Origin of the sequence: Micromonospora sp. NPDC050784 (assembly GCF_044456765.1) — a bacterium.
GTDB lineage: Bacteria > Actinomycetota > Actinomycetes > Mycobacteriales > Micromonosporaceae > Micromonospora > Micromonospora foliorum.
Genome location: NZ_JBITGG010000004.1, coordinates 195,343 through 250,609, shown reverse-complemented (window position 1 = coordinate 250,609; position 55,267 = coordinate 195,343). Strand labels below are relative to the sequence as shown.

54 protein-coding genes and 3 tRNA genes (2 of these 57 running past the window's edge) are annotated in these 55,267 nt (G+C 70.4%); 28 read left to right on the top strand and 29 right to left on the bottom strand.

Going from position 1 to position 55,267, the window contains the following annotated elements; genetic code table 11:
- Positions 1–873, bottom strand: partial view of a sugar transferase gene (locus ACIBD9_RS07545; RefSeq protein WP_238658823.1) — the 5' portion only. The gene continues 558 nt to the left of window position 1, outside the view; the window shows 873 of its 1,431 coding nt (coding positions 1–873); it begins with the start codon at positions 871–873; its stop codon lies beyond the left edge, outside the window.
- 271 nt (positions 874–1,144) lie between these two features.
- The gene (locus ACIBD9_RS07540; RefSeq protein ID WP_396715439.1) at positions 1,145–2,209 is read right to left on the bottom strand and encodes an LCP family protein; all 1,065 of its coding nucleotides are present in this window, start codon (positions 2,207–2,209) and stop codon (positions 1,145–1,147) included.
- A 119-nt stretch (positions 2,210–2,328) separates the two neighbouring features.
- Here ACIBD9_RS07540 and ACIBD9_RS07535 point away from each other — a divergent pair, with 119 nt between their 5' ends.
- The 3 genes from ACIBD9_RS07535 to ACIBD9_RS07525 all read left to right on the top strand — a co-directional run bounded on the left by ACIBD9_RS07535 (position 2,329) and on the right by ACIBD9_RS07525 (position 5,086).
- Positions 2,329–3,162: an O-methyltransferase gene (locus ACIBD9_RS07535; RefSeq protein ID WP_396715437.1), complete on the top strand. Its 834-nt coding sequence runs from the start codon at positions 2,329–2,331 to the stop codon at positions 3,160–3,162.
- 4 nt (positions 3,163–3,166) lie between these two features.
- Entirely contained in the window at positions 3,167–3,985 is an 819-nt protein-coding gene (locus ACIBD9_RS07530; RefSeq protein ID WP_396715435.1) for an MOSC domain-containing protein, read from the top strand.
- Positions 3,986–4,096: 111 nt separating this feature from the next.
- On the top strand, positions 4,097–5,086 hold the full coding sequence (locus ACIBD9_RS07525; RefSeq protein WP_396715433.1) for an expansin EXLX1 family cellulose-binding protein: 990 nt from the start codon (positions 4,097–4,099) through the stop codon (positions 5,084–5,086).
- Between the two features lie 43 nt (positions 5,087–5,129).
- On the opposite strand, the gene ACIBD9_RS07520 is transcribed toward ACIBD9_RS07525, so the two are convergent.
- The 4 genes from ACIBD9_RS07520 to bcp form a co-directional block, all read right to left on the bottom strand.
- Positions 5,130–5,657, bottom strand: a complete 528-nt coding sequence (locus tag ACIBD9_RS07520; RefSeq protein ID WP_396715431.1) for a GNAT family N-acetyltransferase — start codon at positions 5,655–5,657, stop codon at positions 5,130–5,132.
- Between the two features lie 109 nt (positions 5,658–5,766).
- Positions 5,767–5,840, bottom strand: a tRNA-Leu gene (locus ACIBD9_RS07515).
- Positions 5,831–6,427: an HNH endonuclease gene (locus tag ACIBD9_RS07510; protein WP_396715429.1), complete on the bottom strand. Its 597-nt coding sequence runs from the start codon at positions 6,425–6,427 to the stop codon at positions 5,831–5,833. Before ACIBD9_RS07510 ends, ACIBD9_RS07515 begins: the two co-directional genes overlap by 10 nt.
- Before the next feature lie 30 nt (positions 6,428–6,457).
- A complete protein-coding gene (gene bcp / locus ACIBD9_RS07505) occupies positions 6,458–6,934 on the bottom strand; it encodes a thioredoxin-dependent thiol peroxidase (protein WP_396715427.1) in 477 nt (158 codons plus the stop codon).
- 221 nt (positions 6,935–7,155) lie between these two features.
- On the opposite strand from bcp, the gene ACIBD9_RS07500 reads away from it, so the two are divergent.
- Genes ACIBD9_RS07500 through ACIBD9_RS07485 form a run of 4 tightly spaced genes read left to right on the top strand, consistent with a single transcriptional unit; the run spans position 7,156 to position 9,852 of the window.
- Positions 7,156–7,872 (top strand): energy-coupling factor ABC transporter permease, encoded by a 717-nt coding sequence (locus tag ACIBD9_RS07500; RefSeq protein WP_396715425.1) that lies wholly within the window; start codon positions 7,156–7,158, stop codon positions 7,870–7,872.
- Positions 7,869–8,312 carry a PDGLE domain-containing protein gene (locus ACIBD9_RS07495; RefSeq protein WP_396715423.1) on the top strand — a complete coding sequence of 148 codons (444 nt, stop codon included), beginning with the start codon at positions 7,869–7,871 and terminating at the stop codon, positions 8,310–8,312. The genes ACIBD9_RS07500 and ACIBD9_RS07495 overlap by 4 nt, the downstream gene beginning before the upstream one ends.
- Before the next feature lie 14 nt (positions 8,313–8,326).
- Positions 8,327–9,097 (top strand): cobalt ECF transporter T component CbiQ, encoded by a 771-nt coding sequence (cbiQ, locus tag ACIBD9_RS07490; protein WP_396715421.1) that lies wholly within the window; start codon positions 8,327–8,329, stop codon positions 9,095–9,097.
- Positions 9,094–9,852, top strand: a complete 759-nt coding sequence (locus ACIBD9_RS07485; RefSeq protein ID WP_396715419.1) for an energy-coupling factor ABC transporter ATP-binding protein — start codon at positions 9,094–9,096, stop codon at positions 9,850–9,852. The genes cbiQ and ACIBD9_RS07485 overlap by 4 nt, the downstream gene beginning before the upstream one ends.
- Here the strand turns inward: ACIBD9_RS07485 and ACIBD9_RS07480 are convergent.
- The 4 genes from ACIBD9_RS07480 to ACIBD9_RS07465 are packed head-to-tail and all read right to left on the bottom strand — an operon-like array spanning position 9,836 to position 12,801.
- The gene (locus tag ACIBD9_RS07480) at positions 9,836–10,948 is read right to left on the bottom strand and encodes a hypothetical protein (protein WP_396715417.1); all 1,113 of its coding nucleotides are present in this window, start codon (positions 10,946–10,948) and stop codon (positions 9,836–9,838) included. The two genes, ACIBD9_RS07485 and ACIBD9_RS07480, sit on opposite strands and share 17 nt — an antisense overlap.
- Positions 10,945–11,661 (bottom strand): DsbA family protein, encoded by a 717-nt coding sequence (locus ACIBD9_RS07475; RefSeq protein ID WP_396715415.1) that lies wholly within the window; start codon positions 11,659–11,661, stop codon positions 10,945–10,947. The genes ACIBD9_RS07480 and ACIBD9_RS07475 overlap by 4 nt, the downstream gene beginning before the upstream one ends.
- On the bottom strand, positions 11,654–12,178 hold the full coding sequence (locus ACIBD9_RS07470) for a MauE/DoxX family redox-associated membrane protein (RefSeq protein WP_396715413.1): 525 nt from the start codon (positions 12,176–12,178) through the stop codon (positions 11,654–11,656). The genes ACIBD9_RS07475 and ACIBD9_RS07470 overlap by 8 nt, the downstream gene beginning before the upstream one ends.
- A 32-nt stretch (positions 12,179–12,210) precedes the next feature.
- A complete protein-coding gene (locus tag ACIBD9_RS07465) occupies positions 12,211–12,801 on the bottom strand; it encodes a sigma-70 family RNA polymerase sigma factor (RefSeq protein WP_396715411.1) in 591 nt (196 codons plus the stop codon).
- A gap of 172 nt (positions 12,802–12,973) precedes the next feature.
- Between ACIBD9_RS07465 and ACIBD9_RS07460 the strand changes: the two genes are divergently transcribed.
- The 3 genes from ACIBD9_RS07460 (at position 12,974) to ACIBD9_RS07450 (ending at position 16,562) form a co-directional block, all read left to right on the top strand.
- Entirely contained in the window at positions 12,974–14,641 is a 1,668-nt protein-coding gene (locus ACIBD9_RS07460) for a copper resistance CopC/CopD family protein (protein ID WP_396715409.1), read from the top strand.
- A gap of 17 nt (positions 14,642–14,658) precedes the next feature.
- Positions 14,659–15,393: a YcnI family protein gene (locus tag ACIBD9_RS07455; protein WP_396715407.1), complete on the top strand. Its 735-nt coding sequence runs from the start codon at positions 14,659–14,661 to the stop codon at positions 15,391–15,393.
- A gap of 149 nt (positions 15,394–15,542) precedes the next feature.
- Positions 15,543–16,562, top strand: a complete 1,020-nt coding sequence (locus ACIBD9_RS07450) for a hypothetical protein (RefSeq protein ID WP_396715680.1) — start codon at positions 15,543–15,545, stop codon at positions 16,560–16,562.
- A 165-nt stretch (positions 16,563–16,727) separates the two neighbouring features.
- Here the strand turns inward: ACIBD9_RS07450 and ACIBD9_RS07445 are convergent, their stop codons facing one another.
- Positions 16,728–18,011, bottom strand: a complete 1,284-nt coding sequence (locus ACIBD9_RS07445) for a glycosyltransferase 87 family protein (RefSeq protein ID WP_396715405.1) — start codon at positions 18,009–18,011, stop codon at positions 16,728–16,730.
- Between the two features lie 72 nt (positions 18,012–18,083).
- Here ACIBD9_RS07445 and orn point away from each other — a divergent pair, with 72 nt between their 5' ends.
- Both orn and ACIBD9_RS07435 read left to right on the top strand, forming a co-directional pair.
- Positions 18,084–18,674, top strand: coding sequence for an oligoribonuclease (orn, locus tag ACIBD9_RS07440; protein ID WP_308193624.1), 591 nt, complete (start codon positions 18,084–18,086; stop codon positions 18,672–18,674).
- 112 nt (positions 18,675–18,786) lie between these two features.
- Positions 18,787–18,859, top strand: a tRNA-His gene (locus ACIBD9_RS07435).
- Between the two features lie 112 nt (positions 18,860–18,971).
- Here ACIBD9_RS07435 and ACIBD9_RS07430 read toward each other — a convergent pair.
- The gene (locus tag ACIBD9_RS07430; protein ID WP_396715403.1) at positions 18,972–20,264 is read right to left on the bottom strand and encodes an Ig-like domain-containing protein; all 1,293 of its coding nucleotides are present in this window, start codon (positions 20,262–20,264) and stop codon (positions 18,972–18,974) included.
- A 248-nt stretch (positions 20,265–20,512) separates the two neighbouring features.
- Positions 20,513–21,775 (bottom strand): Ig-like domain-containing protein, encoded by a 1,263-nt coding sequence (locus ACIBD9_RS07425; RefSeq protein ID WP_396715401.1) that lies wholly within the window; start codon positions 21,773–21,775, stop codon positions 20,513–20,515.
- A gap of 187 nt (positions 21,776–21,962) precedes the next feature.
- On the opposite strand from ACIBD9_RS07425, the gene ACIBD9_RS07420 reads away from it, so the two are divergent.
- The 3 genes from ACIBD9_RS07420 (at position 21,963) to ACIBD9_RS07410 (ending at position 23,554) form a co-directional block, all read left to right on the top strand.
- Positions 21,963–22,038 (top strand) — tRNA-Lys (locus ACIBD9_RS07420).
- A gap of 268 nt (positions 22,039–22,306) precedes the next feature.
- A complete protein-coding gene (locus ACIBD9_RS07415) occupies positions 22,307–22,969 on the top strand; it encodes a pentapeptide repeat-containing protein (protein WP_396715399.1) in 663 nt (220 codons plus the stop codon).
- Between the two features lie 15 nt (positions 22,970–22,984).
- A complete protein-coding gene (locus ACIBD9_RS07410) occupies positions 22,985–23,554 on the top strand; it encodes a kinase (RefSeq protein ID WP_396715397.1) in 570 nt (189 codons plus the stop codon).
- Positions 23,555–23,702: 148 nt separating this feature from the next.
- Here the strand turns inward: ACIBD9_RS07410 and ACIBD9_RS07405 are convergent, their stop codons facing one another.
- Both ACIBD9_RS07405 and sigJ read right to left on the bottom strand, forming a co-directional pair.
- Positions 23,703–24,767, bottom strand: coding sequence for a cobalamin-independent methionine synthase II family protein (locus ACIBD9_RS07405; RefSeq protein WP_396715395.1), 1,065 nt, complete (start codon positions 24,765–24,767; stop codon positions 23,703–23,705).
- Between the two features lie 99 nt (positions 24,768–24,866).
- Positions 24,867–25,799, bottom strand: a complete 933-nt coding sequence (sigJ, locus tag ACIBD9_RS07400) for an RNA polymerase sigma factor SigJ (protein WP_396715393.1) — start codon at positions 25,797–25,799, stop codon at positions 24,867–24,869.
- A 142-nt stretch (positions 25,800–25,941) separates the two neighbouring features.
- Here sigJ and wrbA point away from each other — a divergent pair, with 142 nt between their 5' ends.
- Together wrbA and ACIBD9_RS07390 are read left to right on the top strand one after the other, a co-directional pair.
- Positions 25,942–26,550 (top strand): NAD(P)H:quinone oxidoreductase, encoded by a 609-nt coding sequence (wrbA, locus tag ACIBD9_RS07395; RefSeq protein ID WP_396715391.1) that lies wholly within the window; start codon positions 25,942–25,944, stop codon positions 26,548–26,550.
- 119 nt (positions 26,551–26,669) lie between these two features.
- Positions 26,670–27,776: a hypothetical protein gene (locus ACIBD9_RS07390; protein ID WP_396715389.1), complete on the top strand. Its 1,107-nt coding sequence runs from the start codon at positions 26,670–26,672 to the stop codon at positions 27,774–27,776.
- A gap of 41 nt (positions 27,777–27,817) precedes the next feature.
- On the opposite strand, the gene ACIBD9_RS07385 is transcribed toward ACIBD9_RS07390, so the two are convergent.
- Positions 27,818–28,456: a TetR family transcriptional regulator gene (locus ACIBD9_RS07385; RefSeq protein ID WP_396715387.1), complete on the bottom strand. Its 639-nt coding sequence runs from the start codon at positions 28,454–28,456 to the stop codon at positions 27,818–27,820.
- A 95-nt stretch (positions 28,457–28,551) separates the two neighbouring features.
- Between ACIBD9_RS07385 and ACIBD9_RS07380 the strand changes: the two genes are divergently transcribed.
- The 3 genes from ACIBD9_RS07380 (at position 28,552) to ACIBD9_RS07370 (ending at position 33,148) form a co-directional block, all read left to right on the top strand.
- The gene (locus ACIBD9_RS07380) at positions 28,552–29,490 is read left to right on the top strand and encodes an oxidoreductase (RefSeq protein ID WP_396715385.1); all 939 of its coding nucleotides are present in this window, start codon (positions 28,552–28,554) and stop codon (positions 29,488–29,490) included.
- Between the two features lie 76 nt (positions 29,491–29,566).
- The gene (locus tag ACIBD9_RS07375) at positions 29,567–29,917 is read left to right on the top strand and encodes a DoxX family protein (RefSeq protein WP_238657969.1); all 351 of its coding nucleotides are present in this window, start codon (positions 29,567–29,569) and stop codon (positions 29,915–29,917) included.
- Positions 29,918–30,160: 243 nt separating this feature from the next.
- Entirely contained in the window at positions 30,161–33,148 is a 2,988-nt protein-coding gene (locus ACIBD9_RS07370) for a glycoside hydrolase family 3 C-terminal domain-containing protein (RefSeq protein WP_396715383.1), read from the top strand.
- 50 nt (positions 33,149–33,198) lie between these two features.
- Here the strand turns inward: ACIBD9_RS07370 and ACIBD9_RS07365 are convergent, their stop codons facing one another.
- From ACIBD9_RS07365 to ACIBD9_RS07350, 4 genes are all read right to left on the bottom strand, one after another.
- On the bottom strand, positions 33,199–35,271 hold the full coding sequence (locus ACIBD9_RS07365) for a CotH kinase family protein (RefSeq protein WP_396715678.1): 2,073 nt from the start codon (positions 35,269–35,271) through the stop codon (positions 33,199–33,201).
- Positions 35,268–36,089: a polyphosphate polymerase domain-containing protein gene (locus tag ACIBD9_RS07360; protein ID WP_396715381.1), complete on the bottom strand. Its 822-nt coding sequence runs from the start codon at positions 36,087–36,089 to the stop codon at positions 35,268–35,270. The genes ACIBD9_RS07365 and ACIBD9_RS07360 overlap by 4 nt, the downstream gene beginning before the upstream one ends.
- On the bottom strand, positions 36,086–36,688 hold the full coding sequence (locus tag ACIBD9_RS07355; protein WP_124817588.1) for a DUF4956 domain-containing protein: 603 nt from the start codon (positions 36,686–36,688) through the stop codon (positions 36,086–36,088). Before ACIBD9_RS07355 ends, ACIBD9_RS07360 begins: the two co-directional genes overlap by 4 nt.
- A gap of 877 nt (positions 36,689–37,565) precedes the next feature.
- Entirely contained in the window at positions 37,566–37,964 is a 399-nt protein-coding gene (locus tag ACIBD9_RS07350) for a nuclear transport factor 2 family protein (protein WP_396715379.1), read from the bottom strand.
- A gap of 377 nt (positions 37,965–38,341) precedes the next feature.
- Here ACIBD9_RS07350 and ACIBD9_RS07345 point away from each other — a divergent pair, with 377 nt between their 5' ends.
- Positions 38,342–41,017, top strand: coding sequence for an RICIN domain-containing protein (locus ACIBD9_RS07345; protein WP_396715377.1), 2,676 nt, complete (start codon positions 38,342–38,344; stop codon positions 41,015–41,017).
- A 44-nt stretch (positions 41,018–41,061) separates the two neighbouring features.
- On the opposite strand, the gene ACIBD9_RS07340 is transcribed toward ACIBD9_RS07345, so the two are convergent.
- Positions 41,062–42,252, bottom strand: coding sequence for a DUF1996 domain-containing protein (locus ACIBD9_RS07340; RefSeq protein WP_396715375.1), 1,191 nt, complete (start codon positions 42,250–42,252; stop codon positions 41,062–41,064).
- 176 nt (positions 42,253–42,428) lie between these two features.
- Here ACIBD9_RS07340 and ACIBD9_RS07335 point away from each other — a divergent pair, with 176 nt between their 5' ends.
- On the top strand, positions 42,429–42,725 hold the full coding sequence (locus tag ACIBD9_RS07335; RefSeq protein ID WP_091393391.1) for a DUF6582 domain-containing protein: 297 nt from the start codon (positions 42,429–42,431) through the stop codon (positions 42,723–42,725).
- Between the two features lie 65 nt (positions 42,726–42,790).
- On the top strand, positions 42,791–44,005 hold the full coding sequence (locus tag ACIBD9_RS07330) for an aromatic acid exporter family protein (RefSeq protein ID WP_396715372.1): 1,215 nt from the start codon (positions 42,791–42,793) through the stop codon (positions 44,003–44,005).
- 14 nt (positions 44,006–44,019) lie between these two features.
- Here the strand turns inward: ACIBD9_RS07330 and ACIBD9_RS07325 are convergent, their stop codons facing one another.
- Positions 44,020–44,445 (bottom strand): VOC family protein, encoded by a 426-nt coding sequence (locus tag ACIBD9_RS07325; RefSeq protein WP_396715370.1) that lies wholly within the window; start codon positions 44,443–44,445, stop codon positions 44,020–44,022.
- A 200-nt stretch (positions 44,446–44,645) separates the two neighbouring features.
- Here ACIBD9_RS07325 and ACIBD9_RS07320 point away from each other — a divergent pair, with 200 nt between their 5' ends.
- On the top strand, positions 44,646–46,475 hold the full coding sequence (locus ACIBD9_RS07320) for a glycoside hydrolase family 15 protein (RefSeq protein ID WP_396715676.1): 1,830 nt from the start codon (positions 44,646–44,648) through the stop codon (positions 46,473–46,475).
- Between the two features lie 9 nt (positions 46,476–46,484).
- Here ACIBD9_RS07320 and ACIBD9_RS07315 read toward each other — a convergent pair whose 3' ends face one another.
- Positions 46,485–47,300 (bottom strand): DUF72 domain-containing protein, encoded by an 816-nt coding sequence (locus ACIBD9_RS07315; protein ID WP_396715674.1) that lies wholly within the window; start codon positions 47,298–47,300, stop codon positions 46,485–46,487.
- A gap of 124 nt (positions 47,301–47,424) precedes the next feature.
- Here ACIBD9_RS07315 and ACIBD9_RS07310 point away from each other — a divergent pair, with 124 nt between their 5' ends.
- Both ACIBD9_RS07310 and ACIBD9_RS07305 read left to right on the top strand, forming a co-directional pair.
- On the top strand, positions 47,425–48,435 hold the full coding sequence (locus ACIBD9_RS07310; RefSeq protein WP_396715369.1) for a glycosyltransferase: 1,011 nt from the start codon (positions 47,425–47,427) through the stop codon (positions 48,433–48,435).
- A gap of 61 nt (positions 48,436–48,496) precedes the next feature.
- Positions 48,497–49,225 (top strand): Clp protease N-terminal domain-containing protein, encoded by a 729-nt coding sequence (locus ACIBD9_RS07305; RefSeq protein WP_396715367.1) that lies wholly within the window; start codon positions 48,497–48,499, stop codon positions 49,223–49,225.
- Positions 49,226–49,235: 10 nt separating this feature from the next.
- Here ACIBD9_RS07305 and ACIBD9_RS07300 read toward each other — a convergent pair whose 3' ends face one another.
- Together ACIBD9_RS07300 and ACIBD9_RS07295 are read right to left on the bottom strand one after the other, a co-directional pair.
- Positions 49,236–49,754, bottom strand: coding sequence for a hypothetical protein (locus ACIBD9_RS07300; protein WP_396715365.1), 519 nt, complete (start codon positions 49,752–49,754; stop codon positions 49,236–49,238).
- Positions 49,755–49,901: 147 nt separating this feature from the next.
- Positions 49,902–50,096 carry a DNA repair protein gene (locus tag ACIBD9_RS07295; RefSeq protein WP_396715363.1) on the bottom strand — a complete coding sequence of 65 codons (195 nt, stop codon included), beginning with the start codon at positions 50,094–50,096 and terminating at the stop codon, positions 49,902–49,904.
- 170 nt (positions 50,097–50,266) lie between these two features.
- Between ACIBD9_RS07295 and ACIBD9_RS07290 the strand changes: the two genes are divergently transcribed.
- Entirely contained in the window at positions 50,267–50,929 is a 663-nt protein-coding gene (locus ACIBD9_RS07290; protein WP_396715361.1) for a GNAT family N-acetyltransferase, read from the top strand.
- A 220-nt stretch (positions 50,930–51,149) separates the two neighbouring features.
- Here ACIBD9_RS07290 and ACIBD9_RS07285 read toward each other — a convergent pair whose 3' ends face one another.
- From ACIBD9_RS07285 to ACIBD9_RS07270, 4 genes are all read right to left on the bottom strand, one after another.
- Positions 51,150–51,848: a TetR/AcrR family transcriptional regulator gene (locus tag ACIBD9_RS07285; RefSeq protein ID WP_396715359.1), complete on the bottom strand. Its 699-nt coding sequence runs from the start codon at positions 51,846–51,848 to the stop codon at positions 51,150–51,152.
- The gene (locus ACIBD9_RS07280) at positions 51,811–52,305 is read right to left on the bottom strand and encodes a thiol-disulfide oxidoreductase DCC family protein (protein ID WP_396715357.1); all 495 of its coding nucleotides are present in this window, start codon (positions 52,303–52,305) and stop codon (positions 51,811–51,813) included. The genes ACIBD9_RS07285 and ACIBD9_RS07280 overlap by 38 nt, the downstream gene beginning before the upstream one ends.
- Positions 52,302–52,871: a hypothetical protein gene (locus tag ACIBD9_RS07275; RefSeq protein ID WP_396715355.1), complete on the bottom strand. Its 570-nt coding sequence runs from the start codon at positions 52,869–52,871 to the stop codon at positions 52,302–52,304. The genes ACIBD9_RS07280 and ACIBD9_RS07275 overlap by 4 nt, the downstream gene beginning before the upstream one ends.
- 124 nt (positions 52,872–52,995) lie before the next feature.
- Positions 52,996–54,453, bottom strand: coding sequence for a glycoside hydrolase family 3 N-terminal domain-containing protein (locus ACIBD9_RS07270; RefSeq protein WP_396715354.1), 1,458 nt, complete (start codon positions 54,451–54,453; stop codon positions 52,996–52,998).
- 169 nt (positions 54,454–54,622) lie between these two features.
- On the opposite strand from ACIBD9_RS07270, the gene ACIBD9_RS07265 reads away from it, so the two are divergent.
- On the top strand, positions 54,623–55,267 hold the 5' portion of the coding sequence (locus ACIBD9_RS07265; RefSeq protein WP_238659066.1) for an ROK family transcriptional regulator. 531 nt of this gene lie beyond the right edge of the window; 645 of the gene's 1,176 nt are visible here — the first part of the coding sequence; the start codon lies at positions 54,623–54,625; the stop codon falls past the right edge of the window.

Here is a 55,267-nt window from a genome sequence, read left to right as displayed (position 1 = left end):
CCGCTTGATGGCCCAGCGCGGCCCGGACAGGGTCGTGTCGCCGATCTTGGCGATCGGGATGGCGCCGATGTGGTCGGGGTACCCGGCCTGGGACCGGGACCCCCACAGGCGGGGCACCACCCAGAGGTCACAGCGCGAGGTGTTCGGCTGGAGCAGGGCCGCGATCAGGGTGGACTCCGTGCAGTCCGGGTCGGCGATGACCACGACGTCGCAGTTGAGCAGCCGGACCAGTTGTTCGATGTTGTCGAGGGTGCCGAGCAGCGGAACCGCACCGGAGTCCTGTCGGGACGCCGCGTCGACGCAGCCGACGAAGCGCAGGCCGTACTGCGGGTAGCGCCTCAGCAGCCGGGCCAGCTCCACGCCGATCGGACCGCTACCGATGATGATGGCGTTGTGCTCCACCCACCGCCGCCGACGCGCGACGATGGTGAACTTCCGGCTGAGCGCACGACCAGCGATCACCAACGCCGCGGAGAGCGCGACCCCGTGCATGAAGCTGGTCACGTAGTCCACCGAGGCGTGCCGTTCGGCCGCGATGATCGCCACCACCGCGGCCGAGGCCAGCAGCCGCCCGCAGAGGATCGGCAGTTCGTCGAGGATGCTGACGTGCCGGCGGGCCCGGTAGAGCCCGCCCGCCGCGAAGATCGCCACCGTGAGGGCGGCGTTGGCCAGCGTCCCGCGCCAGTAGTTCTGGGTCAGCAGCAACGGAGTCAGCAGCGCCACGACATCGACGGGAGCCGTCATCATCCAGGCGCGCAGGAAACGGGTGCCGGTCGAGGCCCTGGAGCTGGCGTAGGGCAGCACCGCCGTCGTGTCGAGACCGGGGACCATCGCCGCCTTGACCGCCGGATCGGGCCGCTCGACGCGGGGCATCGCGGCAACAGTCGGCGCATCGTTGGCAGGCTTGTCGTCTGCTGCCACCGACTGTTGTGGAGCCGACTGTTCCGGACCGGCCTGTTGCTGCGGCACCACCGCTTGCTGTGTGGCTCCGTCGGACGCGGTCGAATAACCGACCGCCGAATGGCGTGACATGATCGATTCCTCCCCCGTGACTACCCTCGGCCTTACATGTCGCGCCTTCGGGCGATCGCAGGATATGAGCCGCTCAGCTGCGCCGCCAGAGCCGGATGGACAATTGAATGCCCTACTTCCCGGCGGCCAGGATCTCCGGCACCGCGTCGCGTCGGACCGCACCATAGAACGACTTGGCCTTCTCGCTGTTGGCGAAGACCACGCTCTCGCTGCCGACCCGACCGGTGCCCTTTGTCGGGCTGGTCAGGAAGGTCATGTTGCCACCGCGCAGGTTGCGCAGGTCGGTCGCCATGTCCAGCAGGGACATCTTTTCGTCCACCGAAACCGCGCTGGACGAGGCCTTGACGAACGAGTTGAGCCGGCCCGGGTTGGTGAGGATGCCGCCCGAGGCCGCCTTGTCCATGATTGCCCTGATGACCTGCTGCTGGTGCCGGATACGGGCGAAGTCGCCATCGGCGAACTGCTTACGCTGCCGCGAATAGTCCAGTGCGGCCTCGCCATCCATCCGTTGCATGCCCTGCTTGAAGTTGCGGAACGGCGGGTGGATCGAGGTGAACGACTTCTCCGAGTCGATATCGACGCCGCCCAGTGCGTCGATGATCTCGACGAATCCGGCGAAGTCGACGATCATGACGTGATCGATCCGGACGTCGGTGAACTTCTCCACGGTCTGCACCATCAGCGGCACGCCACCCCAGGCGTAGGCTGCGTTGATCTTGGCATCGCGACCGCCGTTGTTGCCGTCCTTGGAACGCGGCACCGCCACCCAGGTGTCGCGGGGGATCGAGACGAGCTGAGCGCTCGATCGGTCCTTCGGGATGTGGGCCAGGATGATGCTGTCGGTACGCGAGCCGGTCGTGCCCTCCGGATCACGGGAATCGCTACCCAGAATCAGCATGTTCAGAGCGCCCTTGGCCGCTGCCTGCGGACGGCCCTCCTCGGGTACGTCAGCGAACGCGTCGACCCGGTCGATCCCGGAATTGATCGAGCGGAAGTAAAGCCCGCCTGCGATGAGACCGCCACCGCCCAGCAACGCCATCACCAGAAAGGTGATCAGGGCGACCTTCTGCCACCGGGGGCGGCGACGCCGCGATCGCGGTGCCTCAGTCGGCTCAGGCTGCGACTGCGGGTCAATGAACTGGGTCTGGGGATCCACGTACTCCTGGCGATACTGCATGCCGCGATGCTACTGATTCTGGGTTACCAGCATGTACCCCCGTACGGTCCGTCCGGCTGCACATCTCGGCCGAAAGACTTTTTCCACGAACGATTGCCCGAACCTGATATGAAGCAGCGGTGGACGCCACGCAGCTGCGCCGAGCCATCGCCCGTACCCCACTCGCACCCGTCGCCGCATTTCCCAAGCGGCTCGCCCGGGTCGCCCGCCACGACGCCAAGGTGCTGCGCGCCTCGGCGCGGTGGTTGGTCACCTCCCGTGAGCATCACAACTACACGTACGACCTGACCAAGCTCAGCCGCCACCACCTGACCTGGTTCGTCAGCGTCGTCTGCGACATTCCGGTCCAACAGGTCCGCGGCTACGTCGCCGAAATCGAGTCCGACGACGCGCTGCGGCACCACATCGAGCAGGCCACCGCCACCGCAGCCCGCCGTGGTCTCGCCGACAAGAAGGTCCGCTACGCCCGACGCGTCGGCTGGTACGCGATCGTCCGGGCCACCCGCCCCGCGCACGTGGTGGAGACCGGCGTGGACAAGGGGTTGGGCACCTGTGTCCTCGCCTCCGCCCTCCTGCGCAACGCCCAGGAGGGGCACCCGGGCCGGGTCACCTCGCTGGACATCAACCCCGAGGCCGGCTACCTCGCCCGGGTCGCACCCTGGTCGGAGGTCGTCGACCTGGTGATCGGCGACTCGATCGCCTCGATCGGCGCACTGGACCGCCCGGTCGACCTGTTCCTGCACGACAGCGACCACAGTCGTGCCCACGAGAAGCGCGAGTTCGACGCCGTGGAGCCCAAGCTCGCCCCCGGCGCGATCCTGCTCACCGACAACGTCACCAGCACCAACGTGCTCGCCGAACACGCCGAACGCACCGGCCGGCGGTTCCTCGCCTACCGGGAGAGCCCGGCCAACCACTGGTACCCGGGCGACGGGATCGGCGTGGCATGGTAGCCGGGTGCGGCTGACCTCGATTCACACGTACCCCATCAAGGGTTGTCACCGGCTCGACCACGACGGCGCGTACGTGCATCCCTGGGGCCTGGCCGGCGACCGGCGCTGGATGCTCGTGGACGCCGACGGCGTCGGCGTCACCCAGCGCGACACGACCCGACTGGTCGGCCTGCGCGCCACCGTGCGTCCCGGGGGTCTGTCGCTGCGCGCCGACGGGCCGCCCGACCTCGACGTGCCGGAGCCGACCGACGGGAAACCCGTCGCGGTGCGCACCTTCCGCAGCCGCACGTTCCCGGTCCCCGCGCTGGCGGCCGGCCAGGCGGCCGACGACTGGCTCGGCGCGCTGCTCAGCCGACCGGTCCGGCTGGTCTGGCTGGCCCAACCCACCCGCCACCTGGCCGCCGGCGCCCGCGAACACGACACCGGTGACCAGGTCAGCTTCGCCGACGCCTACCCGCTGCTGCTGACGAACGCCGCCTCCCTCGACGCCCTCAACGAGTGGCTGGCCGAGGCCGGGGAGGAACCGGTGCCGATGACCCGGTTCCGACCCAACCTGGTGGTCAGCGGCGCGCCGGCCTGGGCCGAGGACGACTGGGTCGGTCGGCCGGTGCGCATCGGCGACCGGTCGTTCCGGGCCGCCGGGCCGTGCGACCGCTGCGTGGTGACCACCACCGACCAGGAGACCGGGGTACGCACGAAGGAGCCGTTGCGCACCCTCGGGCGGCACCGCAACGTCAGGCAGAAACTCCTCTTCGGACTGAATCTGGTGCCGCTCGACAGTGGACCGCTTGCCGTGGACGCCCCGGTCGTCATCGCGCCCTGACCGAACGGCCGACCGGCAATCGGCACCCCACGGTCACCGTCCGTCGATGCTGTCTTAGCTTTGACTTAGCCCGCTTGTCGGTACGCGCCCCGGTCCGGCAGCATCGCCGTCGTGACGGACGGAAGCGCTGTCGACATCAACATCGACCTGGACCATCCTCCAGAGGACCGGCCCGCGCCGTCGTCCGGCGTGAAGCCCTGGCTGGTCGCCACCGGCGTCACCGTCCTCGCGGCGGCGCTGGGGCTCACCCTCACCCTGCGCTCCGGCTCCACCCCGGCCTGCGCCGCCGGCCGGACGCTCGCCGCCGCGCCGCCCACCGGCAACGCCACGCACAACGGCAAGGCGACCTTCTACGACTCCAAGGGCGCCGGCGGCAACTGCTCGAACCCGGCCGCCCCGGCCAACCGGCTCTACGTCGCGCTCGGTCCGACGGAATACTCCGACGGCGCCGCCTGCGGCGGATTCCTCGACGTCGTCGGCCCCAAGGGCACCGTCCGGGTGCTCATCATGGACCAGTGCCCGGAGTGCGAGCCCGGCCACCTCGACCTGTCCCGGGAGGCGTTCGCCCGGATCGCCGACCCGGTCCAGGGCCTCGTTCCGGTCACCTACCGCGCGGTGGTCAACCCGCCGCTGCCGGGACCACTCACCTTCCGGATCAAGGAGGGCGCGTCGCAGTGGTGGTTCGCCGTCCGCATCGGCAACCACGGCAACCCGCTGCGCTCCGTCGAGGTCCGGCAGGGTGGCAGCGGCCCCTGGCAGCCGGCCGCCCGGCAGGACTACAACTACTGGCTGATCGCCTCCGGTGCCGGGCCGGGCCCGTTCAACGTCCGGGTCACCGACGTGTACGGCAACCGGGTCACCGTCGGCGGCATTCGGATGGCGCCGGGCCAGGTGCAGAACAGCACGGTCCGGATGTACGCACCTGGCGCCGGGGCGAGCACTCGGCGTCCCTCCGCGTCGACCCGGCCGCCGAGCAACCGGCCCGCCGTCACGCCGACACCGACTCGCCGCCCGGTCGAGGTGGCGCGGACGAGCACGCCGGCCACCGACGCGCCGCCCACCAGCTCGGCCCCGGCGAATGCCCAGTGGTGCACGGGCTGACCGTTCGTGCGGGACCCGTCCGGGCCGCGCGGCGGTGGTCCGCTCAGTCGGCCGCCGTCAGATCGAGCCACATGAGAATCTCGTCCCGGTCGTCATCGGGGGCCACCCGCAACGCGCCCGGCAGCCGGCCGATCTCCCGGTACCCGAGGCGGCCGTAGAACTTGTCCAACCCCAGCCCGTCGCGCACCGTGACGTGCAGCGCCTCATGGCCGAACGCCCGGCCCAGCCGGGCGGCCTCCACCATCAGCGCCGCGCCGTAACCGGTGCCCTGGGTGTCCGGGTGGACCATCACCCGCTTCACCACACACCAGTGCGCCTTGAGCGGGAAACGGTTGTCACTGAAGATCAACATTGCGACCAGTCGGCCCCCGGAGTAGCCGACCAGCAGCCGGTCCGGTCCGTCGACGATGCCGGCGAAGGTCGGATCGGCGATGACGTGCACATCGGCGGCGCTGACCGGCGGGACGAAGCCGACCGCGCCGCCGGCGTTGCTGACGTCCACCCAGAGGTCGACGATCTCGGCACGTAGCTGCGGGGTCAGGTCGGGGTCGAGAACGAAGCGCAGACTCACGCCCGCCATCCTGACTCGACGACCACGCCCATGACCCGCGACAGTGACGCGCCCGACAACTGATCCTGACTCTGTCCGAGCCAGGATCAGTTGCCAGGTGATAAAGCTGTGGGGCCGACGGGATTCGAACCCGCACTGGTGCGGACCTAAACCGCATGCCTCCTGCCGTTGGGCTACGGCCCCTTGAAGCTGTACTCAACCAGCGTCCACGGGCACTCCTCCCGACGAGGCAGTCGCCTGCCTATCGGAAAGCCGGTCGGAGTAACCGCATCAGGATCGTAGACCACCTCAGGCTCGACGAGAGCGGGCCGTCGCTGACCAGCGTATGTGGAGGTCTGGCTGTGGCAATTAGGGCAGAGCAGGCGAAGGTTGCGTGGCCGGTTGTCGAGAAAGTCGCCATTGATGTGGTCCACGTGCAGCGTCAGCCTGGCGCCTTGCCACGTTGACCCGGTGCCGCACACCTCGCAGGTCTCGGGCAGGCCGATTGTCGCCAGGGCGCGTTTGAGGCGGACGCCCGGAATTCGGCGAGAGCCGGCCGGCAGTACTACCAACAGTTCTGTGGGCGACATCCGCCGCCACCGCACGCCTCGATTGTGTGCCTGACCGGTGAAGTGCGAGGTGTCGATGCCGAATCGCTTGAGCTGCCGGCTGATGTGCGCGTGCGAGCCACCGCTGACGCGTACGCCGAGCAACCGCATCACCTCGGTGATGTTGCGGGCGGCGGCGGCAGCGGTGGCCAGTGCTTCGGGCGTGTACTTGTATCGAACCACTGACGGACCGTAGCGAACCGGTACGACAGGTCAGTCCAGGCCGAGGTCGCGGCGGAGCTTGGCGACGTGCCCGGTGGCCTTGACGTTGTAGAGCGCCCGTTCGATCTTGCCGTCGGCGTCGATCACGAACGTCGAGCGGATCACGCCGGTGACGGTCTTGCCGTAGAGCTGCTTCTCGCCGTACGCGCCGTAGGCGATCAGCACCGCCTTGTCCGGGTCCGACACCAGCGGGAAGGTGATGGCGTCGCGCTCGCGGAACTTCGCCAGCTTCTCCGGCTTGTCCGGGGAGATGCCGACGACCTCGTAGCCGGCGGCCTGGAGTGAGGCGAGCGAGTCGCGGAAGTCGCAGGCCTGCTTGGTGCAGCCGGGGGTCATCGCGGCGGGGTAGGCGTACAGGACGACCTTGCGACCTCGCAGGTCGGCGAGGGAGAGCTGGTCGCCGGTGTCGGTGGCGAGGGTGAACTCGGGCGCGGGGTCACCGGGGGGGAGGCGGTCGGGCGAGGTCATGGCCCGACCCTACCGCCGAGCCGCCGGACGCGGCCGCCGGCGAGACGCGTCGGCGTGTGGGCGGGTGAGCCGAGTCGGTCACCAGGGGGCGGGGCCGGCGGAGCTGATCCCGGAAAGGTGATCAAGGCCATCCGTTGTTGCCAGAGTCTGGCAACAACGATGCTTGGGAAATAGGCTGACCCACGCCGGCCCGGTCGGGCCGCTGACGCGTGGGAGGTCGCGTGGAGACACTGGCGATGCACATCTCGAACGGGATCATCGACGGTCCCGTGGCAGCGATCTTCGCTGCGCTCGCTCTTGCCGCGCTCACCGCCTGCGTCCTGCGCGGCCGGCGTGACCTGGACGACCGGCTGGCCCCGATGGCCGGCCTGGTGGCGGCGTTCATCTTCGCCGTCCAGATGCTCAACTTCCCGATCTTCACGGCCGGGGTCAGTGGCCACCTGCTCGGTGGCGCGCTCGCTGCCATGCTGGTCGGCCCGTGGGTCGGCGCGCTCTGCGTGGCCGTGGTGCTTGTCGTCCAGGCGCTGATCTTCGGTGACGGCGGCGTGGCGATGCTCGGCCTCAACATCACGAACATGGCGTTGCTCGGCACCGCCGCGGCGTACGCGCTGATCGCGCTGCTGTTGCGGGTGCTGCCCCGTACCCGGGCCGGTCTGGCGGTGACCGCGTTCGTCGCCGCGACGGTAAGCGTGGTGGTGGCGTCGCAGGGCTTCGTCCTGCAGTACTGGCTGGGCGGCACCACCGACCTGGGCAACAACCTGGGCGGCCTGGCCGGCACGATGGCCGGTGTCCACCTGCTGATCGGCATCGGCGAGGGCCTGATCACCGCGACCACGGTGCTCACCGTCGCGAAGGTACGCCCCGACCTGGTGTACGCGCTGCGTTCCCTGCGCGCGCCCGCCGCCCCCGCCGTCCCGGTCGCCGGAGGTGTCCGATGAAGAACCGTTCCTGGGCCTTCCTGGCCGGCGGTCTGCTGGTCGCCCTGCTGCTCGCGGGCGTGGTGAGCAACTACGCCTCGTCGCACCCGGACGGGCTGGACTCGTCCCTGCTCAAGGGCTGCACCGTCGACGCCGACGACAACATCGTCGGGGGGAGTTGCCCCGCTCAGCAGGCCCGCGACCACGAGTTGGCCGACAGCCCGCTCGCCGACTACGGCGTACGGGGCGTGCGGAACAGCTTCGTCTCCACCGGCCTCTCCGGGGTGCTCGGGGTGCTGGTCACCTTCGCGATCGGGGCCGGCGGGTTCTGGCTGCTGCGCCGTCGAGGCGGCACGCCGACCGACGGTGACGCGGCGACGCCCGCCGAAGGTGCCACGCCCACCGGGGGCGACCCCGGGACGTCCGCCGACGTCCGGCGCCGCGCCGACGCGGCCAGCTGAGCGGGGGTACGCGGATGGGAGCCGGTCACGGGCACGTGCTGTACCGCGAGTCGGACTCGCCGGTGCACCGGCTCCCGCCCGAGGTCAAGATCGTGGCGATGGTGGTCTTCACCGTCGCCGTGGTGGCCACCCCACGCGAGGCGTTCTGGGCCTTCGGCGCGTACGCCGTGCTGGTGGCGGCGGTGGCGGCGCTGGCCCGGGTGGGACCACGGTGGTTGCTCAGCCGAGCGTTGATCGAGCTGCCGTTCGTGTTGTTCGCCGTCGCCCTGCCGTTCCTCGGCAGCGGCGACCGGGTCGAGGTGCTGGGCCTGCGCCTGTCCGAGGACGGGCTGCACGGCGCGTGGAACATCGTGGCCAAGGGCACCCTGGGGGTGCTCGCCTCGCTGCTGCTCGCCGCGACCACCACCACCCGGGACCTGATCGTGGGGTTGGATCGGCTGCACTGCCCGCAGGTGCTCACCCAGATCGCCACGTTCATGCTGCGCTACCTGGACGTGCTGGTCGGCGAGGCGCGGCGGATGCGGGTGGCCCGGATCTCCCGGGGCGACGACCCGCGTTTCCTGTGGCAGCTGCGCGGCTTCGCCGCCGGGATCGGGGCGTTGTTCCTGCGCGCCTTCGAGCGTGGCGAGCGGGTCTATCTGGCGATGCTGTCCCGGGGCTACACCGGGCGGATGCCCGCCGTGTGGCAGGGCGAGGGTGCGGCGAGCGCCGGTCAGTGGCTGGTCGCGGCGACCGTGCCGGTGTTGGCGGCCTCCATCGCCGCCACCGCCATCGTGCTGTCATGATCGGTGTCGTGCAGACCGCTGTCTCGCTGGACGTTCGGGGCGTTCGCTACGCGTACCCGGATGGGCACGTCGCCCTGCGGGGGGTCGACCTGAACGTGCCGCGTGGCGACCGGGTGGCGCTGCTCGGGCCCAACGGCGCCGGCAAGACCACGCTGGTGCTGCACCTCAACGGCATCCTCACCCCGACCGAGGGGAGCGTGAGCGTCGGCGGGCTGACGGTCACCCCGGATCGGGGCACCCTGGCCGAGGTGCGCCGCCGGGTGGGCATCGTCTTCCAGGACCCGGACGACCAGTTGTTCCTGCCCACGGTGGCGGAGGACGTGGCGTTCGGGCCGGCGAACCTGGGTCTGCGTGGGGCCGAGTTGGCCGCCCGGGTGGACGAGGCGCTCGCCGCGGTGGGGATGAGTGAGCACCGGGACCGGGCCCCGCAGCACCTGTCGTTCGGGCAGCGTCGGCGGGTGGCGGTGGCCACCGTGCTCGCCATGCACCCGGAGATCCTGGTGCTCGACGAGCCGTCGTCGAACCTGGATCCGGCGGCCCGTCGTGAGCTCGCCGAGATCCTGCGCGGTCTGCCGGTGACCCTGCTGATGGTCACGCACGACCTGCCGTACGCGGCGGAGCTGTGCGAGCGTTCGGTGATCCTGGACGACGGCCGGATCGTCGCCGACGCCCCCACCCGCACCCTGCTCAGCGACGCCCCCCTGCTGGCAAAACACCGCCTGGAGCTGCCCTACGGGTTCACCCCGCAGCCGTAGACCCACTCTCGGCGGCCTCGACCCGCGGTGCCGCCGCGGTGGTGCGGGAGGCGGCGTGCAGGCGCAGGATGCCGGCGGCTGTCGCGCCGGCGCCGGTGATCAGGAAGAGCGCCACCATCACCCGGGCGGTCGTGGGCGACCAGGGTACGGGGGCGATGGCGCGGGCGAACACGGTGGCGTTCGCCGCTCCGGCGAAGAGTGCCAGGCAGGCCCCGGCCAGCGCGACCACGAAGTCGGCGGCCGGGCGGCGGCTCAGCGTGTACCAACCGGCGGCGACGGCGCCGAGGCCGGTGAGCAGGGACCAGATCTGCCCGGACAGCAGCCCGACCAGCACCCCGCCCACGCCTTGGGCTCCCGCGTCGAGTTCCCGTCCCACGGGGTAGCCGACGGCCAGCGCGCCGCCGACGATCAGCAGCACGCCCACCGCGGACAGCGCGCGGGCGCCGGCCGGGGCGGTGGCGGCGAGCAGGCCGAGCGCGCCCACCGCGAGCAGCCCCACGATGGTCACGGCCCACCAGGTGTACGCGTCCGGCGGTGGCACCCAGTCCAGCGTGCCGCCGATCGCCGCCGGGTCGGTGCCGTCGCGCAGCGGGATCGCCCAGTTCCGGACCCGGTGCTCGCGGTCCGGCGCGGCGCGTACCGCGGGCGGTGGTGCCGACTCCTGCCACAGTGCGCGCTGGTCGTGCCAGCGGGCGGTGGTCCCGTCGTCGATCCGCCGCCAGGAGGGTGGGGCGGCCGGGTCGGCCTCGGCGGGGAGCGCGGTGTCCCCGGTGATGGTGCGGTTCAGGTACGTGGCGGGGGAGTGGCTGTTCTCGAAGACCCCGTCCGGGCCGACGCGCAGGTAGGGCTCACCGGAGTAGCCGATGACCTCGATGGCGCGGCCGGTGTTGTTGGTCAGCTCCAGTCGGGCGCCCGCCTCGATGACGCGTACCTCAAGCCCGGGTCGCGCCGGTGCGACCCCGGTGGTCCGGGTGCGGTAGTCGGTGCCGTCTGGCGCGTCCGCGCCGTGCGCGGCGGCGGGCGCCGCGCTGATCAGGGTCGCCACGCCGGCTGCGGCGGCGACCAGACCGGCACGGCCCAGCAGGGTACGGATCACTTGCCGGCCGCCGCCACGGCTGCGGTGAGAGCGTCCGGGGTGGGGTTCTCGAGGGGCTGACCGTTGACCCTGACGGTCGGCGTGCCGGTGACGTTGCTCCGGCTGGCGTCGTCGGTGACGTGTTCGGTCCAGGTCAGGTACGTCTGGTCCTTCACGCAGCCGCCGAAGGAGGCCCGGTCGAGGCCCACGCCGGCGCCGATGTCGATGAGCTGGTCGTCGGTGAGCCCGGCGCTGCCCTCCGGCGGCTGCTGGGCGAAGAGCGCCTTGGCGTACTCGTGGTACTTGCCGCCCACCGCGGCGCAGCCGGAGGCGGCCGAGGAGCGGGTGGAGTACTCAGTCGTGGAGAAACGGTTGAGGTAGGCGACCGGGTGGTAGACGACCTTCGCCTTGTTCTCGGCCACCAACTGTTCGAGCGTCGACCCGCTGGTCTGTTCGAACTGCTTGCAGGCCGGGCAGAGGAAGTCCTCGTAGACGTCGACGGTGACCGGGCCGCCGCCGGTGACGATGCCGGTGCCGGCCGCGTTGGCGCCGGGTGGGGTGGTGAAGTCGTCGGAGCGCTGGTTGGACCAGACGACCCAGCCGACGACGCCGGCGATGACCAGGACGACGACCGCGGCGGCGGAGACCCAGATCGTGCGGCGGCGGCGCCGCTCGCGGGCCAACTGCTCGCGGACCACCCGGGCGGCGTCCCGCTGCCCCTTGCGACTACTCATCCTCGTCCTCCACAACGGGTTCGCCGGCCAACCACCCGTCCACCGATACCGGCGTACGCGGCCAGATCAGCAGAAATCCGGCCAGAACCAAGAATCCCAGGTCCCGGAGGATCTCCGGGAGGTAACTGGGGGCCTGCCCCGCCGCCAGTTGCCCGCCGCTGCCGAAGCAGCCGCAGTCGATGGCCAGCCCCCGCGCCCAGGCCGAGGAGATCCCCGCGATGAAGACCACCAGCAGCGCGGCGGAGACCCCGGCGACGAGCCGGGTGGCCAGCCCGAGCAGCAGCAGCACGCCCAACGCCAGCTCGACGAAGGGCAGGGCCGCGCCGATCACGGTCGCCACGTCGTACGGCAGCACCTGGTACGCGTTGACCGCCCGCCCGGAGGCAGCGAGGTCGCTGACCTTCGAGGCGCCGGCGACCAGCCAGACGGCGGCGAGGCCGAGTCGGGCCGCGATGCCGAGCCAGGGGCGGACCAGGGGCCAACGGCCGCCGCGGGTGGAAGGTGCTGTCACGCTCATTTGTCGTCCCGTCCGCGCCGGAAGTTCCACGCTCAGCCGGTCAGGGCGTCGCCGACCGCCTCGACCAGATCGTCCCGGGCCCGCGCGACCCGGGAACGGATGGTCCCCACCGGCACCCCTTCCACGGCGGCGGCCTCGGCGTACGACAGGCCGAGCAGTTGGGTGAGCACGAACGCGGAGCGCCGCTCGGGGCCGAGGCGGCGGACCAGGTCGGCGGCGCCGAACTGGCCGGCCGGGTCCGGGTGCGGTCGGTCGGTGTACGCGTTGGCCACCAGGCGTTCGTCGAGTCGCCGACGCCTGATCACGGTGCGCAGGTGGTCGGCGCAGGCACGCCGGGCGATGCCGAGCAGCCAGGTGCGGGCGCTGGAGCGACCCTCGAACGCGGGCAGGGCCCGAAACGCCCGCAGGTAGGTTTCCTGGGTCAGGTCGTCGGCGCTGTCCGGGTCGACCAGAGCGGCGGCGAACCGCCAGACCTCGGCCTGGGTCAGCCGGACGAACGCCGCCTGGGCGGTGGGGTCACCGTCGCGGGCGGTCAGCGCCCACTCGGTTGCCGGGTCCCGGGCGGCCTCGTCGGCCGGCTCTGCCGGACCGGCGGCGCCGGAGTCACGCGGGACAGGGATCACGACACATCAGGTTACGCGGCACCCGGCCCAGCGTCAGGGTCGTTCGGGCCTTGGATGGTCTGCGCCACGTCGGGAACTTTTCCCCGCCCCGGGCCGACTACCAGTTCATGACGTGCGACCACAGAAGCGACCACCCCCCTCGGGTCGCCGAATGGGACAACCATCGGCGACCATGGCCGGCATGACTGTCGCCCCCCGCCGCTGGGCCGCCCGGCTGGCCGCAGCCGCCGGCCTCCTGGTCACCGTCGTCGCCTTGTTGATCGCGCCAGCCACCTCCGCCAGCGCCCACGCGGTGCTGGAGAGCAGCAGTCCGGCCGCCGCGTCCATCGTGCCGAGCGGGCCGTCCGAGGTGGTTCTCACGTTCAGCGAGGCGGTCCGGAAGGTGCCCGGCAAGATCCGGGTCATCGCTCCGGACGGTTCCCGGGCCGACCGGGGCGAACCGTCGTTCGGCGACACTGTCGTGACCATCCCGGTGGATCCGGCCGGCACCCGTGGCACCTACCTGGTCAGCTTCCGGGTGATCTCCGCCGACAGCCACCCGGTCTCCGGGGCGTTCACCTACTCGGTCGGCGCGCCCTCGACGCCACCCGTCGACACCGGCACGGACAGCCGCGCCAATCCGGTGGTCGAGACGGCGGTGAAGGTGGCCCGTTTCCTCGGCTACGCCGGCCTGGTGCTGCTGGTGGGGCCGGCGCTGGTGCTCGCCGCGCTCTGGCCACGGCGGCTCTCCCGGCGGGGGCCGACCCGGCTGGCCTGGACCGGCCTCGGTCTGGTGGCCTTCGCCACCCTCGCCGACCTGTGGTTGCAGGTGCCCTACACGGCCGGTGGAGGTCTCTTCGACGTCACCGGCGAGGGGTTCGGCAGCGTGTTCGGCAGCGCCTTCGGTGCCGCCCACCTGGTCCGACTCGGCCTGCTGGCGGCATCCGTGTTCCTGCTCCGCCCGCTGCTGGCCCGGCCCGCCGGCCGCGCGGACGCGATCATCCTGGCCGTGCTCGGCGGCGCCGCCCTGCTGACCTGGCCACTGGCCGGGCACGCGGCGGCCTCCCCGGCGCCGGCGGTCTCCGTGGTGGTCGACGCGGTCCACCTGGGCAGCATGGCCGTCTGGCTGGGTGGTCTGCTGATGCTCGCCGTCTTCCTGCTGCGGCAGGCCGACGAACGGGAGTTGGGCGCGATCCTGCCGATCTGGTCGCGCTGGGCGGCGCTCGCCGTCTCGGCGCTGCTGCTGGCCGGCACCGTCCAGGCGCTGATCGAGGTGGCCACCCCGCAGGCGCTCTTCGACACCACGTACGGGCGCCTGTTGCTCGCCAAGATCGGGCTGTTCGCGCTTGTCATCGGCGTGGCCGCGTACTCCCGGCAGTTGGTGCGCAGCCGCGTCGCGGCGCAACGCCCGGCGCCGGTGCGCCGGGCGGTCCTGGTGGAGTTGGCCGTCACCGTGGTGGTGCTGGCCGTGTCCGCCACGCTCGTGCAGACCACGCCCGCCCGCACCGCCGCGGCCGGCCCGTCCGCCGGGGCCGAGGCCGGCCTCTTCAGCACCAGGCTCTCCAGCCCGCTCCTGACCGTCGAGGTCGAGGTGAGCCCGGCCGAGCGGGGCAACAACTCGGTGCACCTGTACGCGTACGGCAAGGACAATCAGCCACTGCTGGTCGCCGAGTGGAAGGCGACCGTCGCGCTGCCCTCGGCCGGGATCGAGCCGATCGAGGTGCCGTTGCTGCGGTTGACGGACAGTCACGCCTACGGCGACATCAGCCTGCCGAGCGCCGGCGACTGGCAACTGAAGATCACCGCCCGAACGACCGACATCGACCAGGCCACGGTGACCGCCACCGTGCCCATCCGTTAGAGAGGTTCGCGAAACCCATGAGCCGATTCCGGCGTACCGCAACCGCCGCTGCCGCCCTGGCGTTCACCGCCGCCGCCACCGCTGTGCTCGGCTTCGCCGGACCGGCGTCCGCGCACGTCACGGTGAACCCGAAGGAAGCGACCCAGGGCGGCTACGCCCGGGTGGCGTTCCGGGTGCCGAACGAGAGCGACAGCGCGTCGACCGTCAAGCTCGAGGTGGTGCTCCCGGAGAACGCCCCGGTCGGCTCGGTGTCGACGATGCCGGTGCCCGGCTGGACGGTCGCCACCGAGAAGCGCAAGGTGGACCCGCCGATCGAGGTGCACGGCAGCCAGCTCACCGAGGCGGTCTCCAAGATCACCTGGACGGCGTCCGGCGACGCGGGGGTGAAGCCGGGCCAGTTCCAGGAGTTCCCCGTCTCGCTCGGGCCGCTGCCGCAGGTCGACTCGATGGTCTTCAAGACCCTGCAGACCTACTCGGACGGCAACATCTCGCGGTGGATCGACGAGCCGGCGCCGGGCGCCGAGGAGCCGGAGCACCCGGCGCCGGTGCTCACCCTGGCCGCCGCGGCGGCGCCGACGGGTTCGGCCGCGCCGACCGCCGCCGTCGCGTCGCCCGACGACGATGACGACGACGAGGGCAACGGGCTCGCGGTCGGCCTCGGCGTGGCCGGTCTCGTCGCCGGTCTGGCCGGCCTGGCGCTGGGCGGGCTGGCGTTCGCGCGTACCCGCCGGGAGCCGGTCGCCAAGGCCTGACCCCTGTTCCACCCGCTGGCCCGCCGGATCACCCGGCGGGCCAGCGCGCTTTCCGGAGTCGGACCCACCGTGCCGTGGATATCCCCTGATCAGACGCCGTACGTCGGTAAGGTCGGCCGGGTATTTGGCTACGGAGGGGGACGGTGCGGATGCGGTTCGTGCGGGTGGTCGCCGGAGTGCTGCTGTTGGTCGTGGGAATTCCGGCGCTGTTCGCCGGTGGCGGACTGTGGCTGGTGACCCGACACGCCGATCCTGGCGGGGGCTTCGCCGCCCGCTTCGAGACGGTCCGCACGCCCGGTCACGCGGTCGTGGTCACCGACCTCGATCGACTGCTGCGGCAGGAGGCGCCCTTCGCGCGTACCGCGCAGACCCGGCTGCGCCTGGAGGCCCGCACCACGGGCGGCCCGGCCTTCGTCGGATTGGCGCCCACCGCGGAGGTGCGTGGCTGGCTGGAGGCGGTGCCGCACGCCACGGTCCGTCGGGTCGCGCTGGCCCGGGGTCCGCTGCCGGTCCGGCTTGATCCGGCCGGACCGGCCGCCGACACCCCGGGCGTCGCGACGGCCGACGGGCCGGTCACGCCGCTGGGCCGGCCCTTCTGGGTACGCGAGGGGATCGGCTCGCTGGAGTGGAGCGCGGACGACCTGGCCGGCGAACCCATGAGCCTGGTGGTGATGCGCCCCGACGGTGCTGCCGACCTGGCCCTGGACCTGCGCGCCGAGTTGCGGGCCGGGTGGACCGGCCCGGCCGCCTGGGGGCTGCTGACCGTCGGCGTGCTGCTGGTGGTGTGCGCGGCGCTGCTCCTGCTGCGACCGCTGCGCCCTCGCGAGGTGATCTTCGTGGTGGAGCCGGACCAGGTGCCGGTGCTCGCCGGCCGGCTCGGGGTCACCTCGCTGAGTGGCCTGGGCCTTCGGCAACCCGACCCAGCCTCGCCGTTGCCGGTACGACAACTCGAGCCGGTCGGCTCCGGAGCGGCGGAACGTCCCCGGTCGGCGATCGGCGCCGCCCGCGCGGCCACCCTCGCCGACCTGGACGAACCGGTCCTGCTGCCCCGCCCACCGGAGGTGACGCTGAGCCTCGCCTGGCCGCCGGCCGACGCGGACGAGCCCACGGCCCGGCCGGTGGCGGTCCCGCCGGGCGACGACCCGGCCCATCACGGCCGAACCGCTTGAGGCTCGGTCGGCAGCGGCCCCGCTGGTGACGGCCGGGCCGGTTGTCGGCTCGGCTTGTGGTGGTGGGTGCGACGGCGAGTGGCCCTCCGCGCTGCCGACGCGGAGGGCCACTCTCACCGGGGGATCGGTGCTACCCGAGCGACGCTTGAGGTAGATGAGGACAGGTTAGCGCCGAACGTGGCCACTCGGGAGGTCTGTCCAATTGGTGCGATTTTCCACACCGGGCCTCGACCGCACCGGCAGCGCCACCAGCAGCAGCAGGCTGAGCAGCACGTAGGTGTTCTGCACGACGAAGTCGACCGGGTCATGAGTGTGGACCGGCCCCGCGCCCCAGGCCTGGAACGTCACCACGCCGTAGATGGTCACGGCGGTGATGCCCAGCGCGAGCCCGGCCAGCCACCGACGCCGGTGTGCCTCGTCCGGCCGGTCGGCGCTCAACGCCGCGTCGGCGAGCAGCACCACGGCGGGCACGAACCAGTAGATGTGGTGGGTCCAGGTGATCGGGCTCGCCAGGGAACCGACCAACCCGGTCAACGTCAGGCCCGTCAACGGGTCACCGGCCCGCGCCGCGCGGGCAGCCCGCCACAGCCCGTAGCCGGCGACCACGGCGACCACCAGCAGCCAGAGCAGCCGGTCCGGCTTCGCCGGCTCGGTGAACCGGCTGAGCAGGCCGAACAGCGACTGGTTGCCGACGATGTCGGTGCGCCCCACCCGCTCGGTGGTCCACAGCTCGTGCGTCCAGAACCGCCACGAGTCACGTGGGGCGATCGCCGCCGCGAGCAGGGTCGCCGCCGCCGCGGTCGCGCTCGCCACCGCCGCGGCCCGCCACCGCCGGGTGGCCAGTAGGTACACGATGAAGATGCCGGGAAAGAGCTTGAGCGCCGTCGCCAGCCCCACGCCCACCCCGGCCCAGCGTCGCGCCTGCGGCACCGCGAACAGCAGGTCGGCCAGGATCAGCACGACCAGCAGCATGTTGATCTGGCCGAAGGTGATCGTCTCGCGGATGCTCTCCACCGCCAGCACCAGCAGGACGGCGGCGACCAGGGTGAACGTCCGGGGCAGGTCGTGTCGGGCGATCAACGGCACCACCAGCCACCGGGTGGTCAGCACCACGGCCAGCACGGTGAGCGCCGTGAAGATCGCCACGGTGGCGCCGAGCCGCAGCAGCCCGAACGGCCACAGCAGCAGCGCGCTGAACGGTGGGTAGGTGAAGTACAACTCGCCCTGCACCCGGTCGGGTTGCACGTAGTCGTAGAGCGGGTGACCGACGCGCCACCAGTCCATCGCGGACATGTAGATCTTGAGATCGAAGAAGTTGTGCACGAGGCCGGGCAGGTAGAGCGCTGGCAGCACAGCGCCGAGGGCCACCACCGCGACCAGGCGACGGACCGTACGGCCGCCGGGATCGTCTTCGGTGACGGCGGGCGGTGCGACGGGTTCTGCTGGCACCCCGAAACCCTAGCGGGCCGGTCCGCCGAGAGCGCGCAGCCGCAGGGCGTGGGCTGCGCGTAGGCTGTCCCGGTGGCTGATCTCCTCGTCTGGATCGACTGTGAGATGACTGGGTTGGACCTCGGCAGGGACAAACTGATCGAGGTTGCGGCACTGGTCACCGACCCGGACCTCAACGTGCTGGGTGACGGTGTCGACGTGGTCATCCACGCCGACGAGGCGGCACTGGAGGGGATGCCGGAGATCGTGCAGACGATGCACGCCAAGTCCGGCCTCACCGAGGAGGTCCGTCGTTCGGCGGTCACCCTCGCCGAGGCCGAAGACCTGGTCCTGGAGTACGTCCGCACCTTCGTGAAGGATCCGCGTACGGCTCCGCTGTGCGGCAACTCGATCGCCACCGACCGGGGCTTCATCGCCCGGGACATGCCCCGCCTCGACGCGCACCTGCACTACCGGATGATCGACGTGTCGTCGATCAAGGAACTCTGCCGTCGCTGGTACCCCCGCGTGTACTTCGGGCAGCCGCAGAAGGGTCTCGCGCACCGGGCGCTGGCCGACATCCGGGAGAGCATCCGGGAGTTGGAGTACTACCGGCGCACAGTCTTCGTTCCGCTGCCCGGCCCGGATGTCGACACCGCCAAGGCCATCGCCGCCGAACTCTGACCGCGCTGCTTCGTAGCGGGGAGCAGGGAACCCGCTGGACGAGGCGCGCCACGGTGTGGCTATTATTGGTCCGCACCCCGCCCGGAGCGATCGACCGGGCGACGGCGGCATGGTGGCTGTAGCTCAGTTGGCAGAGCACCGGGTTGTGGTCCCGGTTGTCGTGGGTTCAATTCCCATCAGTCACCCAGCTGGTTTCACTACTCAGGCCCCCTCTTCGGAGGGGGCCTGAGTCGTTTCAGGGGCGGCACAGGGTCTACGCGAAAGCCCCCTCCGAAGAGGGGGCTTCCGTCGACTGGCTCAGGCGGTCGGCGTGGGGGACGGGGTGACCGCCCCGTCCGGGGTCGGGGTGGTGGCGTCCGGGTCGGCCGGCGGCTCGTACGGAAGGGCGCTGCCCTTGACGTACTCGTCCCAGCTCATGTTCCAGTCGGTCCAGCCGTTGCCGTTCTGCAGCTTGCGTTCGGTGCCCTTGACCGTGATCGGGTCGCCGATCTGGGTGTTCTTGAAGAGCCAGTCGCCGTTGGCCATCGACACGTTCACGCAGCCGTGCGACACGTTCACGCTGCCCTGCTGACCCTCGGACCAGGGTGCCGCGTGGATGAACTCGCCGCCCCAGGTGAGGCGCTGCGCAAAGTCAATCTTGGTGCGGTAGCCCTCCTCCGGGCCCAGCTCCTCGAACGTGTCGAAGACCGTCTTGCGCAGCTTCTCGATCACGACCATGGTGCCGCTGGACGACGGGGTGCTCTTCTTGCCCAGGCTGACCGGGATGGTCTTGATCACAGAGCCGTTGCGGGTCACCGTCATCCGCTTGGTCTTGTTGTCCACCGTCATGACCACCGCCGCGCCGATCTTGACGTCCACCGAGAGGTCGGCGCGCCCGTACCAACCCTCACCCATCGGCAGGCCGCCCGCCTGCACCCGGTAGGAAACCTTGCTGTTGGGCTTCCAGAACTCCTTCGGCCGGTACCGGACCTCGGTGGGGCTGACCCAGTGCCAGATCCCCGCCTGCACCGGAGTCGAGGTGACCGTCATCCGGCGCTGCACGTCGTCGCGGTAGTCCTCCGGGATGCCCCGGCTGAACTTCACGATCAGCGGCATGCCCACCCCGACCACCTGGTTGTCACCGAGGAAGCTGCTCACCCGTACCTGATTGCCGGGCTTGGCCATGGTGGTAAAGGTGCTGGTCGCCGTGGCCGGAAGCCCGTCGTCACCCTTGGCGGTCACGGTCGCCGTGTAGCTCGTGCCGTACGCGAGCGCGCCGGCCGGTAGCCACGACTTGCCGTCCTTGGCGAGGGCGCCCTCGACCGTCTTGCCGGCGGCGTCCTTCAGCTCGACCGCGGTCTCCACGGCGTCCTTCGTGGTGAAGGTGATGCCGGTGGACGCCGGCACGTCCTTGGCGTCCGCCGCGGGCTCACTGATCGTCGCCGCGGCCTTCGGCGCCGGGTTCTCGCCGCCGCCGTGCCACGAGGACGGCTTGCCGCCGTCGCCGTCGGTGCAGGCCGAGGTGAAGGCCAGCGCCACGGCGAGAAGCCCCGCCGCGAACACGCGGCGTCGCCCGCCGGGCCGGATCAGCTGGTCCTGGCTAGCTCGCATGAATTCCCTCACAGTCGTGGTCGCTGCCCCATCGTCTCCTACTGACGCGCCAGAGCCGGCCCCGGTTGCCGAGGGTGAACCGAAACACGCCATCAATAGTGCCCGAATTCTGCTACTATTCGGCGTTTCGTGAGCCTGGTTCGTCTCCGTACCGGGAGTGCGGGGGTCGCCGCGCCGTGTCGAGCGGCGGGAGTGCAAGGGTACGCCGGCCCCGCCAACGGCAGAGCCGGCGCAACGAGGCCGACGGCTCAGACCGCCGGGCCGGCCCCACCGCTGGGCACCGGCAACGCGCTGCCCTTGATGAACTCCGACCAGCTCAGGCTCCACGCCGTCCAACCGTTACCGGCGGCGATCCTGCGTTCGGTGCCCTTGATCGTGATCGGGTCGCCGATCCGGGTCTTGTCGAACAACCACCTGGCGTTCGCCATCGACACGTTCACACAGCCGTGCGAGACGTTCTGCCGCCCCTGCACGTGCTCCGACCACGGCGCGGCGTGGATGTACTCGCCACCCCAGGTGAGCCGCTGGGCGAACTGGATGTCCGTCACGTAGCGGTTGGCCGGGTCCGGGTCGTCCCGGGTGTCGAAGACCGTGGCTTCCTTCTTCTCCATCACGACCATCGTGCCGCTCGACGACGGCGTGCTCTTCTTGCCCAGGCTCACCGGAATCGTGCGTACCGCCGCGCCGTTCTCGTGCACCGTCATCTTCTTGTTGGCGTTGTCGACCTTCATCTCGAACGACCGCCCGATCTTGGCGGTGGCCTTGCGGTCGATGTCGCCGTACTTGCCGTTGCTCAACGGCACCCCCGCCAGCGCGATCCGCACGGTGATGGTGGTGCCCGGCTTCCAGTACTCCGGGGCCCGGTAGTAGGCCTGCGTGCCATTGCTGACCCAGTGCCACGCACCCGGCTGCGGCGGGTCGGTCCGGACGAACATCCGCTTCTGCACCGCCGCCCGATCCTTCTTCGGGATACCGGGGTGGAACTCGGTGACCACCGGCATCGCCACCCCGTAGCTCTTGTCGTCGAAGAGGTACAGGCCCGAACCGATTGTCGACTTCGGCTTGGCCATCGTGGTGAAGCTGCTGGTGCCCTGGCTGCTCGTGCCGTCCGAGGCGCTCGCCGTCACCGTGGCCGTGTAGCGGGTGCCCCACTTCAGCGGAGCGGACGGCACCCAGGACGAACCATCGGTACGCAGCTTGCCCTCGACCGAGCCGCCGCCGTCCGCCGTCAGCGTTACCGCCGACACCTTCCCGCCGTCCGGGAGCTTCGCGCTGATCTCCGTGCTCACCGGCCGATTCTTCGTGCCGTTCGCCGGGCTCAGCGTGAGCGGTGGCCCGCTCGGTGTGCTCGGTGCCGAAGGTGCGGCCGAGCCGGGGGCGGCGCTCGCGTCCGAAGACCCTCCGCCAACGAATTCCGGCTTCTTGTCGTCGCCACCGCATCCGGTCAGTGCCAGCGACGCCACCAGAGTCAGGGCGCCCACCACCGCCCCGGCTCGCGTGAACCGTGCCATGCCCACCTCTGTTCTCGCGTACCTGGCGGACATCGTGCCGCATCACCGCCGCAACCCACGCCCCGATCTTGGCCGCAGTGGTCGGTTTGGGGCTTTTTGCCGGCAAAGCTCGACCGAAGGGGGGACCCTGGGAACCGAATTGGAGCCCGTGTTGGAGGGGTGCTAATGTTCTCTCCGTTGCCGACGAGCGCCGCTAGCTCAACTGGCAGAGCAGCGGACTCTTAATCCGCGGGTTCGGGGTTCGAGTCCCTGGCGGCGCACCAGCAATATTCAGGGGGCATGGCTAATTGGCCATGCCCCCTGAACTGCGTTTTCCGGCGGGGCGACGCGGCTCACGAGTGGACCACGACGTCCCAGCGCCCACACGGTGAGCGCGAAGCAGCAGAGCGCCGTTCCCGCGATGGTGACCGCCGTCCAGCCGCCCACGGACCAGAGCGCGGTCGCGGCGGCTGAGCCGATGGCGCGGCGTTCACCGATCGCGAGACGCGCGGGGTGGCGTGCCCACCCCGCGCCCACACAGGTTGAGGACACATGCGCACCACCACGATCGGCGACGTGAAGGTCCTCCTGCCGGACCTCGAACCGGACGACCTCGACACCACGACGGACCTTGACGGCGGCCTCACCGAGGCCCTCGTCGAGGGCGCCGCGTGGCACGGCTCGCACCTTGAGGACGCCCACATCCGCAGCAGCCTGATCACCGGCGTGGACCTGAGCGAGAGCACCTGGGAGGCCGGCAGCCTCTACGGCTGCGAGATCACCCGCACCGACTTCTCCGGCGCGACCCTGACCGGCATCGCCATCGAACGGTGCGCGATCACCGGCTCCCGGTTCACCGGCACCAGACTCACCGACGTACGCCTCAAGGACGTCCTGTTCGACGGTTGCCGCTTCGACTACGCCACCTTCCAACGCGTCGTCGCTGCTGGCTCGGTCGCCTTCACCGACTGCACTTTCACCAACGGCGCGTGGTCTTCCTGCCGACTACCTCGCATCGCGCTGCGGTCCTGTGACCTCACCGGACTGGAGTTGGACTCCTGCCAGCTCGACGGCACCGACCTACGGGGCAGCCGGCTGAAGGGCCTCAAGACGCCGCTGGACAACCTGCGCGGCGTCACCCTCCGCGAGGACCAACTTCTTGACCTCACTCAGCTGACCGTTGCCGCCCTCACACTAACCGTGCGCAATGACTGAAGCCGAGGAGGCATCGTGGTCGCTGAACCCACTGGCAGCTCGGACACGATCCTCGTCTGCGTCCGGGGCAACTCCGGCTCCGGCAAGAGCAGCATCGCCCGAGAGCTACGACGCCGGCACGGCCGGGGCTGCGCCCTGGTCGAGCAGGACTACCTGCGCCGGATCCTGCTGCGCGAACGGGACAAGCCGGGCGGCGCCGCGCCCGCGCTGATCGGGCAGACCGTGCGGTTCGCCCTCGACCACGGCTACCACGTCGTGTTGGAGGGCATCATGCACAGCAGCCGCTACCAAAGCATGCTGACCTCCCTGCGGGACGACCACCGCGGCCGGTCGCTGTTCTGCTACCTCGACGTGTCCCTGGCCGAGACGCTGCGCCGGCACCTCACTCGCCCGCAGGCCAGTGAGTTCACCGCCGAGCACATGAGCGGCTGGTACTCCGCTCACGACGTCCTGGGCTGGCCCGACGAACTCGTTCTCCCCGAGACCACGGGCCTGGACGAGGCCGTCGAGGCCATCGCCGCTGCCGCCGGGCTACCCCAGACCGGACGCGACGACGACCTGCTACCGAACGTTCCGTCTCCGTAGACAACCCAGCCGGCTACCGGTGTCGCGCTTCGGCGTACCGTTCGCCGACATCAGCCCTGAATGCTAGGCAGCCCGTAGAGACGGTGACTGCGACGGCATGAAGCTCGCCGGACCGCGCCTGCACGAGCCAGCTCTTACGGCCCTGCCCTCACCCGGCCAGCTGCTCGGCGGCCAGGGCGGTTCCTTCGACCCGGGCGCGTACCTTGGCCCACGCCGTGTCCCGCGACGTGGACATGTCGTCGGCGAACGGCGCGAACCCGCAGTCGTCGCAGGTGCCGAGCCGGTCGGGCGGGATGTACTCAGCGGCCCGTAGCACGCGGTCGCGCACCTGGTCGACGGTCTCCACCACCGGGTCGACCGGGTCGGTCACGCCGACGAAGATCCGCTGGTGCGGCCGGGAATGCTCAGCGATCGAGGCGAGCACCCGCCCTGGCTCGGGCTCGCCGGCGAGCTGCACGTAGAAGACCCCCGCGTCGATCGCGAAAAGGCTCGGCAGCAGCTCGACGTAGTCCACATCAAGGCTGTGGGTGGAATCCTGGTCGCCGCCGGGGCATGTGTGCACACCGATGCGCGCGCGCTCGTGCGGAGCGAACCGCTCGAGCACACGGTTGTTCAGGGCCACGAAAGCCTGCAGCAGCGCCTTGGAGGGGTCGAGCTTGATCGAAAGCCGGCCCTCGGTGAAGTCCAGCTGCACGGTCTGAGCGCCGGCGTCCAGCGCGCCGCGGATGTCGGCCTCCGCCTCGTCGACCAGATCGTCGAGGAACGCCTCTCGGGGGTACCCGTCGATACCGTCCTCCGGATACAGCAGGCTGAGCGCGGACGGCGCGATGACCGCCTGCTTGACCGGCACGGTCGCGTGCCGTCGCGCGGCGGTCAGGTACGTCTGCGATCGGGTCGCGTAGCGGAACGGTCCTGCGGTGAGGCGGGGAAGCTGCCGCGTATGGCCGTCGGCGAACGGGATGACGGCGCCGTCCGGCGCCAGGGTGTCCAGACCCGACAGCGGGTACGTCGCGAAGCTCGGCTTGCGCTGTTCGCCGTCGGTGACCACAGGTGAGCCGATCCGCTCAAGGGTGGCGATGGTGTCCCGCACGGCGTCGTCGTACCGCGCGTCCAGAGCAGCCTGCCCGATCCGCCCGGCGGCGTGATCGGCGATGGCGGCCAGCAGCACCGACGGGCGCGGAAAGCTTCCGATTGGCTCGGTCGGGATAATCATGGCCGTCAAGCTATTGACGGATGGCGGGCGGCGCATCTTCCAGCGTGCGCACTTCGGGCTTCCGTAGAGGGCGGGCGCGCAGTTTCATTTTCGGTGTGGTCAGCCAGTGGCCCAGGAGCGCAGCTTGTCGGGGTTGAGTACGGCCCAGACGTGCTCGATGCGGCCGCCGGTGATGTCGAACGCCATCACCGACACGGTGACGCCGTCGAGCCGGGCCACCAGACCGGGCTGACCGTTGACCGTGCACTCCAGGAGCGTTACGCCGGCTGCCGAGGTGGGCCGGTCGACGAAGAAGCGGGCGACCTGCTCGGCGCCTTCGACCGGGTGGGGCGCGGCGGTGACGAGCCCTCCGCCGTCGCCGGTCGCCGTGGCGTCGGGCGTCAGCAGACCGATGAGCGCGTCGATGTCTTTTGCCTCCCAGGCGCGCTTGAAGGCCCGGACGACTTCGGCGCGCCGAGCTGACGAGGCCGGGTCAGGTCGCGGGGCGCGAAGGCGCCGGCGGGCCGACGAGGCGAGCTGGCGGCATGCCGCCGGGGTACGGCCGACGATCGCGGCCACGTCGGCGAAGGGGTAGCGAAAGACGTCGTGCAGGACGAATGCGACCCGCTCGGCAGGGGTCAGCGCGTCGAGTACGACGAGGAAGGCCATGCTGACCGACTCGTCGAGGGTGACCCGGTCGGCCGGGTCGGCGAAGCCGGCCGACCGCCCGCTGATCCACTCTGCCCGGTCGGGCAGCGGCTCGGGGATCCATTCGCCCACGTACCGTTCGCGCCTGAGTCGCGCCGAGCAGAGCAGGTCCAGACAGATGCGGCTGGCAACGGTCGTCAACCAGGCACCGGGCGATTCGATGTCCTCCTGTTGCCGGGGGGACATGGCGTACCAGCGGGCATAGGTCTCCTGTACGACATCCTCCGCGTCGGTCAGGGAGCCCAGCAGTCGGTACGCGAGGTTGGTCAACTGTCGGCGCTCGCTGATGATCGCGCTCAGGCCGGGATCGGACCGGCCGTGTCCCGGCTCGGACGTGGTTGTCATGGGTGTCAGCGGCTCCTTCAGACGATCTGACTCACCACTCACGACGAACCGTCGCCCCCGATTGTGAGGTCCGCGCGGCACCTCACATCTCGGGTGGCTGTCTCGTCGTACCCGTCAGACCCGCTCAGGAAGGAAGCCAATCGTGGAACCCGTGCACGTCGCGATCGTCTACTACAGCTCCACCGGCACCGTACACACCTTGGCGCAGGCCGCCGCCGAGGGCGCCGAGAAGGCGGGAGCCACCGTCCGACTGCGGAAGGTCGCCGAGACCGCGCCGCCGGAGGCGGTCGGCGCCAGACCGGAGTGGGAGCGACACCTGAAGGACACCGCCGACGTCGCCGAGGTCGGCCACGACGACCTGGAGTGGGCCGACGCCGTGCTGTTCGGCACGCCCACCCGCTACGGCAACCCGGCCAGCCAGCTGCGAGCGTTCATCGACACCACTGGCCCCCTGTGGTTTCAGGGCAAGCTCGCGGACAAGGTGTACTCGGCCTTCACCGCCTCCAACACCGCTCACGGCGGGCAGGAATCCACCCTCCTGGCGCTGGCGAACACGTTCTGCCACTGGGGCGGCATCATCGTGCCGCCCGGCTACACCGACCCCATCCAGTTCCGGTCCGGCAACCCCTACGGCACCTCCCACGTGGTCGGCGACGGCCCGCCCGGTGAGGTGATCCTGCAAGCGGCCCGCCACCAGGCCCGCCGCGTCGTCGACGTTGCCGCCCACCTCAAGGCCGGCCGCGCGGCCTGACAAAGCAGGCAGTACGGCCAGACGGCGGTGCCGCACTCAGCACGCCTGGTTCGGCTAAGTCCGAAAAGGCCGTACCGGACGCATTGCGTGTGATCCACGCCGGGTGCAACGCTGGATCGATGGGTTGGTGGAATCGACTTCGACGCGGATCGCGTTATCCGCTGCTCCGGCCAGGCCCGGGCGTACCACCGGTTATCCGGCCGTCCGACCTGCGGGCGCTGATCCGGGACCTTGCGGCGGCCCAGCCGGAGAACCGGGCCGAGCTGCTGGCCCTGCTGCGGCGATTGGAGTCGACGAGGCACACGCGCATACCCGTGCGGGTGTACGAGATCGGCGAGATGATCCAGCGGCACGCGTCGGTGCCGAAGGACAACGCGACCGCCGCGGCCTGGGCGGTGTGGCACGCCGTGCCGGAGCTGGATCTGATGGCGAGCGCGCGGGATCGCTGCATGCACGCCAAGAGCCTGCTCGGCACGCTGCGCGAACTAGTGCTGCACGGCCCGGACCCGGCTTTCGAGATCGGCGATCCGGACACCACCATCGCCGATGCCCTCCGGCTCGAGGCGGAGCGGATCGGTCACGCACCGGTGGCCGGCGAGGGCGAACACCAGGTCGGCTACCGGGCCGCGTACGCCGGGTTCGTCAAGCAGATGGCGCATCGGGCGAGGGAGCTCGAGGGGATACCGGAGCGCAACCCCCGCCGTGGCGTCCTGGCCACGACTGATCCGTCCGCAGACTCGACCGATTTGCCCACGCCGGTGCTGGTGGCCCTACGCGACGCGGTGGCGGCACTCCCGCACGAGCGGGACGCCCGGCGCGACCAGTGGACGGCGCGGGTGACCAGCGCCATCGAGCCGTTGCGTCCCGGCGGCCCGAGCGTGGACCCGGCCGCGCTCGGGCGGGCGATCATGGCTGAACTGCCGGAGCTCGACCGTCTCGATGAGACGCTGGGCCGTCTCGAACGGATCGAGGAGCAGTTGGCCGCGACGCAGCGACAGTTGACGGCTCAGCGGGCGCACCTGACTGAGGAGGTGATCCGCTGGCGTAACGCGCTCGCCCGCGAGCTGCGTCAGCAGGCCGACCATCACGTCGCAGCGACCGGTATCTCCCTCGACGCTGATTTCACCGCCGGTTTCACCCTGGCCAGCGACCAGATCGCCCGGCACCTGCGCGAGCGGGCCGACCGGCTTGCCGTCGCGGACCTACCCAAGCCCTCCTTCCGATGACCTGGGCCAGAGACGCCACCTGACCGTGGACCGCCGTCAGCTCAACGGTGACGGGGACTCGGCGCGGTAGGAGCGTCGAGGGCCGGGGCCACGACAGCGAACGCCTGGTCCATCAGCTCGGCCAGGTGCTGTTCGTCGTCGCCCGGCTGCCACCGCTGGAGCACGGTGTCGAGTGCCAGCAGGGCCATCCCGGCGGCCATCCGGGGGTAGGGGTCGATGTGCGGGTCGAGGCCGCAGCGGTTGGCCAGCTCGGCGGCCAACTCGGCGCGCCACTGGATCTGGCGTTCCAGCCAGCGGGCGTGCAGGGCGGGGGTGTCCAGGATGAGACGGACGACGACTCGGGCTCGCTCGGAGTGTTCCGGGTGGTCGTTGCAGGCGGCGAGTGGCACCCAGAGGGCGTGGCGCAGCGCGACCGACGGCGCCTCGGCGGGTGGCCGGGCGGCGAGTTCGGTGATGATGTCCGCGCTGGTGTCGGCCAGGAACCGGACGACGACGTCCTCTTTGGACGCGAAGTAGCGGAAGAAGGTGCGCCGGGACATTCCGGCCGCCGCCACGATGTCGTCGACGGTCACCACGTCGAAGCCCTTGGTGGCGAGGAGCATGAGGGCGGCGTCACGCAATTCGTCGGCAACGAGCTGGCGTTTGCGTTCGGCCAGGCTGTTGTCCGTACGAGATCTCATCCGCCGATGCTACGTCATGCCGTGCCACATCATGCCCATGTTGGCATCACGCGCATTGCTTGACACTGAGTGCCACCGATAGCACAGTGGGTCGCATGACTGTCAATGGCTGGTCCACTGACCAGATCCCCGACCTGAGCGGCCGTACCTTCGTCGTCACCGGTGCCACGGCGGGCCTCGGCCTGGTCACCACCCAGGCGCTCGCCGCCCGTGGTGCGCGCGTCGTGCTGGCCGTCCGCGACGAGGAGAGGGGCCGCCGGGTGGCGGCGGACATCGCCGCGACCCGGCCCGGCGTCGACCTGGAGGTCCGGCGGATCGACCTCGCCGACCTCGACTCGGTACGGATGTTCGCCGACCGGATGCACGCCGACCACCGTCGGGTGGACGTGCTGGTCAACAACGCCGGGGTGATGGCCCTGCCGCGCACCCTCAGCCCGCAGGGGCACGAGGTGCAGTTCGCCACGAACCACCTGGGGCACTTCGCTCTCACCGGGCTCCTGCTCGACCTCCTGCTGGCCGGCCGGGATCCGCGGGTGGTCACGGTCACCTCGGTCAACCATCGGCAGGCGAAGGTGCGCTTCGCCGACCCGACCGGTGCGCGGGGCTACTCCCCGATGGGCTTCTACAACACGTCCAAGCTGGCCAACGCCATCTTCGGCTACGAGTTGCACCGGCGGCTCAGCGCCGTGGCCAGCCCGCTGGGCAGCTACCTCGCCCACCCTGGCTACACCGCGACGAACCTGCAGAGCAGCGGCACCACGCCGGTCTGGCGGCTGCTGCTGGGCCGGATCGGCAACCCGCTCCTGGCTCAGCCGGTCGATCGCGGCGTTTGGCCGCAGCTGTTCGCCGCCACCGACCCGGCGGCGCAGCCGGGCCAGCTCGTCGCCCCCGGCGGGCCGGGCGAACTGCGCGGGCACCCCGTGCCGGCGAAACTGTCCGCCGCCGCGACCGACCCGGAGCACGGCCGGCGTCTGTGGGAGCTGTCCGAGCAGGCCACCGGCGTACGGTTCGGCGCGCTGCGACCGGCGAACTGATCGCGGGACATCCAGCGGCCGTCACAATCCGCCGGGCTGGGTCGTCCAGGTGGCGAGCAACCACAATGGAGGAACAATGTTCGCTGCTTACGTCACGGTCACCATTCTCGCGTCGGTCTTCACCGGCATCGCGGCTGTCACCTACCTGATCGGCCACGACTACCCGAAGGCCCAGGCGGACATGAAGCGCGTGCCCCGGTCGTGGGTACCGCGATTGGGCCTGGCGCTGGCGGCAGGGTCGTTGGGGCTGCTGGCCGGCTTCGCCGTACCGCTTCTCGGCACTCTCGCCGCCGCTGGTCTGGTGCTGTATTTCATCGGCGCGCTCATCGCGCACCTGCGCGTCGGCTCCCGCCAGTTGGTGGGTTGGGCCGTCTTCTTCGTCACCGTGGTGGCCGCACTGACAGTGAATGTGCTCTACCACTGGTGAATCGCCAGCTCCGACGTGCGGGGGGCACCGTGGGCGTTGGCATCGGGGTTCAAGCCGGTATTGCCGAGTCATTGGCGTGCATCTATAGTTCGCGGATCACAACAATCATGGCCGTGGTGACGCGGCCGGGTCGTCGAAGCGCTTCGACGATTCGTCGTTCAGGCCCGTCAGCCGGGTGTCGAGCCTGGTCACGCCGGTCTCGGCGCCCGCTGGGCGTCTGTCGTACGACATGAGGAGAACCGCATGCGGAATTGGCGCCTTCGGCGCGGAATCACCGCGCTCGCGCTCGCCCTGCTAGCCCTACCGGCCGTTCCCGGCACCGCGCTCGCCGAGCCGCCCACCTACCCGTTCCGAGATCCACACCTGCCCGTGAACGCCCGGGTCGACGACCTGCTCGGCCGTCTCACCCTGGACGAGAAGATCTCGTGGTTGCACCAGTACCAGCCGGCCATTCCCCGGCTGGGCATCGGCTTGTTCAAGACCGGCACCGAGGCGCTGCACGGGGTGGCCTGGTCCACCGACATCGACAACAACGGCGCGGTGGTCAAGGCCCGGGGCACCGTCTTCCCCCAGCCGGTGGGCATGGCGAGCACCTGGAACACCGACCTGATCCGGCAGGTCGGTTCGGCCGTCGGCGACGAGGCGCGCGGCTACCACGCGCAGAACCCCCGGGTCTGGGGGCTCAACCTCTGGGCGCCGGTGGTCAACCTGCTGCGTGACCCCCGGTGGGGCCGCAACGAGGAGGGCTACTCCGAGGACCCGCTGCTCACCGCCGCGATCTCCACCGCGTACGGCTCGGGAATGACCGGCGGTGACCCGAACCACCTGAAGAGCGCACCGACCCTCAAGCACTACCTGGCCTACAACAACGAGGTCCGGCGCGACGTGACCTCCTCGAACGTGCCGCCCCGGGTGCTCAACGAGTACGACCGTGCCGCCTTCGAACCGGCCATCGCCGCCGATGCGGCGACCGGGGTGATGGCCGCGTACAACCTGGTCAACGGTCGTCCGGCCACGGTGGACCCGGACCTGGCCACGGTGGTACGCGACTGGACCGACCAGCCGCTGATGAACGTCACGGACGCCTGGGCGCCGAACAACCTCGTCGCCTCCCAGGGGTACTACGCCACCCAGGCCGAGGGGAACGCCGCGATCATCAAGGCCGGCCTGAACAGCTTCATCACCGACGACACCAACGCGCAGCCGACCATCACCGCCATCAAGCAGGCGTTGGCGACCAGCCTGCTCACCGAGCGGGACATCGACGCCCGAATCCGCGAGATCCTGAACGTCCGGTTCCGGCTCGGTGAGTTCGACCCGGGCGGCGGCCGGTACGGCGGCATCACCCCGGACGTCATCAACAGCCCCAAACACCAGCGCCTGGCCCGGCAGGCCGCCGGTGAGGCGATGGTGCTGCTGAAGAACCAGCGGCAGGCGCTACCGCTGGACCCGGCCCGGACCCGCACGGTGGCGGTGCTCGGCCCGCTGGCCGACACCCTCTACTCGGACTGGTACGGCGGCGACCTGCCGTACCAGGTGACCGCGCTCGGCGGCATCCGCGAACGGCTGGGCAGCTCGGCCAGTGTGAGCGGGCTCGACGGGGCGGACCGGATCGCCCTGAAGGACGTGGCGACCGGCCGGTACGTCACGGCCACCGGCACGACCGACGCCAATCCGGTCACCGCGACCGGCGCCACCGCCTCACTCGACGCCCAGTTCGACGTGGTCGACTGGGGGCAGGACGTGGTGACGCTGCGCAACGCTGCCAACGGCCGCTACCTCGGCTACAACTGGGGGCCGTTCCTCACCCGCGACGAACAGCCGAACGGCTGGTACGTCCAACAGCAGTTCAAGCTGGAGCCGCAGGCCGACGGAACGGTGGTGCTGCGCTACGTGGGCTACGAGACCAAGGAGAGCTGGTTCGGCGCCGACACGTACGTGACGGTCGGCGACGACGGCTCCCTCAAGCTCGGGGCATCCACCCCGGCCGCCGCGACCCACTTCAGTCGCGAGGTGGTCAGCAGCGGAATCGACCGGGCCGTGGCGGCGGCCAAGGCGGCCGACACGGCCGTGCTGGTGGTCGGCAGTAACCCGTTCATCAACGGCCGCGAGGCACACGACCGGACCTCCACGGCGCTGAGCGCCGGCCAGGAGGCGCTGGTCAAGGCCGTGGCGAGGGCCAACCCACGGACCGTGCTCGTGCTCCAGACCAGCTACCCGGTCACCATCCGGTGGGAGCAGGAGCACGTACCGGCCATCGTCTGGACCACCCACGCGGGCGCGGAGACCGGTCACGCCATCGCCGACGTCCTCTTCGGCGACCGCAACCCGTCCGGCCGGCTCACCCAGACCTGGTACCGGTCGGACTCCCAACTGCCGCCGGACCTTCTGGAGTACGACATCATCTCGTCCGGGCAGACCTACCTGTACAGCACCGCGAAGCCGCTCTACCCGTTCGGCCACGGCCTGTCGTACACCCGGTTCCGGTACGGCCAGCTGCGTGCCGGCGCCCAGTCGGTCGCGGCCGACGGCACCATCACGGCCAGTGTCGACGTGACGAACGTCGGCAGCCGGGCCGGGACCGAGGTCGTTCAGCTCTACACCCACCAGCGCACCTCGCGGGACACCACCCCGATCCGCCAGCTCAAGGCGTTCCAGCAGGTGAAGCTCGCGCCCGGGCAGACCCGTACGGTGACCCTGCGCCTGCCCGCCGCCGACCTGGCGCACTGGGACGTCACCCGTAGCCGGTGGGTGGTCGAGTCGTCCGTGCACGACCTGATGGTCGGGGCGTCCGCCGAGGACATCCGGGCCCGCGCCGCGGTCCGGGTCCGCGGTGAGACCATCCCGGCCCGCGACCTGTCCCGGCCCACCAGGGCAGAGAACTTCGACAGGTACGCCGGAGTCCGGCTCGTCGACGAGACCAAACCCAGCGGTACGGCGGTCGGTGCCACCGCGGCCGGTCAGTGGATCTCCTTCGACGGCTCCGCGCTGAGTGCGGGCGCGCGCACCTTCACCGCGAAGGTCGCCAGGGCCGGTGCGGGGGCCGGCACCATCCAGGTTCGGTTGGGGTCGCCCACCGGCCGGCTGCTCGGCACGGCCACCGTGCCCAGCACCGGCGACGACTACCGGTACGTCAGCACCAGCACCGAGTTGGCCCGGGCCGTCGGCACCCACGACGTGTACCTGGTGTTCGACTCCCCGCTGCGGCTGGCGGAATTCTCCATCAGGTGACCGGAGCCCGGGGCCGGGTCGATCGTCGACCCGGCCCCGGGCCTCGTTGGTCAGCTCACCGTGCAGGTCAGCGTCGGTGTGCCGGGCGTGCCGGTGGACGAGCCGAGGAACCCGAACGCGGTGCTGGCGCCGGCACCGAGTGCCCCGTTGTAGGCGACGTTACGGGCGGTGACCACGGATCCCTGGCTCGTGACCGTCGCGTTCCAGGCCTGGGTGACGCTCTGCCCGCTGGCCAAGGTCCACGTCACGGTCCAGTTGTTGATCGCCGAGGTCCCCGCGGTGACCCGTACCTCGCCCTGGAAGCCGCCGGTCCACTGGCTGGTCACCGCGTACGTCGCGGTGCAGCCGGCCGTCGGCGGCGGCGGGGTGGTGGGTGGTGGGGTGGTGGGCGGTGGGGTGGTGACCGAACCACCCCAGCCGGCGGTGGAGTCCAGCCAGGCGGCGCGTCGCAGCATCCAGTCCCGCATGACCTGGACCTGCCCCTGCCAGGTGGGCGAGGTCGGGGTGCGGAAGAAGCTGACCGTTGGAGCCGTCAGGTTGGGCCAGCGTTGGAAGTTGCGCTGGGCCGCGTTGGTCAGCGGGGTCGCCAGAGCGTTGATCCGGGTCTCGAGCGCGGCGTCGGAGAGTAGGCCCCGTCGCAGCGTCTGCCAGCGTGATCGGGCCTGGTTGACGAACGCGGGGTCGCGCAACAACTGGGCGAACCAGTCGTTGGCCGAGGGCTGCCGGGTCTGCTGGTGCTGCCAGCCCGACACCTGGTCGTTGGCGAAGAATCCACCGACGCCGAAGCTCAGGTCGAAGTCCCAGAGCGGACCCGCGAAGATCTTGCTGTCCCGGTCCTTGTAGAAGTGCGAGCTGCGGACGTACGCGTCCATCTCCCGGCTCAGCTCGTTGACGATCATGAGGTCGATGAAGGAGTCGACGTCGATGTACTTGCGGTATCCGGTGGTCGGGTCGGCGAAGGTCGACGAGTGCAGCACGTCGTTGAACTCCTGGAGATGACCGCGCAGCCAGTCCCGCTGTTGCGGTTGCAGCGGCGACGGGTCGACCACCTCAAGGTAGTTCCAGCAGGTGGCCGCCGGCCCGGTGCACGGCAACGTCGGCTCCTCGGCCGCCATCCACTCGAACTTCCAGATGTACCCGCCCTGGATCTTCGGCAGGGTCACGTCCTCGGAGTCCAACTGCTTGAGGTCGAGGCGGTCCTTGGAGTTCTTGATCGTCTCCATGAACATGTAGACGCCCATGTAGTCGCTGGCCCCCACCGGGGCGGCGTCCGTGTTGAGGTAGAACTCGGCGAACGCGTAGCGCGGCGCCGGCAGCCCCATCTCGCGTCCGAGGTCGTAGACGAGCGCCTCGCGGATCAGCGCCTTGTCGGGGAACGGGCCGCGCAGCACCCAGTCGGAGTCGGCGGGCATGCCCAGCACCGGATGGTCGGCGTCGTCGTCCTCGTTGTCCCTGAACTCGACCCGGAACGGCGTCTTCTCGAACGTCGCCGACGAGTTGCCACGCAGCCGGAAACCCGCTCGGGTGCTGAGCGTCGGGGCGGCCGCCAGAGACGTGGTGCCGCCGTCTGTCGGTTCGAAGATCATGGTGGTGGCGTCGAAGTACTCACGGTCTGGCCGGCCCGCACCGTACGAGTCGATCAGCACCACCGGTAGGTCGTGGGCGGTGCTGACGTTCTGGGCGGCGTACATGGCGGTGCCGGGCGCACCCGTCGGTGTCTGGCCGACGAACGCCTGTGCCCGCAGTTGAGTGGTGCGGGTGAAGCGCAGCGCCGAGCCCGAGTAGAGCGACGACTGGGCGGTGGGCGGCTGCCCGTTGGTGGTGTAGCGGATCTGGGCACCGCTGACCGTGCTGCTCAGCGTCACCGCCACCTCCCCCTGGAAGGTGCCGCTGGGCACGGAGAAGGTGATGTCGCCGACCAGGTCGTCGGCGGCGGCGGCATCGGCGGCCTGGGTGCCGGCGAGGAGTTCGGTGACAGGTGGGGCGGCCTGGGTGGCGGCGACGGTTTCGGCGCCGGCCGGTGGCGAGGACACCACGAGGAGGCCTGCGACGAACACGGTGGTGGCGGCGATCCCGGCGGCACGAAGGGCCGCCACCGGAAGACCGGTGTTGCGGGTGGTCATGCGCACGATGCCTCCTGTTCTGATCGGGTGGGAACGGTCAACTCCAGGAGCGCCGAGGACGGGTCGGCGCGGAAGTGGCGGCGGAGCGTCCGTCGCCACGGCACGTCTGGAAGGTCGAGGCGGAGAGCCGCGAGGCCGGTGGCGTACTTCGAGATGCGTACCGGCCGGGTCCCGCGCTGCCACAGCGCGCGGTCGACCAGCGAGGGGGCCGAGCTGGTCTTGGTCTCGACCACGGCGATGCCGGGCAGTCGCAAGGTTTGGTCACCGTCCTGCCAGGTGAGCCCGGTGTCGATGGTGACCCGGCTCGCGGTAGCCGGCAGCAGCAGAGTGGAGCGACGGTAGCTGGTGACCAGCACCGGCTCGAGCGGGCTGCCCGCCAGGTCGGTCAGGATCGACTCCCGATCGAGCACCTCGTCGACGAACCCGCGTCCGGACCGGACGGTGCGGCGGTCCTCGGCGAGATACGGCAGTCGGTGCTTGGTGACCCGTCCGCGCGCTCCACTGATCTTCACCTCCAACCAGCACTGGGCCGAGTCGAGGTAGGTCCGGGTCCGTACCTTGAAGCGCCTGCGCCGCCGGTACGCGGCGCAGTGGTAGCTGGCCAGGCAGGGCGTGTCGAAGTACACCGACTCGTACCGGAAGGTGCGCCCACCATCGATGTCCAGCACCCGGGCGTACGGGATCAGCTGGTCCATCAGGTGCGGCAGCTCGTCCACCGCGATCACGTACTTGCGGTCCACCCTGCTCTGCAGCGCCGCGCGGTCGATCACCTCGGCGAGTGTGATCGGTGCCAGCCGCGCCAGCGGTGGCGCGGTCATCGGAGCGCTCCGGCCCGTGCCGGCTTGCTGGTGCCGGCCGCCGCGCTGCGTCGAGCGACCGAGTATCGGACGTCGACCACGGTGGTCTCGTTGACCATGTCGAGCCGCTGGACGATGGCGTTGTGCACCCGGGCATTGAGCAGTTGCTCCAGCTGGGCGACGAGAGCGACGTGATCGGTGACGGCGGAGTCGAGCACCATGATCTGGTGCCGGTAGTGCCGGAGCAGCCGTCGGTGATCACCGACGAACATCACCGCGACGATGAGCGCCATCAAGCCTCCGCTGAGCCAAACCGAGGTGGTGCTGAGTGCGCCGAGAATGCCCAGTGCGAGAGCGGAGAAGTAGTACGCGACCTCGTGCTGGTCGAGCTCCGTCGACCGGAGTCGGATGATGGAGAGCACCCCGAACAGCGCCAGCCCCAGCCCGAGCCCAGCACCGACGTCGCTGGCGCTCAGCGCGCTCGCCACCGCGAGGACGCCGACGTTGACCCCCAGGTAGGCGACGACCAGATCGCGCCGGCGGTGCCGCGGGAAGTAGAGCCCGAAGACGAGCAGCGCCACCGCGCAGATGTCGATCGCGAACAGGACGAGCTGCGACATCGCTGGGGTTCCTCCTGGCTAGCCGCCGGAACGGACCGACGCCGGGCCGCCGTCGCCGCGTGGCGACCTGCGGAAGGCGGTCGGGCCTCCGGGTTACTTTTCGGTAAACTTTCGGTATTTCGTTGGTGACTGTAAGCAGAACATCAATGCAAGTCAATGTGTGATCCGTGCGTGCCTTCGGGTTGCTGGGCCGCCTAGAGGGGGTTCGAGGTGGTTGACGTGGGCAGGCCCGGGGTACCGCATCGGGGCGGGATGTCGCCGAAACTTTCGGAGTCTTTCGGCGTCGTGGTTGGACCTGTGGTCAGCGATCGAGGCTCACTGAGTCCCGGGTGCCGAGCCTGTGGCCGTCGGCATCCGCGCCGGCACCTGGCTTCGCGCGACGGGGCTTGGGCTGCGAGGGCCGTGCGACCGGAGCAGGTCGGTTGGCGCAGCGTCTCGACTGATCGGGGCCTGGGCGGTCTGATCGTCGGCCCGGCCCAGGGGCGGCGCACTTCGGCCCGGCCCGAGGACGGCCGCTGAATCTTCCGCGACTCGCCAGCGTGGGTAGGGCGCAGTAGCCCGGCAGTGCCTATGGAGCTGATGCCGCAAACGAATCAGACGAGAGGGCCCCGGGGCGGCGGCGCGACGAATCCGCGGCGGGACCGCGTGGCGGTGGTGTCGCGGGACCGCGTGGGGAGGTCGCGTGGCGGTGATGTCGTAAGCGATTCAGCTCCAAAGGGTCGCCGTGCCAGCTGCACCCCCTGGACCGACGGCTCCGGGTCGCCCTGAACGGTCGCGACGGGTCAGCGCACCGCGCTGCGGGTGAAGGTTCACGTCACGGTGCAACCGCTGATCGTGCTGCCGGTGGCGTTCGAAACTCCAGGTGCGCCGCGTCGCATCACTCGAACAGGCCGGCCGGCGGCGAGTGGTGGCCTTCCTGTACGTGCGAGTAGTCGCGGGCCTCGGCGACCAGGCCGGCTTCGTCGAAACGCAGCATCGTGCATCCGCTAATGGTCATGGGTTGGTCCTTGATGTGGACGATCGCCCAGTACTCCACGGCTGCGGCATCGCCGTCGACCTGTGGCTCGCCGAACCAGACCTGAGCGGGGCGGGACTCCTCGGCGAAGGACTCCGCCAGGTAGACCCGGAGCCCGGACCGGCCACGGTACGGGCGAAAGAGGGAGGCCCAGTGGTCGCCGTCCTCGCGTTGGAGGGCGACGATCGCCTCGACGTCTTGAGCCGGCCAGGCGTTGGCCCAGGTGCTGGCCCAACGTTGGGCGGCTGCGCGTGTCTGCATGACGATCTCCTCCGCTGATCCCGCATCTCGGGTCAGCGCAGTTCGTACCACCGACCTCCGACGAGATCACCGCGTCGCTGCGGATTCGTCGGACGACGCAAGCCGAGGTGTGCGGCCAGCGCGGTTGATCTGCCCGATCCGGCAGCATTTCTACATAGACGCCCCCCAATTGCCAGTTGCATTGGTCAGACGTGTGACCTACGCTCCCAGTAAGAATTTCGGGGCGATTAACAAAGAGTGCGGTCGGGGCGACGGAAGTCCCCGCCGGCCCTTAGTGGCGTCGCTGTTCCGTACTCGTCGCTCGATAAGCACGTTGGGCACCACATCGACGACCAGTGAGAGGAACAGACGTGAAGTCAGCCATATCCACCGCTCGAATGTCAGTGTTGGCGGTGGCGGCGCTTATCGCCGCCACCCTGCCAGCCGTGCTGACAAACCAACTGCCGGCCTCGGCCGCAGTCCAGGCGACCTACTATGTCGCCCCGGACGGTAACGACGCCAATCCGGGCACCCTGCAATCGCCGTTCCGGACTCTGCAACGTGCCCGGGACGTCGTCCGTACGACAAACGCGAGCATGACCGGCGACGTCAACGTCTATCTCCGTGGTGGCACCTATCCGGTGAGCAGCACTGTCGAATTCGGGCCGAGCGACTCCGGCACCAACGGATTCCGGGTCAGCTACGGGGCCTACCCCAATGAGAAGCCGGTCCTCGATGGCGGCGTTCAGGTGACCGGGTGGAGCCAGCACAGCGGCAACATCTGGAAGGCGCCGCTCGACCGCGCCAACAAGCTGCGGGCGCTCTACGTCAATGACAAGCGCGCGTACATGGCGTCGAAGACGATCAGCTCGGCGGGGTGTTACGGGACGTACAACATCACGGCCAACCAGGCCTCGTGGGCCTGGGAGTCGGGGTCGCAGTGTGACGGTGCCAAGTACAGCCTGAACGACTTCCCGGCCATCGCCAGCAATCAGGACGACATCGAGATCGAGACGGGGACGACCTGGACCACGGCCATCGTGGGCGTCCGCCAGGTGACCACGAGTTCCGACGGCGCGAACCGGGTCGCCCTCTTCCAGCAACCCGGTGCGGCCATCGCCCAGGGTTCGTTCAACGGCAACGCCCAGGTTGGCGGCACGCACAAGCTCATGAACGCCTACGAGTTCCTGGACGCCCCCGGTGAGTTCTACTTCGACAAGACCAGCCGGACGCTGTACTACTACAAGGCCAGCGCGGAGAACATGTCGACCGCGACGGTCTACGCGCCGAACAACGTAACCACCGTGCTGCGGGTGGCCGGCACCTCGACGAGCAGCCACGCGCGCAACATCACGTTCTCCGGCCTGACTGTGCAGCACTCGGACTGGAACTTGGTCAACGTCGCGGGCTCGGTCCTCAAGCAGGCGCAGCAGGGCAACCTCAGCGCGAACGTGTACGCCAAGGGGAACTTCCACGTCTACTACTACCGCAACGTCGACGTGGTTCCCGGCATCGTCCAGGTGCAGAACGCCGACGGGATCCTCCTGCAACGCAACCGGATCCAACACACAGGTGCCGACGGGATCAGCATGGTCAACGACGTGCAGAGCACCCAGTTGATCGGCAACCACACCAACGACATCGCCGGGTCCGCGATTCTCGTGGGCCATCCGCAACATGTCTACATCGGAGACGGCACCTCGACCAATCGGGAGAAGTACTCCGCGTCGGTCGAGGGGCTGCCGAAGAACATCGACATCAAGAACAACTTCCTCTACGACAGCGCCGTCCTGTTCAACGGGCACAGCCCCATCTCGGCGTACTTCGCCGACACCCTCACCATCCAGCGCAACCGGATCGAGAAGACCCCGTGGTCGGGCATCACGCTCGGCTGGGGCTGGTGGAACTTCGACGGATCGTCAGGCTCGATCGTGCCGAACCGACCGACCACGACGGCGAGAAACAACACCATCAGCTACAACCACATCATCGACACGGTGCAGCGTCTCAGCGACACCGCCCCCATCTACACGCTCGGGAGCCAGCCGGGGACCACCATCACCAACAACTATCTCCAGGGTGTTCCGTCGGGCCACAAGTACGGACTACACCCGGACGAGGGATCGGCGTTCATCACGTTCCGCGACAACGTCCTGAGTATCGACAAGAACGTCACCTGGATGATCAACTCGGACGATTTCGGGCGGAAGCACGATCTGAGCATCACGCAGATCTACGGCCCGATCAACAAGGTCTCGAACAAGAACCTGCCGAACAGTACGGTCGCCGACATCCTCGTCTCCTCCGACTATGTCTGGCCGGCGACGGCGTACGGTATCGCCGCTAACTCCGGCCTTGAGGACGCGTACCGGGACATCATTCCGGCGAGTAATTTCTCCGCGCCGAACTATGTGCTGCCGGCCAGCACCTTCGTCACCAGTGCCACCGCGTCGATCCCGATCCGGAGCATCGGCGACGCCACCAAGTCGGTCTGGTTGGCTCCGTACGGCACGACCACCTTCACCGCCGGGGCGACGATGACCAGGGCGGCCGGCACCGCCACGTCCATCGCGGTGCCGACCACCCAGGGCGAGTACCGGCTCTACGTCGTCGACGCACAGGGCAACCGGTCGGCCGAGTCGACCTCGATCGTCCGCCAGCAGCAGGGCGGTGGCAGCGGTACGGGGAGCGGACAACTCGTGGGTGGCCAGTCCGGCCGCTGTGCCGAGGTGCCCAACTCCTCCACCACCAACGGCACTCAGACACAACTCTGGGACTGCTCCACCGGCACCAACCAGCGGTGGACCCACACCTCCGGCAAGCAGCTGACCGTGTACGGCAACAAGTGCCTGGACGCCTCCGGGGCCGGCACGGCCAACGGCACCGCGGTCATCATCTGGGACTGCCACGGCGGGCTCAACCAGCAGTGGAACGTCAACAGCAACGGCACCGTCACGAACGCTCAGTCCGGGCTCTGCCTCGACGCCAACGGCGCCGCCACCGCCAACGGCACCAAGCTCATCCTCTGGTCCTGCAACGGCGGCACGAACCAACAGTGGACGCTGCGTAGCTGACCCGACCAGACTCCGGGGCCAGGCCGACACGGGCCTGGCCCCGGCTATTTCTGGTAGCCGTAGTTGTCGCAGGTCCGGCGTCCCTGGACGCAGTTCCTGGTGCGCTTGTTCATGGTGTTGACGTCCCACATCACGAACGCGTCCCCGTGCATCGACGAGGCACTCTTGCCCTCCTTGTCGGAGGAGAGGTAGTAGCCCGCCGGGGTGCCCTTCGCCGGGTACTGGATGTCGAAGGTGATCGCCGGAATCCGGACCGGGTGGCTGGTCGGGCAGGAGTTGCCGCTGCCGTACGCCACATGGTCCTTGTGGTTGGGGCTGTCCAGGTGCTTGCCGTCCCAGCAGTCCGGGAACTGCATCATGAAGTGCAGCGTCGCGTCGCCCCCGCAGATGGGCCAGTTGCCGTTGGTGCTGCGGGCGATGCCGTCGAGGTCGCCGGGGCCGTAGAAGGCGCAGTAGAACTGGCCGGTCGCGCCGCGCGGTGTCGGCTTCTTCTTCTTGGCGTCGCCGGAGATCATGCGCAGGCCGTTGGGCATCGGCATCTGGCCGGTCGAGTTCTTGGCGAGGGAGCGGTAGTACACCCGGAAGCCGCTGGTCTCGACCGGCTTTCCCGTCGCGTTGTCGTAGAGCGTGGGCACCCAGTAGGCGGAGTGGTCCTGGACCGGCTTGCAGGAGGTGGCCGTGAACTTCGTCAGGTCCCCGGCGACGGTGTTCGCGTCGACGGCCTTGTTGCCGACGAACGAGTGCATGTGTGACGCGCCCGGTAGGCCGGGGGCGACGATCGGGTCGTCCGGTAGCCGATGGCTGTACTGGCAGTCCGCCCGGAACTCCGGGAGGTTACCCACCCCGGACGGGACGGGGTCGATCTTCAACGCCCGGTACGCGTCGGCCTGCGCCTTCCAGGCCGCACGATCGACCGGAACCCAGCCGGTTGCCGGGACCCTCGGCGCGGCAGCGGTCGACGGCGTGGCGCCGGGCGACGGGGTCGTGGCGGCCGACGGCGTCGCGGAGGCCGGCACCGCCGCGCCGGGCAACGATGGCTGCGCGGCCGGTGACGACGGGTACTCGACGGCGTTGGCCGCGTTCGACGGCTCCGGCTGCGGTGCGCCGTTGCCCAGGTACACGCCTCCCGCCGCGATGACGAGGACGGCCACCGCACCGACGCCCACGCCCAGCCTGTTGCGGGCGAGCCAGCCAGGAACGCGATGACGGGGCGGCGGTGGGCCTTCGTACGACACGGGTCACTCCCAACGAGTAGACGCCAGGATGACCCGAGCGGCCACGGCGGCCGAATCGTAGGCGCTCGCGGCCCGCGCTCGGAAGGTCTTTAAACCTTCCTTAAAGTACGCGGGCTGTGCCCGGAAAATGTCGGCTTCGGAGGTGCTGCCGGACGGGGCGCGGGTAATGCTGGGCCATGAAATCGACCTGGAAACCCCACGAGAAGCACGGCGGCCTGTCGGACAAGGACAAGCGCGAGCTGCCGGAGACCGTCTTCGCGTTCCCTGGGAAACGCAAGGAACCGATGACCGATGCCAGTCACGTCCGTAATGCCGTCGCCCGGTTCGATCAGGTGCAGGGCGTCACCGACAAGGACCGGGACCTGGCCTTCCAGAACATCCTCGCCGCCGCCAAGCACTACGGTGTCGACGTCGCCGAGACGAACTGGCGTCAACTCGGCAAACTCCCGCACACCCCGAATCCCGCCCACTGACGGGATACTCCCACGATTCGGCTCGCGCGCCGGATAGCTTCGCCTCCGCTGGGTAAACGGCGCGGATGCCCGCCAAACACGAGCCGGCGGCTGACAACGACCGGCCCCCGCGCGGGGTGTCCTGGGCCGATCGAACCTGGGCCGGCCTGCCCGAGCGGGTGCGGCACGGGGTGCGCTCCCGCGCCTGGCGGTTCCGCCTCTACGGGCTGCTCGCCGTGCAGGCCGGCGTCGCGGCGACGATCGCCTGGTTCGTGGGGTACCAGTTCCTGGACAATCCCGCCCCGGTGCTCGCGCCCACCACCGCGGTCGGCATCGTGGCCGCCGCGATGGGCTCACGCCTGCGGCGCACCGTCGAGTTGCTGGTCGGGGTCGTTCTCGGGCTCGCCGTCGGTGACACGCTCATGCCGCTGTTCGGCATCGGGGCCTGGCAGACCGGCCTGGTCGTCGTCCTGGCGATCATCGTCGCCATCCTGCTCAAGGGTGGTGGTTCACTGCTCACCCAGGCTGGTGGCACCGCGGTGCTCATCGCCACCCTGGAACCGCCCGTGCGTGACCTGTCCGTCCCACGCTTCGTCGACGCGGCGGTCGGCGGGTTGGTCGGGTTGGCGGTCGGTCTGTTGGTGGTGCCCATCCACCCGCAGCGGACGGTGCAGCGGCTGGCCGAACCGGTCCTCGACCCCGCCATCGCCGCCATGCACGACCTGGCCGCGGCGCTGCGCCTTCGGGATCTTGACGGCGCCCAGCGGAGCCTGGAGGCGTTACGGGGCCTCGGCTCCCGGCTGACCGCGCTGGACGAGGGCCTGGGCGCCGCGCAGGAGGTGGTGCGACTGGCGCCACTGCGCTGGCGGGAACGCCCCTCCCTGGCCTACTACACCGCTGCCGTCCGGCATCTGGAACGCACCCTTTACGGCGTGCGCGCGATCGCGAGGAGGCTGACGAAGGCCGTGCGGGACGGCGAACCGGTGCCAGAGGAGTTCCCCGTGGCCATCGACCTGCTGGCCGACAGTGTGCAGACGCTGCGGTGCGCCATCCGCGCGCGGGCCGAGCCGCGGCAGGCGCGCCAGCAGATCCTGACCGCCGTCGAGCTGGTCGGAAAGGCGCAGGGGCCCGCCGTCCCGGATCCCACCCGCCCGCACACCCACCGGTTGGGTTACTCGGGCATGATCGCCGCAGGTGATTTTCGTACCTCGGCACACGACCTGCTCATGGCCAGCGGGTTGGACGCCGACGAGGCGGCAGCGCTGGTGCGGCGGACGGTGGATCGGGACGAGTGGGACTGAGCCCCGATCACCCGTCAGGTCGCCTTGAGGGACGCGAGGACGTCGAGGTAGTGCGGGTTCCGCATGACGCCCAGCAGGTTGCCGAACGGGTCGACGACCGCCGCGGTGATGAACCCCTCGTCCCCGTGCGGTGTTATCGGTTGGTACTCGGTGGCACCCATCGCCAACAGCCGCTCGACGGTCGCGTCGAGGTCGTCGACGCACCAGTGCATGACCGCGCCTCCCGGCCCGGTCGTCGCGCCGGCCGGTGCGTACCTGCGGTCGATGATGCCCAGTTCGGCCTGGTAGTCCCCGACGCGGAACTCGGTGTAGGCCGGGCGTCCGTCGGGGCCGGGGCGCATGAAGTACGCCTCGACGCCGAGGAAGTCCGCGTACCATGCCGTGGCCGCTGCCACGTCGTCCGCCCAGATGTTCAGGGTGGCAAATCCTCGCAGGCTCATCAGGTGTCCCCTCGTCGATGTCGTTGGTGTCGACGCTATCGACGATTGCGGAAGGTTTGCTTCCGCAATCGGGGCGGGTCTCGATCGTGAGCGCCGGGCTCGGCGTCCTGGGCGGCCGGGGGCCGGCAGCCGGCGGACCGCATCTTTCATCCATGGCCGGGTAGTCGCCGCCATTGCCAGGACGGATGGCGGGGGACGGCGTGGAGAGCTACCCGGCAGTCGAGGACCACGGTCTGATCGGTGATCTACAGACCGCGGCGCTGATCAGCACGGACGGTACGGTCGACTGGTTCTGCGCGCCGCGCTTCGACTCGCCGAGCGTCTTCGGCGCGCTGCTGGACCGCCGCAACGGCGGCCATTTCCAGCTCTCGCCCGACGGGGTCGACTACAAGAGCAAGCAGCTCTACCTGCCCGGCACGCCGATCCTGATCACCCGCTTCCACAGTGCCGACGGTGTGGGTGAGCTGTTGGACTTCATGCCCGTCACCGGTGCGCAGGCAACCGATCGGCACCGGCTGATCCGACTGGTCCGGATGGTCCGGGGGAGCATGAGGTTCCGCTTCCACTGCCACCCACGGTTCAACTACGGGCGCGATCCGTACGAGCTGGAGACGCATCCCGAGGGCGACGTCTTCCGGAGCGCGACGATGTCCCTCACCCTCGCCGCCTTCAAGAACTCGCTACGCGAGTTCGACGCGCGGGACATCCGACGCGACGCCAACGGCGTGTCCGCGTCGTTCACCCTGCACGCCGGCGACATCGGCGGGGTGACCCTGGAGACGGCCTGCCCGCACGCGCCCCGAGCGCTCACCACCGACGAGGCGTGCGAACTGCTCGCCGAGACCCGCGACCGCTGGCGGCGGTGGGTGGGCGGCTCCCGCTACAAGGGACGCTGGCGGGAGGTGGTCGAGCGGTCGGCGATAACCCTCAAGCTGATGACGTACGCGCCGACCGGCGCCCTGGTCGCCGCGCCCACCGCGGGGCTGCCCGAGCAGATCGGCGGGCAGCGGAACTGGGACTACCGCTACACCTGGATCCGGGACGCGTCCTTCTCCGTACACGCGCTGCTGCGCCTGGGCTTCACCGACGAGGCCCAGAAGTATCTGCTCTGGCTCGACGCGCGCATCCGGGAGGCACGGGACGGCAACCTGCCCCTGCAGATCATGTACCGCATCGACGGGTCACCGGACCTCCCCGAGGAGGTGTTGGGTCACCTGGAGGGGTACCGCGGCTCCGCGCCGGTGCGGATCGGCAACGGCGCGGCGGGCCAACTCCAACTCGACATCTACGGGGAGGCGCTCATCTCGTTGGAGCTCGCGGACCGCAACGGGCTGATCGCGCCGTACGAGGGGTGGCGCAAGACGGCCGGGTTGATGGACTGGCTCTGTGCGCACTGGGACCAGCCCGAGGACGGCATCTGGGAGACCCGGTCCGGTCGGCAGGACTTCACCTACGGTCGGGTGTTGTCCTGGGTCGCGCTGGACCGGGCCATCCGCATCGCGCGACGGCGGGGCCGCCCAGGCGACACCGCCCGCTGGTCCGCCCAACGTGACGCCATCTACGAGCAGGTGATGACCCGTGGTTTCCACCAGGAGCGACGCGCGTTCGTGCAGCACTACGGCTCCGACATCCTGGACGCCTCGCTGCTGGCGATGCCGGCGCTGAACTTCATCTCGCCGACCGACCCGATGTGGGAGTCGACGCTGCGGGCGATGGACACCGGCCTGGTCTCCGACAGCCTGGTCTACCGCTACGACCCAAGGGCCTCGCCGGACGGTCTCGCCGGCACCGAGGGCACCTTCAACATGTGCACCTTCTGGTACGTGCAGGCGCTGGCCCTGGCCGGCCGGATCGACGACGCCCGGTTGACCTTCGAGAAGATGCTCACCTACAGCAACCCGCTCGGCCTCTACTCCGAGGAGATCGCACCGACCGGTGAGCAGATCGGCAACTTCCCGCAGGCGTTCAGCCACCTCTCGCTGATCAGCACCGCGACCCAACTCGACGACCTGCTCGACCAGCAGGGCTGACCGGTCCGGTCAGAACAGCGTCAACGGCTCGACCGGGATCGGCTCGGGCAACGCGTCGAGCCCGGGTACGCGTGCCCGTACCTCGTCGTGGAACCGGCGGGCGAGCGCCGGAGCGTCGGCGTTGTCCGGGGTGTGGATGAACATCGTCGGCGAGCGCCCCTCGCGGAGCCAGGTGACGGTCACGTCGACCCACCGCTGCCACCCCTCGACCGTGCGCGTCGGGTCGTCGCGGCCGAGGTAGCGGACGATCGGCCGGTCGGTCAGCGCGAGGGACCGGAGCGGCAGGCGCGGCTTCTTGGTCCAGGCGTCCCGTTCCGCGTCGCTGGTCGGCGGGCTCGTGAAGAAGGCGGTCGTGTCGAAGGGGATCCACTCGGCGCGGGTGGCGGCGAGGGTCGCCCCGAGCAGTCGGGCCGCGGCGGCGTCGGTGAAGAACGCGGGGTGGCGGACCTCCACCGCGTACCGGTGGGACCGCGGAAGCTGCTCCAGGAAACGGCCCAGGGCCGGGACGTCGGCGGGCGCGAACGAGCCGGGCAGCTGGATCCAGAGGGCGTGGGCGCGCGGGCCGAGCGGCTCGATGGCGTCGAGGAACGCGCGCAGCGGTTCGCCGACGTCGGTGAGTCGGCGTTCGTGCGTGATGACCTTGGGCAGTTTGAGGACGAACCGGAAGTCGGGATCCGTCTGCGCGGCCCAGGAGGCCACGGTGTCCCGGGCCGGGGTCGCGTAGAACGTGGTGTTGCCCTCCACGGCGTCGCACCAGCTGGCGTAATGGCGCAGGCGCTCGGTGGGCGGCAGCCGGTGGCCCGGCCACGATCGGTGACTCCACATCGCGCACCCCACGTGCAGACGCATGACCGCCCTTCCCCGCCGGTGACCGCGCTCGACCGGAGCCCACCGTATACGGGCCGGCGGACCCGGCCGGCCCACGGTGCGGCAGATAGGGTCCGAGGCCATGCGTGTGCTGTTCGCCAGTCTTGCGTCCGTCGGTCACACCTACCCGCTGATCCCGCTGGCGATCGCCGCCCGGGACGCCGGGCACGAGGTCCACTTCGCCGCCGGTCCGGAGGTGCACCCGCCGCTGGCCGAGCACGGCCTGCGGCCGTTCCGTCCCGGCGACGCCTTCTACGAGGTCTACGCCGAGGACCTCGCACCGGAGCTGGCGCGGCTGCGGCCCGACCTGGTGGTGCACGAGTGGGGGCTGCCCGGGGCCGCCGTCGCGGCTCATCGGGCCGGGATCCCGGGCCTGTGGCACGGCTTCGGCCGGATGTTTCCCGAGGGCATCGGTCTGGAACTCCCCACCAGGAACGCCGAGGTCGTCGGCCGGCCGCACCTGGACATCTGGCCGCCCTCGCTCCAGGACAAGGACTTCCTCGCCACGCAACGTCGGATCGAGCTGCGGCCGGTCGCCTTCTCCACACCGGCCCCGCTGCCCGACCGGGTGAGCCGTCGGACGTCCCGACCGTTGGTCTACCTGACCCTCGGCACCGCTTTCGGTACCCCGGAACTGCTCCGCACCGCCGTCGCCGGCCTGGCGTCGCTGGACGCCCAGGTGGTGGTCGCGGCGGGCCGGGTGCCCCTGGAACAGCTGGGCGAGATTCCGGACAACGTCAGCGTCCACCCGTGGGTGTCGCAGGCGGAGTTGCTGCCGCTCGTCGATCTGGTGGTGCACCACGGGGGCAGCGGGACCACCCTCGGCGCGCTCGCGGCTGGCGTACCGCAGTTGCTGCTGCCGCAGGGCGCCGACCAGTTCGCCAACGCCGAGACGCTCGCCGCCGCCGGTGTCGCCCTGCGGCTCCTGCCCGACGAGGTGGACGCGGGTGCCGTCGCCGAGCAGGTCCACCGGCTGCTGCCGCGGCATGGCAAACCCGAGCAGCGTGACGCGGCCCGTCTGATCGCCGAGGAGATCGCCGGCATGCCCTCGCCGGCGGCCGTCGCGCAGCTCCTGCCGGAGTACGCCACCTGACCGGAGCCAAAGTCGTCAACTCAGGGTTGACGTGACGCATGCGTCAACCTATGGTTGACGCATGACGGATCCTCTTCAGATCGGTAACACGGTCAAGCTCGACGACCTGATCCAGGCGATCAAGACGGCGCACACCGACGCGCTCGATCAACTCACCGACGCGGTCATCGCCGCCGATCACCTCGGCGAGGTGGCCGATCACCTGATCGGGCACTTCGTCGACCAGGCCCGGCGCTCGGGTGCCTCCTGGACCGACATCGGCCGCAGCATGGGTGTCACCAAGCAGGCCGCCCAGAAGCGCTTCGTGCCGAAGGCGACCGACGCGGGTGCGCTCGACCCCAACGCCGGCTTCGGCCGGTTCACCCCTCGCGCACGCAACGTGGTGATGGCCTCGCAGGAGGAGGCCCGTGCCAGCGGCAACGCCGAGATCGGCCCCGAGCACCTGGTGCTGGGGCTGCTGGCCGAGCCGGAAGGGCTGGCAGCCAGGGTGATGGCTGGTCGCGGCGCCACCCCCGAGGTGGTGCGGGAGGCGGTCGGTGCCGTCCTCCCGCCGCGGGCGGAGCAGGTTCCGGACCTCATCCCGTACGACGCGCGCGGCAAGAAGGCGTTGGAGCTGACCTTCCGGGAGGCGCTGCGCCTGGGGCACAACTACATCGGCACCGAGCACGTCCTGCTCGCCCTGCTGGAGCAGGAGGATGGCGAAGGCGTGCTGACCAACCTCGGCCTGGACAAGGCGACGGTCGAGGCCGACCTGGCCGCCGCCCTCGCCGCCGTCGTCGGGAAGAAGTGAGAATCCAGGGTCAGGACGCCTCAGGGAAGCCGTAACGCAGGGCGTGCTCCGGATCGGCCGGGTCGATCTGGCGTACGCCCGCGTCGGTGAGGCGCTTGTTGACCTCGTCGAGTTGCTCACGCACCAGGCGGGCCTCCTCCTCGGTGACCCGGCCCCGGTGCGGCTTGCCGGCGTGCTCCAGCGTGCCGTAGTCGATCTTCTCGGTGCTCTTGCGGGCCTTGGGTGGGCGGACCCGCTCGGCCGTCTTCAGCAGCTGCGCCATCGGCACGTCGGTGGCCATCGCGTCGAACTCGCTGGCCGTCAACACCACCCGGCGGGGCTCGCCGCCACCGTGCCGGTCGTGGATCTCCACCACCGCCACGTCCAGCGCGGCGTCGTCGATGTTCTCCACCTCGCCCGGGGTCGCGTCCAACTGCACGGGCCCGGCGACCAGGTCCGGGTGCTCCAGCACGACGACGCGGACCACGTCGTCGTCCTGCTGCAGAACCGTGCCGGTGAAGTCGGAGACGTGGATCGTCTTCTTGCCCATGCGCGGAGCTTCTCCTGTCGTAGGCCGGGATGGCGGACCACAAGAAATTACCCGACAGGTGTGCGAAAGCCGCCGCTGGACCTCCTCCGGTGTGTCGCCCCGGACGACCGTCAGAGGCTCCTACCCGGTGGTTGGCCGGTGACAGCGTCAGTGGGTGTTCAGGCGGTGCCGACTGGAGCTGCCGATGGGCAGCTTGTTCAGCCCGGCCCACGACAGTGCTCCGCCGCCGACCGTCCTGGGGTTCCGGTAGCGCGGCTGGGGCGGATTGCCTCCGACGGCCTCCGCCGCCCGCCAGAGTCGTTCGGGGTCCTGCTGGTAGTGGTCGCTCGGCTGAATCGGCATGTGTTCACCGTCCCAAACAAAGGTGTCCAGGTATGGAAATACATATGACGGTCGATTCGTGTGGCTGGTTCCCGCGCCCCCGGCCCACTCGGCCCTGACGTATCCTGCGCCCGGCCTCTGCCGTCCGGCGTACGGTGATCCACGACGGGTCGGGTGACGGGGAGGTGCGCATGCTCGACCGGCGCCTTCAGCTGCACCTGGCCACCTGGCTCGGCCAGTGGCCGGCCGGGCCGGGGTTGCACGTGGTCGCCTCGCATCGGCGGGCCGAACCGGCCTGGGATGGCCGGCTGCGCCCCGCGCTGGCCGTGGACACCGGGCAGAGCGGAGTGCTCTCCGTGGCGCCGGACCGCGTGGCGGCGATCCGCGCGTTGATTCGCCGCACGCCGGCTCGGCTGCTCGCCGCGCTGCCGGAGGCTGTCGGCCGGCCCGATTTCTGCGTGCACGATGGTCCCTTCCGGTGGAGCCTGGCACCCGCGCCGCTGCCCGATGTGGGGGAGTGGACCGAGCCGACCGCCCCGGGGCTGCCGCCGTGGCTGCGACTCTTCGACCGGCCGGTGCTTGTGGTCCGTGACCCGGACGGCGGCTACCTGGCCGGTGCCGGGATCAAACGGCACGACGCGTACGGGCACGAGTTGGCCGTCGGCACCGTGCCGGCCGCCCAGGGGCGCGGTCTCGCCCGTCGACTGGTGGCCCAGGCGGCGCGGCGGGTGCTCGACGAGGGGGCAGTGCCCACCTACCTGCACGAGCGGGACAATCACGCGTCGGCCCGGGTCGCCGAAGCGGCGGGTTTCCCGGACCGGGGCTGGCGCGCGTACGGGGTCTATCCGCGCTGAGCGGGCATTGGGCGCGGACCGTGGATCCCGGGCCGGATCCACGGTCCGCAACCTCCCCCAGGCCCCGGTTCCGGGTGTAACGGCCGCCGCCGTGAGCGAGTCGCTACGCGTCGATCACGCTACGTATCTAAGCGGCTCGGGGCAAGGTTGGAGCTGTCGGTTCGGAGTGTCGAAAAGCGGACTTGACCTGCTTCTTCGTCGATCGAGGGTGCCGGCCGGGTCAGTGACGCAGCGTGCGAATCAGGTCGAGCACCTGTCGGGTCACCGGACGGAGGACCCGGAGCCGGGACAGCGCCACGAGCCGGTCGATCAGTGGTACGGCCCCGTCGATCAGCTGGCGGGTCTTGGCCTGGCCCGGCGACCGGTCGTGCACCCAGTAGAGGATCACGCCCATGTACGCGAGCCAGAGCAGCTCGGGCAGCTGGGGGCGCAGCTCGGCGTCGACCTTGGCCGTCGAACCCGTCAACACCTCGCCGAAGAGGTCGATGGCGGCCTGTCGGGGGCCGGAGGACTCCGCCGAGAAGGGGCTCAGTGGGGAGGTGGGCTCCGCCGCCGTCTTGAAGAAGGTCGCCGCGAACCCGTGGGAGGGGGTCAACACGTCGATCCCCGCGTGCAGCGCCCCGGCGAGCCGGGGGCCGAACGCCTCCTCCCGATCGAGCACGGGCTGGACGGCGGCCCGGTGCTCGACCTGGGCCTGGGCGTAGAACTCCTGGATCAGGTGGTCCTTGGAACCGAAGTAGTAGTAGGCGTTGCCGACCGCCACGCCGGCCTCCTGCGCGATCGCCCGCATGGTGGTCTGGGCGTATCCGCGTTCGCGGAACAGCCGCATCGCGGTGTCCCGGATCAGCTGCCGGGTCTGCTCGCCTCGGGCGGTGGCAGGGTCACCCGCAGTGGTCGTCTGCGCAGGCTGCTCGGTCATCGGGGCCACCGTATCCCGCCGTTTCGTCGGTCGGCTCGGCCCGCGGGTCGCGGATCCGCTCCCGGATCGCCGAGGCGGCGGCCACCGTCTGCCGGGCGAGGGGCAGCAGGTGCGGTCGGGCCAGCCGCTCGGCCGTGGACCGATGGTCGGCCAGCGCCCAGAGGCAGGCGAACCAGGCGCCGTCGCCCGCGTACACCTCGCCGGTGTCGGCGATCACGGTGAGGTCGCGCAGCGTCGCGTCGTGGTCCAGGCCGGGGAAGCGCCGCCGGGCCTCGGCGGACCCGGCCGGCACGAACTCCAGGGGTACGAGTTGGGCGCGGGACGCCAGCCATCGGCGGGCGGCACGGCACAGCGGGCAGGCCGCGTCGAACAGGACGGTGAACCCCCGGATCCCACCGCCGGAGTGAGCGGTGGGATCCGGGAGCCGACCGACGCCGTCGGTCGGGGGCACGGTCATCGGGTCGGTGGGTTGTTCGTCGGGCCGACGCCCGGCTGCGGTCCGCCCGGCTGCGGACCAGCCGGCTGGGGTCCCGCCGGGTGTGCGCCGGTCGGCCGCGGTCCGCCCGGGTACGCGCCGACCAGCGGCGATCCGGGTGCGGTGGACGGCATGGGAAGGCGACCGACCGGGGCGATCGGGGGGTGGGTGGCGAGCTGGCGGAGTCGGTTGCGGCGGTAGCGGCCGAGTGCGAAGACGTTGAAGAAGTGCAGCGCGCCGAGCACCAGCAGCACCAAGCCGATCTTGAGAGACAGTTCCTCCATGGCCTGGCTGGTCGAACCCACCGGGTCGGAGTGCTTCATCGCCACCGTGACGTAGCCGAGGTTGAGCAGATAGAAGCCGACCACCAGGAGGCTGTTGACCGCTCGGGCGAGTCGTTCCTCGGCGAACACCTCCTCCAGGAAGACCAGCCCGTTGCGGGACAGTGCCCGAGCCACCCAGATGGTCAGACCGACGCTGACCGCGAGGTAGACCACGTACATCCAGACCTTGATGTCCATGTGGACGCCCTTCTTGAACGTGTTCAACTACCGACGCCATCAGCCTAGGGCGAGTATTGAACATGTTCAAGAAGGGGCGACCAGTGACTGTGGACACTGTGGTGCGGCCACCCGGCCGAGCCCTCGCGCCCGGCCGGGGAACGCCGAGGGCTCAGCCGGCCAGGCCGAGCACCTCGGCCGCCGCGCGACCGTTGGCGTGGCTCGCGCCGTAGGTCGTGACGAAGGCGCGTACGCCCGCGGGCCGCCACTGCGCCGGCCAGCCCATCTCCACCACTGTCACCGGGTGCTGGGCCGCCAGGTCGGCGATCAGCTCCGGGCCGCCGGGCAGCCGGTGCAGGTGTCGCCCGACCAGCACGATGGGACGGTCGCCGGCCAACCCGCGCAGCGTCGCCGGATCGGTCTCGGTGGCGATCACCCGGATCTCCGGCACCCCGTCCAGGTGTGGACCGAGGCCCCACGGCACCCGACCCTCGGCCATCGTCGACTCCGTGTGCAGTTGCACCACAAGTGGCTGGTCCAGGCCGGTGAGCAGGCCGTCCACCCGGACCGCGCGGCGCGCCGCCGCGTACCCCAGCTCGGTGTCCTCGGTGGCCGGTGACGACCCGCCGGCGGCCCGGGTCCAGGCAGCGAGGTCGGCGGCGCGGCCGGCGGCCTCCTCGACCCGCGTCCTCGCGAGCCGGCCGTCGGCGAGCGCGTCGACGATCTCGGCGGCCACCCGCTCGACCAACTCGGCGTCGACCTTCGCGCCGATGCAGAGCAGGTCGGCGCCCGCGCCCAGGGCCCGGACCGCGGCCGGCCCGACCCCGCCGGCGGCCACCGCCGCGCCCTTCATCTCCAGTGCGTCCGTGATGACGGTGCCGGTGAAGCCGTACTCGGTGCGCAGCAGGTCGACCAGGACGGCCCGGCTGAAGGTGGCCGGGTCGGCGCCGGTGAGCTCCGGCACCCGGATGTGGGCGGTCATCACGGCGCGCGCCCCGGCGGCGACGACGGCCGCGAACGGCGGGAGGTCCCGCTGGCGGAGCAGGCCCAGCGGAGCGTCCACGGTGGGCAGCTCGTGGTGCGAGTCGGTGACGGTGGCGCCGTGCCCGGGGAAGTGCTTGGCGCAGGCGGCCACGCCGGCGGCCTGCAGACCGGCCACGGCGGCGGCCGAGTGGGCGGCCACCCGCACCGGATCCGCGCCGAAGGAGCGGGTGCCGATCACCGGGTTGTCGTCGGCGGTGTTGACGTCCACCGTGGGAGCGAGGTTGACGGTGATGCCCAGTGCGGCCAGCTCCGCGCCGATCGACTGGTAGACCCGTCGGGTGAGGGCCACGTCGCCGATCGCCCCCAGGGCGGCGTTGCCGGGGTACGGGCTGCCGGTGGCGTGCGCCAGCCGGGTCACGTCACCACCCTCCTCGTCGATGGCGATCAGCGCGTCCGGTCGACCGGCGCGCAGCGCGGCGGTGCTCGCCGCCACCTGCGCGGGATCGTGCACGTTGGTGCCGAACAGGGTGTGCCCGGCCAGGCCCTCGGCCAGTAGGTCGACAGCCCAGTCCGGCGGGACCGGTCCCGGGTACGCGGCCAGCAGCGTGCCCAGCGCCAGCCGGCGCAGTCCTGGATCCAACCCCACGTGATCTTCCCCCTTCGGTGCCCCGCGGGTACGAAACGTCGTACCGGTGGTGGTCTTGGCCCTGCCGACTCGGCGGAGCGTCCCACCGTCGAGTGGCCGTTACGCTACGGCTACCCGTTCGCAGGTCGGTTTACAGTTAGCAAAGTTTACTAAAACTAGAGGACGTGTCATGAGTGCGACCCGGCTGCCCGGCACCCCCCGTCTGTTGCGGGCGCTCAACGACCGTGCCGCGCTGGAGCTGCTCCTCGAACGCGGCCCGCTGACCCGGGCCCGACTCGGCGAGCTGACCGGGTTGTCGAAGGTCACCGCCTCGCAACTCGTCGAACGGTTGGAGGAGCGCGGCCTCGTCGCCCGGGTCGGCGAGCAGGCCGGCGGGCGAGGGCCGAACGCCCAGCTCTACGCGGTCCGCCCCGGCAGCGCGCACGTGGTCGGCGTGGACGTCGGGCCGGACCGGGTGGTGGCCGCGTGCGCCGACATCACCGGTGCGGTCATCGGCCGGGTGGAGCAGTCGACCCGGGACACCGACGACCCGGTGGGCGTGGTGCACAACGCCGTGGTGCAGGCGGCGAGCAGCGCCCAGGCGCAGCTGAGCAGCGTACGGCGGATCGTGCTCGGCACGCCGGGCCTGGTCGACCCCGGCACCGGCGACATCACCTTCGCCTTCAACCTGCCGCGTTGGCACAGCGGGTTGCTCGCCGCCCTGCGGGACGACCTGCACACGCCGGTGGTCTTCGAGAACGACGTCAACCTGGCCGCGGTGGCCGAGGCGCAGTCCGGCGCCGCCCAGGGGCTGTCGGACTTCGTGCTGGTCTGG

Excerpts from the sequence above, each read along its gene's own strand:
- ACIBD9_RS07540 (WP_396715439.1), bottom strand. The coding sequence starts at position 2,209 with ATGCAGTATCGCCAGGAGTACGTGGATCCCCAGACCCAGTTCATTGAC.
- bcp (WP_396715427.1), bottom strand. The coding sequence starts at position 6,934 with ATGACCTCGCCCGACCGCCTCCCCCCCGGTGACCCCGCGCCCGAGTTC.
- ACIBD9_RS07495 (WP_396715423.1), top strand. The coding sequence starts at position 7,869 with ATGAAGAACCGTTCCTGGGCCTTCCTGGCCGGCGGTCTGCTGGTCGCC.
- cbiQ (WP_396715421.1), top strand. The coding sequence starts at position 8,327 with ATGGGAGCCGGTCACGGGCACGTGCTGTACCGCGAGTCGGACTCGCCG.
- ACIBD9_RS07485 (WP_396715419.1), top strand. The coding sequence starts at position 9,094 with ATGATCGGTGTCGTGCAGACCGCTGTCTCGCTGGACGTTCGGGGCGTT.
- ACIBD9_RS07475 (WP_396715415.1), bottom strand. The coding sequence starts at position 11,661 with ATGAGTAGTCGCAAGGGGCAGCGGGACGCCGCCCGGGTGGTCCGCGAG.
- ACIBD9_RS07470 (WP_396715413.1), bottom strand. The coding sequence starts at position 12,178 with ATGAGCGTGACAGCACCTTCCACCCGCGGCGGCCGTTGGCCCCTGGTC.
- ACIBD9_RS07460 (WP_396715409.1), top strand. The coding sequence starts at position 12,974 with ATGGCCGGCATGACTGTCGCCCCCCGCCGCTGGGCCGCCCGGCTGGCC.
- ACIBD9_RS07455 (WP_396715407.1), top strand. The coding sequence starts at position 14,659 with ATGAGCCGATTCCGGCGTACCGCAACCGCCGCTGCCGCCCTGGCGTTC.
- ACIBD9_RS07450 (WP_396715680.1), top strand. The coding sequence starts at position 15,543 with ATGCGGTTCGTGCGGGTGGTCGCCGGAGTGCTGCTGTTGGTCGTGGGA.
- ACIBD9_RS07430 (WP_396715403.1), bottom strand. The coding sequence starts at position 20,264 with ATGCGAGCTAGCCAGGACCAGCTGATCCGGCCCGGCGGGCGACGCCGC.
- ACIBD9_RS07425 (WP_396715401.1), bottom strand. The coding sequence starts at position 21,775 with ATGGCACGGTTCACGCGAGCCGGGGCGGTGGTGGGCGCCCTGACTCTG.
- ACIBD9_RS07415 (WP_396715399.1), top strand. The coding sequence starts at position 22,307 with ATGCGCACCACCACGATCGGCGACGTGAAGGTCCTCCTGCCGGACCTC.
- ACIBD9_RS07405 (WP_396715395.1), bottom strand. The coding sequence starts at position 24,767 with ATGATTATCCCGACCGAGCCAATCGGAAGCTTTCCGCGCCCGTCGGTG.
- sigJ (WP_396715393.1), bottom strand. The coding sequence starts at position 25,799 with ATGACAACCACGTCCGAGCCGGGACACGGCCGGTCCGATCCCGGCCTG.
- ACIBD9_RS07390 (WP_396715389.1), top strand. The coding sequence starts at position 26,670 with ATGGGTTGGTGGAATCGACTTCGACGCGGATCGCGTTATCCGCTGCTC.
- ACIBD9_RS07385 (WP_396715387.1), bottom strand. The coding sequence starts at position 28,456 with ATGAGATCTCGTACGGACAACAGCCTGGCCGAACGCAAACGCCAGCTC.
- ACIBD9_RS07380 (WP_396715385.1), top strand. The coding sequence starts at position 28,552 with ATGACTGTCAATGGCTGGTCCACTGACCAGATCCCCGACCTGAGCGGC.
- ACIBD9_RS07375 (WP_238657969.1), top strand. The coding sequence starts at position 29,567 with ATGTTCGCTGCTTACGTCACGGTCACCATTCTCGCGTCGGTCTTCACC.
- ACIBD9_RS07370 (WP_396715383.1), top strand. The coding sequence starts at position 30,161 with ATGCGGAATTGGCGCCTTCGGCGCGGAATCACCGCGCTCGCGCTCGCC.
- ACIBD9_RS07365 (WP_396715678.1), bottom strand. The coding sequence starts at position 35,271 with ATGACCACCCGCAACACCGGTCTTCCGGTGGCGGCCCTTCGTGCCGCC.
- ACIBD9_RS07360 (WP_396715381.1), bottom strand. The coding sequence starts at position 36,089 with ATGACCGCGCCACCGCTGGCGCGGCTGGCACCGATCACACTCGCCGAG.
- ACIBD9_RS07355 (WP_124817588.1), bottom strand. The coding sequence starts at position 36,688 with ATGTCGCAGCTCGTCCTGTTCGCGATCGACATCTGCGCGGTGGCGCTG.
- ACIBD9_RS07350 (WP_396715379.1), bottom strand. The coding sequence starts at position 37,964 with ATGCAGACACGCGCAGCCGCCCAACGTTGGGCCAGCACCTGGGCCAAC.
- ACIBD9_RS07345 (WP_396715377.1), top strand. The coding sequence starts at position 38,342 with ATGTCAGTGTTGGCGGTGGCGGCGCTTATCGCCGCCACCCTGCCAGCC.
- ACIBD9_RS07335 (WP_091393391.1), top strand. The coding sequence starts at position 42,429 with ATGAAATCGACCTGGAAACCCCACGAGAAGCACGGCGGCCTGTCGGAC.
- ACIBD9_RS07330 (WP_396715372.1), top strand. The coding sequence starts at position 42,791 with ATGCCCGCCAAACACGAGCCGGCGGCTGACAACGACCGGCCCCCGCGC.
- ACIBD9_RS07325 (WP_396715370.1), bottom strand. The coding sequence starts at position 44,445 with ATGAGCCTGCGAGGATTTGCCACCCTGAACATCTGGGCGGACGACGTG.
- ACIBD9_RS07315 (WP_396715674.1), bottom strand. The coding sequence starts at position 47,300 with ATGTGGAGTCACCGATCGTGGCCGGGCCACCGGCTGCCGCCCACCGAG.
- ACIBD9_RS07310 (WP_396715369.1), top strand. The coding sequence starts at position 47,425 with ATGCGTGTGCTGTTCGCCAGTCTTGCGTCCGTCGGTCACACCTACCCG.
- ACIBD9_RS07305 (WP_396715367.1), top strand. The coding sequence starts at position 48,497 with ATGACGGATCCTCTTCAGATCGGTAACACGGTCAAGCTCGACGACCTG.
- ACIBD9_RS07300 (WP_396715365.1), bottom strand. The coding sequence starts at position 49,754 with ATGGGCAAGAAGACGATCCACGTCTCCGACTTCACCGGCACGGTTCTG.
- ACIBD9_RS07295 (WP_396715363.1), bottom strand. The coding sequence starts at position 50,096 with ATGCCGATTCAGCCGAGCGACCACTACCAGCAGGACCCCGAACGACTC.
- ACIBD9_RS07290 (WP_396715361.1), top strand. The coding sequence starts at position 50,267 with ATGCTCGACCGGCGCCTTCAGCTGCACCTGGCCACCTGGCTCGGCCAG.
- ACIBD9_RS07285 (WP_396715359.1), bottom strand. The coding sequence starts at position 51,848 with ATGACCGAGCAGCCTGCGCAGACGACCACTGCGGGTGACCCTGCCACC.
- ACIBD9_RS07280 (WP_396715357.1), bottom strand. The coding sequence starts at position 52,305 with ATGACCGTGCCCCCGACCGACGGCGTCGGTCGGCTCCCGGATCCCACC.